Here is a 55,235-nt window from a genome sequence, read left to right on the forward strand (position 1 = left end):
GGATCCCGTCAGAGTTCCAAAATCGCGAGGCAGGTCTAGCCCTTCAGCATCTGCGCCACCATCGGCGCAAAATAGGTCAGCACGCCGTCGCAGCCCGCCCGCTTCAGCGAAAGCAGCGATTCCAGCATCGCCTTCTCGCCGTCGATCCAGCCATTGGCGGCGGCTGCCTTGATCATCGAATATTCGCCCGACACCTGATAGGCGAAGGTCGGCATCTGGAGTTCGTCCTTCAGCCGGCGGATGATGTCGAGATAGGGCAGGCCGGGCTTCACCATCAGCATGTCGGCGCCTTCGGCGAGGTCCTGCTCGGCCTCGCGCACCGCTTCGTCCGAATTGGCGTGGTCGATGTAGTAGGTCTTCTTGTCGCCCTTGAGCAGGCCGGCGGTGCCGACCGCCTCGCGATAGGGCCCGTAGAAGGCCGAGGCGAATTTCGTCGCGTAGGACATGATCGCCACGTCCTGGAAACCGTTGGCGTCGAGCGCGTCGCGGATGGCGCCGATGCGGCCGTCCATCATGTCCGACGGCGCGATGATGTCGGCGCCGGCCGCCGCCTGGATGACAGCCGCGGCGGCGACCTGTTCCACCGTCTCGTCATTGACGATGATGCCGTCGCGCAGGATGCCGTCATGGCCGTGGCTGGTGAACGGGTCGAGCGCGGCATCGGTGATGATGCCGATCTCCGGCACGGCGTCCTTGATGGCGCGCGTGGCACGGTTGATGACATTGTCGGGATCGAGGATATGCGATCCCGTCTGGTCGCGCAGCGCAAGCTCGACATTGGGGAAGGTGGCGATGGCCGGGATGCCGAGCTTGGCGGCGCGCTCGGCCTCCTTCACCGCGAGGTCGATGGACAGGCGGTAGACGTCCGGCATCGCGGCGATCGGCTCGCGCGTGTTCCTGCCGTCGACGACGAAGATCGGCCAGATCAGGTCGTTCACCGAAAGCTGGTTCTCCTGCACCAGCCGGCGCGACCAGTCGGCCTTGCGCATGCGCCGCAGCCGCCGGCTGCCGGTAATCTCGTCGACGCTGCGCGCGCCGGCAGGCTTTGCGGGGGTGAATTTGTTCATGGTCAAACTCTCTTTTGCGCCGGCTTTTTATCACGCGTCTCCGCCGCTGACCAATGCGACACGATTGTGCCAGGGACGTGGCATACGTTCCTCTCCCCCACTTTGTGGGGCGAGGAAACCCCTAGGGCTGCCCGTTCCCAGACAGGATCTGCGCCGCGCCCCTGATCGCAACCCGGAACGCCTCGTCGAAGCTGACGCCGCGGACCTGCCAGCGGTAGGTCTTGCCGCGATCGGCCAGCCGCCAGTCGGCGATCCAGCCGAGGTCCTTGTCGCTCCACACGATGCTGCCGGCGAGCGCCCGGGCCGCTCCCGCTTTCTTCGCAAGTTTGTCGAGCTTTGCCATATTGGCCGCCGCGACCGCCTTTTCGTCGAGGCCGCCGACCTGCCTAGCCTTTGGAAAGGCAATGCGCATCAGCAGTGGACTTGTGGCGTTGGCGAAGGATTCCCTCATCGTCTTGCCGTGGTCCTCATCCGCCGTCAGCACGAAATGCCGCGAACCCTGCTCAGCGGTCATGAAGACGGCGATAGGCGGCCGCTCGCCGAGCCAGGGCCTGCTGCCGAGCTGGGCCAACAGCTTGTCGACGACGGCCGGCTTATAGAGGCAGGTGAGATCATGCGGCCTGTCATGCGTGCCTTGCTCGTCATGGATCGGGATGCCTTCGAGCCGGTCGCGATAGCGGAAGGATTGCACGAAGTCGGCCGCTTTGTCGCGCAGGGCCAGCATCTCCGGCTTCTGCGACAGGCGCTGGTCGCCCGAGACCTTGACCAGCACCTTGTCGAGGCAATCCTTGAAGCCGATCTGCCGATTTACGTCTCCAGTGCCGGTGACGATGGTCTGAGATTGATAAAGCTCGTTCGCAGTCGCGGCCTCGGCAGGGCAAGGCATCCGCAGGATGGCGATCAGGCCGATCGCGGCAGCCGCGAGGCGGGAAAATCCGGGCATGGCTTGCCGTCCGGTTCAAGATGCCCATTTTCTAGCACCGGGTGCGTGCGGTGGCCAAGGCGGATTGCCGGCTAAACGAAGGAGCAAGGCATGACCTTGATCTGGTTCATCTATGCCGCCTGGCTGCTGCTGATTGTTTATCTGACCGTTCAGGCAATCGGCGTGAAACGCGATACCGAGCCGCATTTGCTGCAGAGCTTCGGTTTGATGTTTGCCATGATCGGCGCCTTCCTGCTGCCGCGCCTGCCGTTGTTCGGCTTCGTCAACTTCGCCCCCGTCAACGCGGCCCTGGGCGGCATCGGCGCGGTGATCGCCGTCGCCGGCATGGCGCTGCTGGGCGCGGCAAATTCTCGGCCGCAACTGGAGCCAGACCGTCTCGGCCAAGCAGAACCATAACCTGGTGAGATCCGGCCCATACCGCAGCCTGCGCCATCCCATGTACACGGGCGGCCTGCTGGCATGCCTGGGCTCGGCGATCGTGGTGGGCGGCCCTTTCGTCTTTCTGTTCATCCTGCTCGGGGCGATTTTCATCTGGCGTGTCGGCGCCGAGGACCGGCTGCTGGCGCGGCAATTTCCCGATGAATTCCCCGACTATGAGCGCCGCACGAACGCGCTTATCCCATTCGTATGGTAGCCTGCTTGCGGCGAAAGACGCTGCCTTATCCGTGGCACTCGACAATTGACGTTGGCCCGGTCGCCGCTTAGCACTTCTCCTCCCGCAGGCGCGGGGGAGGATTCTCTCATTATGGATTTTGGCGGAGGCGACGAGATCCGCTTCGAGCGGCTGGGCAAGGCGGGTGTGGTCACCTTGACCCGGCCGAAGGCGCTCAACGCCGTCACGCACGACATGGTCAACGCGCTCGGCAAGGCGCTCGATGCTTGGGAAGAGAACGCCGGCATCAATGTCGTCGTCGTCAAGGCCGAGGGCAGGGCGTTTTCCGCCGGCGGCGATATCCTGCACATCTACGAGGCCGGCCGCGCCGGCAAGCCGCCGGTCGACTTCTTCGCCGACGAGTACCGGCTCAACGCCCGCATCGCGCGCTTCAGGAAACCCTATGTCGCGCTGATCGACGGCATCGTCATGGGCGGTGGCGTCGGCATCTCCTTCCACGGCTCGCATCGCGTGCTGACCGAAAACGCGCAGTTCGCCATGCCGGAGGTCGGCATCGGCTTCTTCCCGGATGTCGGCGCCAGCCACCTGCTGCCGGATCTCGGCGGCTCTTTCGGCATGTATCTCGGATTGACCGGAAATCGCATCCGTTACGGCGATGCGCTTTGGTCGGGGCTCGCCACGCACACGATCAAGGCGGAGGACCAGGCGGGGTTGCTCGACGAACTGGCGACCAGCAACGATCCGAATGCCGAGCTGCGCGATTTCTTCGTGCCGGCAAAACGCGAGACGGAGCGGCAGGACCTGGATTCGATCGCGCGCCATTTCTCAAAAGGCTCGCTGGCCGATATCGTCGCCAGTCTCGAACAAGCCGCCGCCGGCGACGCTTTCGCCGCAAAGACGCTGGCGATCTTGAAAACCCGCTCGCCGACCAGCCTCAACATCGCCTGGCGCCAGATCAGCGCCGGCTCGACGCTGTCGATGGACGAATGCATGAGGATGGAGTTCCGCATCCTGAACCGCATGCTTGCCGGCCACGATTTCTATGAAGGCATCCGCGCCGCTATCATCGATAGGGGCTCTACACCCAAGTGGCGGCCGGCGGGGCTGGATGAGGTCGATGCGGCCGAGATCGACGCCTATTTCGCGCCGCTCGGGGATAAGGAACTCGCCCTGTGAGTGAAGTCACCTCCAGGCGCGTGGTGCTGCAGCCCTCGACCACCGAGGTGATCTTCGCCTGGTTCCAGCGCGTGATCGCCGGCTATTGCCTGTTGTTCGGCATCCTCTATTGGATCCGCCTGATCGGCATCTATCCGGGCGAACTGTGGCGCTTCGACCTGATGCCTGTGCACTGGCAGGTGGCGGCGGCCATGCTCGCCGTCTTCTTCCCCTTCGCCGCCGCCGGCCTCTGGATGCTGGCGTCGTGGGGACCGGTGATCTGGTTCATCTGCGCGGCGACCGAGACGGTGATGTATGCCGGCTTCCCCGATCTCTTCGGCCATCGGCTGCTGATCGTCGTCTCGCATGCCTGCGTGGCCTTGCTCTACATCGTCTTTCGCGTCACCATATGGCTGCAGAAGCGCCAGCTTCGCCAATGAGCATGATGCCGAAAAGTGTGAAGCGGTTTTCGGATGACATCATGCTCCACCCATAAAGCCGGCCGATGGCCTGCCTCCGCGGGGCGCTTTCTCAGCCCCGTTTCACCCCAAGATCCATTGGCTAAATCTTTAGGTTAATTGTTCTTGCTCGGGTGACCGATCGTTAAGCGTCTTCCGAAACCTCTTACCGGTAAGCTCTTGTTAGCCCTGGCGTTTAAGTCGAATTTTATGAGTATTCGATAGTGTCGCGATCAAGGTGAAAAACAAAAAATCACCAAGGCGACAAACGAGAGGCAAAGACAATGATCAATTCGCGTCCGGCGGCGAAGACCGCAAACGTATCCGACGATCGCCGCGAGGCTATCCGCTCGCTGTACATGGAATCGCTGCAGCTGGTGGAGCGTCTGCACCGCCGCCTGCTTGACGTGATCAAGGACGAGTTCGACCGCAACGGCCGCTCCGACATCAACGCCATCCAGGCGCTGCTGCTCTTCAACATCGGCAATTCGGAACTGACCGCCGGCGAGCTGCGCTCGCGTGGCTACTATCTCGGCTCCAACGTCTCCTACAATCTGAAGAAGCTGGTCGACCTCGGCTTCATCAACCACCAGCGCTCGCGCATCGACCGCCGTTCGGTCCGCGTCTCGCTGACGCCGAAGGGCAACGAGGTGGCCGACGTCGTCGCCGGGCTCTACGAGCGCCATGTCGGTTCGATCGAGGCGGTCGGCGGCATCAACACCGACGAGTTCAAGCAGATGAACCGCGCCCTGCAGCGGCTCGATCGCTTCTGGAACGACACGATCGCTTATCGGATGTGAGTGCTTCGGAATTGGGGCGGGAAAGCCGCGCCGAAGAAGCACGGCCCCGGGGGGAAAGAATAGGAGGCCGGCGCCGAAGCGCGCCGGTCTTTTTCTTTATTGCGAAGGCGGGCATCTGCGGGAGCTTGACCGTCGCTTCGCGCGCATGAAGGCTCTGCGGCTGAAGGGCAGGGCACAGATTTCATAAGGACGCGCTGGCATCTTGCGGTGCAAAAAAGCATCGCTGTCATTTCTTTCATCTGGCCGCCGCTTGCAAATCGCGGGCCAAGGCCACGTTGCCGCCATAATCGCGGTCAATGCGAGTGGTGGGTGATGCTGCGGGCCTATGCCTTGCGCTCCTTGGAACCTGCGTTGCGGCAGCGCGTTCTGGCCGCCGATCAACGTCAGGTCATGGTTGGCGAATTGTTAAGTTTGCCGCCCCTAGAGTGTGGACAAAGCCGCCCGGCAAGCGAGTTGAGCGAGAGCGATAAAGCAAGAATGTCTGCCATGAGAACCAGCCGCCGTTTCTTCCTTACCGGAGCCTCCGCGCTCGCCGCCGCCGTGGTCGCCGGCCATGCGAGCGCCCAGGATGTGATCGGGGATATCCTGAAATCCTCGACGCGCGGCAATTGGGACGACCAGTTCGACGCCCGCGGCACCGACACCAACAAGGTCGCCTCGACGCTGCCGATCTTCAGCCAGCAGACGGTGGCCTTCACCGAGCAGGCGGTGGCGCAGTATCAGAACATCGTCTCCCAGGGCGGCTGGGAACAGGTTCCGGCGACCAAGAAATTGCAGCTCGGCGTCGACGATCCGGATGTCGTCCCGCTGCGCAAGCGCCTGATGGTGTCGGGCGACCTGCCGCAGAGCGCCGGCATTTCGACGGCCTTCGATTCCTATGTCGACTCGGCGGTCAAGCGCTTCCAGCTCCGTCACGGCCTGCCGGCCGACGGCGCCATGGGCAAATACACCTACGCCGCGATGAACGTGTCGGCGCAGGTCCGGCTCGGCCAGTTGCAGACCAACCTGCAGCGCCTGAAGGAAAAGGCCGGCACGCTCGGCGACCGTTACGTGCTGGTCGACATTCCCGGCGCCCAGGTCGAAGCGGTCGAGAACGACCGCGTCGTGCTGCGCCACACGGCGATCGTCGGCAAGATCGACCGCCAGACGCCGATCGTGAACTCGAAGATCAACGAGATCATCGTCAATCCGTACTGGAACGCGCCGGTCTCGATCGTGCGCAAGGACATCATTCCGCTGATGCGGAAGGACCCGAACTACCTCAAGGACAGCCACATCCGCCTGTTCGCGCCGGACGGCAGCGAGGTCGATCCGATGACCATCGACTGGTCGACGGACGATGCCGCGAAATACCGTTTCCGCCAGGATCCCGGCAGCAACAATGCGATGGCCTCGGTCAAGATCAACTTCCCGAGCCCGGACGGCGTCTATATGCACGACACGCCGCAGCAGAGCCTGTTCGGCAAGCTGATGCGCTTCGATTCCTCCGGCTGCGTACGCGTCCAGAACGTGCGCGACCTCGTCACCTGGATCCTGCGCGACACGCCCGGCTGGGACCGTCAGCATTTCGAGGCGGCGATCAAGACCGGCGAGAACACGCCGATCAATGTGGTCAATCCGGTGCCGGTCCACTTCCTCTATCTCTCGGCATGGTCGACGGCTCCGGGCGTCGTACAATTCCGCGACGATATCTACGCCCTTGACGGCGCCACCGAGCTGCAGATCAGCTCCGCGCAGTAAGCACCTGATCCTTAAAAGAAAAAAGGCCGCTCTCGCAGCGGCCTTTTTGTTGGGGCGACGCAATGCGCGCCTTACGACAATTCCAGGAAAAGTGTGTGCGGTTTTCCGTCCGGAATTGCGTGAAAGTAAAGAGATAGAGCGGTTCGCCGTTTCCGTGAAACGGAGCTTGGGCGTTGGGGCAGTCGGGGCGCGTCGTCGGCTTTCCGAGCGGTCCGGGAGCCGCCTGCAACAAGACAATCGCGCCAGCGTGGCAAGGCCTTTGCCGCACCCGGGCCGTGCGGCGCAGCCTCAGATGGCGCCCTGCGGATATCCGGTGGGCTGCTGGAACTCGTCCTGCCGATGATCTCCTGACAAGAATGACAAGCCCGCCGCCGCGGCGATGGCCGCGGTCGGCGTTGAATGTCAGCGTAGCTCACAAAAGTTGGTAAACCACTTTACGCAACCGCTTTACTAGCCAAATTTTATGGGATAGCGTTTGGCTCGTTGCTGGCTGGGGCGGACATGAGCACCATCAATGAAGTCGCGATAATGGCGAGGGTGTCGACCACCACCGTGTCGCGCTATCTCAACAATCGCATCGAGCTTCCGGCGGAGACGGCGGCCCGCATCGACGCGGCCATCGTGGCGCTCGACTATCGCCCGAACATCCTCGCCAAGCGCCTGAGCCTTGGCCGCTCCGAGGCGATCGGCATGATGACGCCTGAAATCGCCAACCCGTTCTTTGCCGAACTGGCCGCCGCCGTCGAGGACGAGGCGGAAAAGCACGGCTATTCCGTGCTGATGAGCAGCACCGGCGGCAACCGGGAGCGCGAGCTCGCCAGTCTCAGGCGGCTGAAGGACGGCCATGTCGACGGGCTGATCATGATGACCAACCGGCCGGACGACGGCTCGCTCGCCGCCACGCTTCACCATTACGGCCACATCGTTCTGATCGACGAGGACATTCCGGGCGTCAACGTTCCGAAAATCTTCGTCGAGAACCGCGAAGGCGCTCGCGCCGCGACGCGCCACCTCATCGAGGCCGGGCACCGGCGCATCGCCCATATCGGCGGCCCGGCGAAGCTGTTCAGCGCCATCGAACGACTGGCCGGGTATCGCGACGCCCTGGCCGAGGCGGGGATAGAAGTCGACGACGGCGATATCCGCCAGGGCGAGTATTCGCGCGCGTTCGGCCGCGCAGCCATGTTGGACATACTGGCCGGCGGCCAGCCGCCGACGGCCGTTTTCGCCGGCAGCGATTTCATTGCCATCGGCATCATGGAAGCAGTGCGTTCCAAAGGCCTCAACGTGCCGCAGGACATCTCGCTGGTCGGCTTCGACGACATGCCGTTTGCCGACCTCCTCGCGCCAGGCCTCACCACAATCCGCCAGCCGACCGCCGAACTCGGCCGCATCGGGTTCAGCACACTCAAGGCGCTGATCGACAAGGCGTCGCCGCCCGAACTCACACGGCTCCCGGTCGCGCTGGTCAAGCGCAACTCGGTAGCGCCGCCACGCTCCTGAGACAGACAGTTCGCAACCAAGAAAGGGGAATGAAACAAATGACAAGATCGATCATGAAATCAATAGCGTACGCCGCTGCTCTCGGGCTTGGCCTGGTGGCCGGACCGACACTCGCCGCCGACTTCAGCGCTGTCTATGTGATGTCGGACAATCTCGGCGACATGGGCTTCAACGACAACGCCGCCACCGGCTTCGCCCGCGCCGAGAAGGAAGGCGTCAAGACGCGCCTGCTGCAGGCGTCGCCGACCGATCCGCAGCTCTGGCGCCAGAATCTCGAAGCGGTATCGAATTCGGGCGAATGGAGCGTCGTTTTCACCGGGCCGAACATGCACGACAACCTGGCCGACGTCGCGCCGCAGCACCCCGACCAGAAATATGTCTTCTTCGACGATGAGTTGAAGCAGCCGAATGTTCTTTCGGTGAAATACGCGCAGAACGAAGGCTCTTATCTCGCCGGCGCGCTAGCCGCGATCGCGGCGACCGACAAGAAGGATTTTCCGCTCACTTCCGGCGATCCGAAGATCGCTGTCGTCGCTGGCATGGACCTGCCGGTCATCCAGGACTTCATCCTCGGCTTCAAGCAGGGCGCCAAGACCGTCGTGCCGGACATCGACGTGCAGGTGATCTTCATCGGCAACTTCAACGATGCGCAGAAGGCCTACGACCTGACCAAGACCGCGATCCAGAACGGCGCCAACGTCGTCTTCAACGTCGCCGGCCCAGCCGGCCTCGGTATCCTCAAGGGCGCGGCGGACTCCAAGAAATACGCCATCGGCGTCGATTCCGACCAGAGCGGCCTGCACCCGGACAATGTGATCGCCTCGATGATCAAGCAGATCGGCAACTCGATCTACGACTCGATCAAGCAGATCCAGGACGGCAAGGCCGAGTTCGGCAAGCTCAAGGTCTATGGCCTCGCCAATGAGGGCGTCGGCCTTGTCTACAACGACAAGCTGGTGCCCGCCGACATCAAGGCCAAGGTCGACGCCGCCAAGGCCAAGGTGGTCAGCGGCGAGATCAAGGTCGACACTGCTTTCAAGTAAGCCCTCCCAGGACCTTGAAACGGGACGCTGCCAAGGCGGCGTCCCGTCATTCCGACCAGGAAGCGTGCCCCAGGAAGCGTGCCGATGAGCGACCCGGACATCATCTTGAGCCTTGCAGGCATCGCCAAGTCGTTTGGCGACAAGGCCGCGCTCAGCCATGTCGACCTCGAAGTCCGGCGCGGCGAGGTTCATGTCATCTGCGGCGAGAACGGCGCCGGCAAGTCGACGCTGATGAACATCCTTGCCGGCATTCACCAGCCGAACGCCGGCTCCATCGTGCTGAACGGTAAGACCGTGACGATCGCGGACCCGATTGCCGCGAGCCGCCTCGGCATCGGCATGGTGCACCAGCACTTCACGCTGGTGCCGTCCATGAGCGTGGCTGAGAACCTGTTTCTCGGCCGCCAGCCGCGCCGGCTGGGTATCTTCTCCGACCGCCGGCAGATGGTCGAGCGCGCCCGCGAACTGATCGCGCGCTACAACTTCCGCCTCGATCCGGAAGCGCCGGTGCGCACGCTTTCGGTCGGCCAGCGCCAGCGCGTCGAGATCCTGAAGGCGCTGGCGTTCGACGCGGATCTCTTGATCCTCGACGAGCCGACCGCCGTGCTGACTCCACCGGAAGTCGATGAGCTGATCGGTGTGGTCGACGGCTTGCGCGCCAGGGGCCGCACCATCCTTTTCATCACCCACAAGCTGCGCGAGGTGAAAGCCGTCTCCGACCGCGTGACCGTCATTCGCCATGGCCGCAGCATTTCGACGCGCAATACGGCCGACGTCACCGAAGCCGACATCGCCCGCGACATGGTCGGCCGCGACGTGTTCCTGGTCGGCCGCAAGGGCAGTGGGCAGCGCAGCTTCGGCGCCCCGGTCCTGACGCTCGACAGTGTCAGCATGACCAATCATTCAGGCCGGCGTCTGCTCGACCGCATCTCTCTCCAGGTGCGCGCCGGCGAGGTTCTGGGCATCGCCGGCGTCGACGGCAACGGCCAGACCGAACTCGCCGAGGCAATCGCCGGGCTGATGCCGGTGCAGGCGGGCAGGGTCCGCTTCGGCGACCGGGATTTGACCGACGCTGATCTCTGGGAGCGCCAGCAGGCCGGTCTCGGCTTCGTGCCGGAAGACCGCCTCGACCGTGGCTTGAGCGTCACGATGAGCGTCGCCGAGAACGTCGCGGCGACCAACTACAGCCGCGCCGGATTGCTGTCCGGCGGCCTGATCAGCCGGCAGAAGCTGGACAGCTTCGCGGGCGAGAAGATCAAGGAGTTCGACGTGCGCGGCGCGCAGCCTGCCACGCAGGCCGGCTGGCTCTCCGGCGGCAACATGCAGAAACTGGTGATTGCCCGCGAGCTGGAGCGCGACCCATCGCTGCTCCTGATCTGCCAGCCGACGCGCGGACTGGACATCGGCGCGTCCGAATTCGTTCACGCGCGCATCCTGCAGGCCGCCGACCGGGGCCGCGCCGTGCTCCTGATCTCGTCCGAGCTCTCCGAGATCTTCGCGCTCTCCGACAGGATCGGCGTCATGTATTCGGGGCGCATGATGCGCGTCCTCGACCGCGCCGAGGCCGACGAGGAGACCGTCGGATATCTGATGAACGGCGGATCGAAGGAGGCTGCGTAATGGCGCCGGCGCTGTCCAATTTCCTGCGCGTCATTCGCGCGCCGCTCGCCGCGATCCTGCTCACGCTGGCGCTCGGCTTCCTGCTGGTCGCGTCGATCACGGATGAGCCGGTCCGCGCCTATCGCGACCTGCTGCTCGCCAATTTCGATTCGCTCGGCAACTTCGCCCTGTTCCTGAACCGCGCCACGCCGCTCACCCTGATCGCGCTCGGCGTCGTCTTCTCCTTTCGCGCCGGCATCTTCAATGTCGGCGGCGAGGGCCAGCTCTACGCGGGCGCGGTCACCACCACCGTCGTCGCCATCGCCGGCGCTTCGCTGCCGGCCTTTATGCTGATGCCGCTCGCCATCGTCGCCGGTTTTCTTGCCGGCGCGGTGGTCGGCTGGATTCCGGGCGTGCTCAAGGTGCGTCTCGCCGTCGACGAGGTGGTCACGACACTGATGCTCAACATCATCATTCTCCTGATCACCTCCTGGCTGGCCAACCAGGTGATCCGCGACACCACCGCCTATGGCGCGGTGAGCTGGATGGTACCGAGCTCGATCTGGCTGCCGCCCTTGCCTTTCGTTCCGCGCGCCACCAGCGGCTTCCTTGTCGCCGCCGTGCTTGCCGTCGTCTCATGGATCGTGCTGTTCCGCACCCGATGGGGCGCGGAGGTTCGCGCGGCCGGCACCAATCTGCGCTTTGCCGAGGCCACGGGCGTGCCGGCGGCGCGGCGGGTGATCTCGGCGATGGTCATTGCCGGTGGATTGGCCGGGCTGGCCGGAGCGCTTTATGTGCTCGGCGTCGGACACCGCTTCGAGCAGAATTTCTCGCCGAGCTACGGACTGGTCGGCCTGACCTGCGCCCTGCTTGCCCGCGTCCATCCGATCGGTTCGCTGGCGACCGCGCTCTTCTACGCCGCGATGCTGAATGGCGCTGCCTACATGCAGATTTCCACGGATGTGCCGCGCTCGCTGGTCAACCTTTTGACGGGCCTGCTCGTGCTGCTGATGACGGCGCGGCTGCGTCGCGCCGCCCAGGCAGCGTGAGGAGGTAAGGAATGAACCTCGCATCGCTGCTCGCCGCGGTCCTTGAACAGTCGACCCCGATCCTGCTTGCCGCGCTGGCGGCAATGATCACCTTGCGCGCCAACATCCTCAATGTCGCGGTCGAGGGCATGATGCTGGCGGCCGCCTTCGCGGCCATCGCCGTCGGCGACTGGAGCGGCAGCGCCTGGCCGGCCTTCCTGTCGGCGCTGGTGGTCGCGGTGGTGCTTTCGCAGCTTCTGGCGCTGCTGACCTTGCGCTTCTTCGCCGACTTCATCGTGGCGGGCCTTGGCATCAACCTGCTCGCCGCCGGCGGCACGCTCTTCATCCTCGAGCGCTACTACAACAGTCCGGGCGGCCTGAGGCCGATCGCCTTTCCCGACATCTGGCATGTTCCGGCCGGATCGCTGTCCTGGCTGCCGGTGCTCGGCCCGGCCTTCGAAGGCCAAAGCATCATCGTGCTGATCGCACTTGTCGCGGTGCCGCTCACCTATATCTTTCTCTACAAGACGCCGCTCGGCGCCAGCCTGCGGGCCGCGGGAGAGGACGAGCACGCCGCGCGCTCCGCCGGCATCCGCATCGCTGCCATGAAGGCCCTGTCATTGGCGATCAGCGGCTTGCTGGCCGGGCTTGCCGGCGCGCAGCTTGCCATGGACAAGCTGCATTTCTTCCTGCCGGACATGACCAGCGGCCGCGGCTTCATCGGGCTGGCCGCGACGCTGTTCGGCGGCGGCCAGCCCTGGATGACGGCTGCGGCGTCCTTCCTGTTCGGCTTCTTCGGCGCGCTGGGCGACCGCCTGCAAGTGTTCGCCATCCCCTCGCAGTTCGTGCTGATGCTGCCCTATCTCGCCGCCATCATCGGCCTGACCTTCGCCCGCTGGCGCATCCTAGTGCGCAACCGCCCGGCCAGAATTCAAGACAATCCTCAATGACGAAGCCGATCATCCTCGACTGCGATCCGGGCAATGACGATGCCCTGGGCATCCTGGTCGCCGCCGGCCATAAGGCGCTCGACCTGAAGGCGGTGACGACGGGTGCCGGTCATCTCGCCGGGGACCGCACGGCGCGCAACGGCGCCATCGTCCTTGCCGTTGCGGGGCGCAGCGACGTTCCGGTTGCCGCCGGCGCCGTGGGGCCGTTGGTGCGCGAAAGGCTGATCGCCGGCGTCCTCGACCAGACCTGTGCGCTCGACCCGGAGCGGCCGGATCTCGAAGCGGTCAACCTCGATCCACGCCACTCCAGCGACCTCATCGCCGAGCTGGTCCTTTCGGGCGCCGCCGCTACCGTCGTCACCACCGGTCCGCTGACCAATCTGGCGCTCGCGCTACGGCGCAATCCCGGCCTGGCGGAGAGGATCGGGCGCATCGTCTCGCTCGGCGGGGCCTGGGGGCTCGGCAACAAGACAGCGGCGGCGGAGTGGAACGTTCTGTGCGATCCGGAGGCGGCAGCCATCGTGTTCGGGGCCGGCATTCCTTTGACGCTTCTTCCGATCGACGTGGGACCGCAGGCGGTTATCGCCGAAGGATTGATCGCGGACGCCGAGGCGATTGGCGGCAAGGTCGGGCATTTCGCTGCCGAGCTCCTGCGCTCGCTGAACACGACATTCCGCCCGGGCGTGTTCGGGCCCGGCGCCATGCCGCTCAACGATCCCGTGGCATCGTTCGTCGCGGCCGAACCCTCCCTGGCCAGGACCGTTCCGGCTCGGGTCGAGGTCGAGCTCGCCGGCAAATTCACCTATGGCCGCACGGTCATCGACTTTGCCGGACGCTCGGGGCCGCCGAACGCCGAAATCGCCGTCGAGCTTGATGGCGAGGGCATCCACGCCGCCTTCATCGCCGCATTGAAGCGGCTGGCCAGCCGGTCTTACAAAACAGGAGAGGAAGTATGACAAAGAGCCGTCGCGTCCTGATCGCGGGCGAATCCTGGACCGTTCATTCGATCCACCAGAAGGGCTTCGATTCCTTCACCACGACAGAGTACGCCGAAGGCGTGCGCTGGCTGCGCGACGCCCTCGAAGGCGGTGGCTGGGACGTTGTCTACCAGCCGGCCCATATCGCCGCGCGCGACTTCCCCTTCAGCGCCGGCGAGCTGGCGAAGTTCGACTGCATTATGCTGAGCGACATCGGCGCCAACACCCTGTTGCTCCATCCCGACACGTTCGTGCGGTCGAAGATGCTGCCCAATCGCCTCGAAGCGATACGCGACTATGTCCTCGGCGGCGGCGGACTGGTGATGGTCGGCGGCTATATGACCTTCCAGGGCATCGAGGCCAAGGCGCGCTATCGCGACACCGAAGTCGCGGAGGTGCTGGGCGTGGAAATGGAGGCGGGCGATGACCGCGCCGAGCGGCCGCAAGGCGTGAAGCCGCGTGTTGCCGCAGCAAGTCACCCGATCGTCGGCGGGCTGGAAGCGGAATGGCCGGCGCTGCTCGGCTATAACCGCTTTGCCGCCAGGCAGAAGGCGACGGTGGTCGCGACCGTCGGCAACGATCCCTTGATCGTCGCGGCGGAATTCGGCAAGGGGCGGTCGGTCGCATTCGCGTCGGATTGCGGGCCGCATTGGGCGCCGCCCGCTTTTGTCGATTGGCCGGGCTACACGACGCTCTGGCGGCAGACCGTCGGCTGGGCGGCGGGAGCCTGACATGGTGACGCTCAACATCATGCGCTGGGGCGACCGCGGCGCGCCGAAGACGATGGTGGCGCTGCACGGCATCACCGCCAATGCAGGCGCCATGACCGAGCCGGCGCGTGTGCTTGCCGCGCGTGGCTGGCAGGTGATCGCTCCCGACATGCGCGGCCACGGCGAAAGCGCGCGGGGCGACGGCGATTTTTCCTTCGACAGCCTGCTCTCCGATTTCGCTGGGAACCTGCCTGCCGCGCCGGATGTGCTGCTTGGCCATTCCTTCGGCGGCACGCTGGCGCAGCTTGGCGTGTTGCGCGGCCTGTTCCGGCCGAAGGCAATGCTTCTGGAAGACCCGGTCTCGCATTTCGCCGACAAGGCGACGCCGAAGGGTATGTTGGACTGGGACGAAGCAAATCTGCCCCACGACATCGAGGGGCTGCTGAAACTCAATCCCGGCTGGTCGCGGCGGGACGCCGCCTGGAAAGTCGTGTCGCTCGAGCAGATCTCGTTCGATGACGCGCGTTCAGCCTTCGCCGGCAACGCGCCCTGGGACCTGCGGGATGAGGCGGCGCGCCTGGCCCGGATGCTGCCGACGGTTTGGGTCCTGCCGGAAATGAGCCGGTTTGTCCCGCCCGACGACACCGCGCGCCTGCGAGCAGAGGTCGGCGAGCGGTCTGTCGTCGTGATGCCCAATGTCGGCCATAGTATCCATCGCGACGCCACGCAGGCATTCGTCGCGATAGTCGAGAAACTGGGAGCCGGCACTTGGTTCGACCGCTGAACGACGGGCACGATTTCGTGTTCCAACTGGGAGGGCATGCGCCGCGGCTTTCCGTCAGGGCTGGCGAGCAATTCACGGTGTTCACCGAGGACTGCTTTTCCGGCAAGCTGACGAGCGTCGACGGCAGGCCGCGCGAGGTCGCGCCCTATCCGAAAGTCAACCCGCTGGTCGGTCCGATCGCCGTCGAAGGGATCAGGGCCGGCGATATCATGGCGATCCGCCTGCATCGCCTGGAGCCCGCTCGTGACTGGGGCGTGGCGACGATTTCGCCGAATTTCGGCTTCCTGTCGGGAACCCGCGCCTCGCCCAACTTGCAGCAGGAGCAGGACGAGCGGGTGTGGATCTGGCGCCTCTCGCCGGATCGAACGCAGTTGACCACACGGACCTCCTCCGGCCGCACGCTTTCCGCCAGCTACCGGCCTTTCCACGGCACGTTGGGCGTCGCGCCCGCTCATGGCGAGGTTCGCCTCGGCGTCGTTCCCGGCGACTTCGGCGGCAATTTCGACATCCCGGACCTGAAGGAAGGCGCGACGCTCTACCTGCGGGCCAATGTCGATGGCGGGCACATCTATATCGGTGACGGACATTACGCGCAGGGCGATGGCGAGATCGCGGGCACCGCGGTCGAGGGCGCCTTCTTCACTTCCCTGTCCGCCGAGAAGGCGATGCCGGATGAGAGCTTCGACTGGCCGCGCTTGGAGACTGAAAGCCATATCGGCGTCATTGGCTGCGCGCGGCCGCTGGACGACGCCGCCCGCATCGCGGTCGCCGGGCTGGTGCGCTGGGTGGCGCAACGGACAGGCCTGGACACGATGGACGCGCATCAACTGGTCAGTCAGACCTGCAGCCTGCGCATCGGCAATGTCGTGAATCCCGCCTTCACGGCGCTTTGTTCCGTGCCCAAGGCGGTTCTGTCGCCATAGAGCGTTCCATCAAACGCTGAATCGCCCGGGCGGAATGGGACTCCGCCCGCATGATACGCCAGGTGACGTCCGGCCGGCTGGACGCGACGCTGGCAATTGCCCATGGTCGGTCGACCAGCCGGAATCGCGCCATGGACGTCGCCGTCTTTATCCTCGTCGTGCTCGCCTTCGTAACCGTTTCCGGTGCGCTGGTGCGGCTGGTGCGCGTGCCGCTGCCGGTGCTGCAGATCGCGATCGGCGCCTGCCTGGCCTGGCCGGCACGCGGCCTGCATGTCGAGATCGATCCGGAGCTTTTTCTCCTGGTGTTCATTCCGCCGCTTCTGTTCGGCGATGCGTTCTCGGCGCCGAAGCGCGAACTGATAGCGCTGCGCAGCCCGATCCTCGATCTCGCCATCGGGCTCGTCTTCTTCACCATCGTCGGCTTCGGTTACGCCTTGCACTGGCTGGTGCCGAGCATCCCGCTGCTCGTCGCCTTCGCTCTGGCCGCCGTGCTGTCGCCGACCGATGCGGTCGCCGTGTCCTCGATCGTCGACCGCAATGTCGTCCCGGCGCGGCTGATGCACATATTGGAAGGCGAATCCCTGCTCAACGACGCCTCGGGTCTGGTGATGTTCCGCTTCACCGTCGCGGCGGCGCTGACCGGCAGCTTTTCGTTCGCCGAGGCATCCCTGAGCTTCCTCTTGGCTGTGGCGATCGGCATTCTCGCCGGCATCGCGGCGCTGTTCATCGCCGCGAAGTCGTTGCAGATCCTCGGCCGTATCACCAGCACACCGGCCGAGGCGCAGGTGCTGGTCATGGTGCTGTTGCCCTTCGGCGCCTATCTGATCGCCGAGCATTTGAACGCGTCGGGCGTTCTGGCGGCTGTCACCGCCGGCCTGTTGACCGGATATTCCGGCATCGTCCGCCACATGGCGGTCTCGGCGCGCATCCAGACGATCTCGCTCTGGTCGATGCTGATCTTCATGTTCAACGGCTCGCTGTTCATCCTGCTTGGCCTGCAACTGCCCGACATCATCCGCAAGGTGCCGCCGGAACTGACGGCCCGGCATTGGCTGTTCGAGCCGGCATTGACCGTGCTCTTGCTCACGCTCTGCCTGATCGGCCTGCGCTATGTCTGGATATGGATCGGCGACATGGGCGCCGTGCTTGCCGCGCGGCTCGGCAAGCGCAAAGCCGAACCCTTTGGTTTTCGCGTCAGGCTCGCCGGTTCGATCGCCGGCGTGCGCGGCGCCGTCACTCTGGCCGGCATCCTGTCCCTGCCGCTTACCTTGCAAGACGGCTCGCCGTTCCCGGCCCGCGACCTCGTGATCTTCCTCGCCGCCGGCGTCATCATATGCTCGCTGGCGATTGCGAGCCTTACCCTGCCTACGGTCGCGCGCGGCCTCGTCGAGCCTGGCGAGCATCCAGGTGCGGCCGAAGAGCGCCGCGCCCGCGTCGGCGCCGCCAACGCGGCCATCGCCAGGATCGAAGGCCTCGCCAGCGACGGCAATGAAGGGGAGGCGGCGGACATGAAGCTTGCCATCGCCGAGAGCGTCGCATCCATCTACCGGCGGCGCATCTCGCTCTCCGACGGCGCCGACGAAGCGCGCGCCGAGGCCCGCGAATCCGGGCGGATCGAGCTCGGATTCAGGCTTGCCGGCATCGAGGCCGAGCGGGCCGAACTGCAGGCGATGCTTCGCCGTGGCGACATCAATGACCATACGGCGCGCAAGCTGTTCACCGAGATCACCTTCTCGGAAGCGATCCTCAAGGGCCGCGAACCGCGGGATTAGAACTGGACTGGTTTGTCTTGGCGCAAACCGGCCAGCAAATTTCGCGCCGCAAACGTGGCGGCCCGGAAACAACTGTGTTAATGCGCGGCGACCTCGCAGACCTCCGGCCCCAAGGGAAAGCAAGCCATGTCAAACGCAGCGGCAGCCTCCAGCAAATTCGAATCCTTCTTCGAGACCACGCTTGCCGACGCCGATCCGGAAATCTTCGGCGCCATCCGCAACGAGCTTGGCCGCCAGCGCCACGAGATCGAGCTGATCGCGTCGGAAAACATCGTTTCGCGCGCCGTGCTCGAAGCTCAGGGCTCGATCATGACCAACAAATATGCCGAGGGTTATCCGGGCAAGCGTTACTATGGCGGCTGCCAGTTCGTCGACGTGGCCGAGGAACTGGCCATCGAGCGCGCGAAAAAGCTTTTTGGCTGTAACTTCGCCAACGTTCAGCCGAACTCGGGCAGTCAGATGAACCAGGCCGTGTTCCTGGCGCTGCTGCAGCCCGGCGACACCTTCATGGGCCTCGACCTGAATTCGGGCGGCCATCTCACCCACGGCTCTCCGGTCAACATGAGCGGCAAGTGGTTCAAAGTCGTCTCCTATGGCGTGCGCAAGGAAGACCATTTGCTCGACATGGACGCGATCGAGAAGACCGCGCATGAGACGAAGCCGAAGCTGATCCTGGCCGGCGGCACCGCCTATTCGCGCATCTGGGACTGGAAGCGTTTCCGCGAGATCGCCGATTCGATCGGCGCCTATCTGATGGTCGACATGGCGCATATCGCCGGCCTCGTCGCCGGCGGCATGCATCCGTCGCCGTTGCCTCATGCCCATGTCGTGACCACGACGACCCACAAATCGCTGCGCGGTCCGCGCGGCGGCATGATCCTGTGCAACGACGAGGACATCGCCAAGAAGATGAATTCGGCGGTGTTTCCGGGCTTGCAGGGCGGCCCGCTGATGCATGTCATCGCCGCCAAGGCGGTGGCGCTCGGCGAGGCGCTGAAGCCGAGCTTCAAGGCCTATGCCGAAAGCATCGTCGCCAATGCCAAGGCGCTGGCGTCCAGCCTGCAGGAGACGGGCCTCGATATCGTCTCCGGCGGTACCGACAACCATTTGATGCTGGTCGACCTTCGGCCGAAGAACGCCACCGGCAAGCGCGCGGAAGCCGCCCTCGGCCGCGCCAACATCACCTGCAACAAGAACGGCATCCCGTTCGATCCGGAAAAGCCGTTCGTGACGTCGGGCGTACGCCTCGGCACGCCGGCCGGCACCACGCGCGGCTTCGGCCAGGCCGAATTCCGCGAGATCGGCAAGCTGATCGCCGAGGTGCTGGACGGGCTGAAGGTGGCGAATTCCGACGACGGCAATGCGGCCGTCGAGGCCGCCGTCAAAGCCAAGGTCACGGCGTTGACCGACCGCTTCCCGCTTTACCCCTATCTCGGCTGATTCACGCTCGGTTGCCCTCCGTCGGTTGACCGCGCGACATACGTCATCTTTTATCCTTGCGCTTCGCGCCGCTCCTTGATCGGGCGGCGCGGCTTACCGGAGACCTGATGATGCGCACTTTCCGTCTTGCCACCCTGGCCGTGTCCGGCTCGCTGGCCGTTTTCGCCCTGTCCGGCGCGGTTGCGCAGGAGCAGGCGCAGCCCGGCTCCGACATGCCGGCCACCAATACCTTCGGCAAGTGGACCACCATCATCGATACGCTCGATACCGGGCAGGATGCGCACAAGACCTGCGCCGCCTCGACTGCATTCGTCGACGGCGACGGCAATGCCGGATCCCTGACGCTGTCGATCTCGACCGGCGATGCGCTGCCGCCGGACGCGTATCCGGCCATCATGTTCATCATCGACAACGGCAACCTGCCGACCGGCGACAAGATCGCCGCGACCTTCGGCGATCCTGGCGTGAAGGTCGCTGCGACCGTGACCTCCAACGGCGCCGCCGGTGGTCGTCCCAGCTGGATGGTCGACAACCAGGCCAAGACCAGCCTCGCCCTGCTGCGCGCCATGCGCAAGGTCACCTCGCTCGATGTCACCTTCGGCAAACAGAAGGTCACCAGCATCCCGATGGACGGCTTCACCAAGGCCTATCGCAACCTAGGCGCATCGTGCGGGTTTCCGACCAAGGATGTTGCGCCCTGACGCCCGTCGGCCAGCGGGGTGGAGCGCTGGCAATCTTGCTTATGCCTCGCTATCTCTGAGGCATGAAAGGCTCTAAGCCTTTCGCCCACAGAATCGCGAACCCAAGGCTCTCCATGCGCTGTCCCTATTGCCAGTCCGAAGATACGCAGGTGAAGGATTCGCGTCCCGCCGAGGACGGCGCGGCGATCCGCAGGCGGCGGGTGTGCCCCGATTGCGGCGGCCGTTTCACGACTTTCGAGCGCGTCCAACTGCGCGACCTCGTCGTCGTCAAGAAGTCCGGCCGCAAGGTGCCTTTCGACCGTGACAAGCTGCTGCGCTCCGTCGAGATCGCCGTGCGCAAGCGCAATGTCGACCCCGAGCGCATCGACCGCGCGGTCACCGGCATCGTGCGCCAGCTCGAAAGCTCCGGCGAAACCGAGGTTGCTTCGGGCGAAGTCGGCCGGCTGGTCATGGATGCGCTGAAATCGCTGGATGACGTCGCCTATGTCCGCTTCGCCTCGGTCTATCGCAATTTCCGCGAGGCCAAGGATTTTCATGAGCTGCTGGGCGAACTGAAGGGCGACGAGGAAAAGACCGAAGAGGACGCTGGCTGATCATGGCGGGACAGCGACTGGACGAGGCCGCGCAGGCGGCCCTTGATCGCCGTTTCATGGCCGCGGCCATCAGGTTGTCGCGCCGCAACGCCGGCCGCACGTCGACCAACCCTTCCGTCGGCACCATCATCGTGCGCGACGACGGCGCCGGCCCGATGATCGTCGGTACCGGCGTGACGGCCGTCGGCGGCCGCCCGCATGCCGAGACCGAAGCGCTGGCCGAGGCCGGCGAACTCGCGCGTGGTGCTACGGCTTACGTTACTTTGGAGCCTTGCGCCCACCACGGCCGCACGCCGCCTTGCGCCAACGCGCTGGTCAATGCCGGCATCGCGCGCGTCGTCGGCGCGGCAAGCGATCCCGATCCGCGCGTCTCCGGCAAGGGCTACGCCATACTGCGCGCCGCCGGTGTCGAGGTGGTGGAGAAAGTGCTGGCCGCCGAGGCCGCCGAGCAGATGGCCGGCTATCTGACTCGTTCTCAAAAAAAACGTCCGGAAGTAACTCTGAAGCTTGCGCTTTCGAGTGACGGCAAGATCGGCCGCAAAGGCGCGGGCCAGGTCGCCATCACCGGCGAGATCGCGCGGCGCGATGTCTATCTGATGCGCGCCGAGTCCGACGCCATCCTGGTCGGCATCGGCACCGCTCTCGAGGACGACCCGGCGCTGACCGTGCGCCTTCCGGGACTGGAGAACCGCTCGCCGGCGCGCATCATCCTCGATCGGCAGATCCGGCTCCCGGAGACATCCAAGCTGATATCCGGCGTCGACCGCGTGCCGCTCTATATCGCCGCCTGTCTGGAAGCCGACCCGCACCGGCGGGCGGCGCTCGAACGCGCGGGCGTGCGCTTCATCGGCACCGAAACCCACAATGGCGTGGTCGCCTTGCCGGAATTGCTGGAAGACCTTGCCGCGCTTGGCATGGCAAGCGTTTTGGTCGAAGGCGGCGCCAAGGTAGCCAAGGCCTTCCTCGAGGAAGACCTTGTCGACCGCATCGTCCTGTTCCAGGGACCTGAGGCGATCGGCAAAGACGGTATTGCATCGCCTATCGACGCCGACCATATCCCGGCAGGTTTTCGCAAGCTGCGTGATATGCGCTTCGGCGAAGACAGTTACGCCGAGTGGGTAAGACCATGATCCCAAAAAGTGGGAACCGATTTTTGGGTTAGATCATGGTCAAAATGAAAGACGCTCTCTGATGTTTACTGGGATTGTGACTGACGTTGGCACTGTCGCTACCGTGAAGCCGCTGGCCGAAGGCGTTGGGCTGCGCATAGACACCACCTATGATCCCGAAACCATCGCCATCGGCGCCTCCATCTCCTGCGGCGGCGTTTGCCTGACGGTCACGGCGCTCCCCGAAACTGGTTCCAACGCGCGCTGGTTCGAGGTCGAGGCCTGGGAGGAGGCGCTGAGGCTCACCACGGCATCCAGCTGGAAATCAGGCACCAGGATCAATCTCGAACGGGCGCTGAAGATCGGCGACGAGCTCGGCGGCCACATCGTTTCCGGCCATGTCGACGGCACGGCCGAGATCGTCGAGCGCAAGGAGGAGGGCGATGCCGTGCGCTTCACGCTGGAAGCGCCGCGGCATCTGGCGAAGTTCATCGCGCCGAAAGGGTCGGTCGCGCTCGACGGCACCTCGCTCACCGTCAACAAGGTCGAAGGCACCCGCTTCGACGTGCTGCTCATCCATCATTCGCTGAGCGTCACCACCTGGGGCCAACGCCAGGCCGGCGACCGCGTCAATCTCGAGATCGACACCATGGCCCGCTATGCCGCGCGCCTGGCGGAGGCGGCGAAAGAGGGGCTTTGACTAAAGTCGTGAGGCCGCGCCGTTCAACACTGCGTCCCGCTTCACTTCTGCTCGCGCCCCTCGTAAGCTTTTCACCTGTCCGGAGGGGAAAGCCATGACCAACCCGTCGCAACAAGTCATGAGGCTGGGTTTCGGATTTGCCGTGTCACAGGCGCTGCGCGTCGTCATCGAACTCGGCATTCCCGATCTTCTGGCTTCCGGCGAGCAGTCAGTTGAAGATTTGGCGGCCGCCACGAAGACGGATGCGGAATCGCTCTATCGCGTCATGCGGCTTCTGGCGCCGGAGGGGGTCTTCACTGAAGTTCGCCCTCGTCATTTTACCTTGATGGAGGTGGGCGCGGCGCTTCGTTCCGATCGGCCCGGACCACGCGACTTCATCCGGATGGTCAACAGCGAGGCCTATCTTGCGTTCGAGCAGCTTCTGCATTCCGTCCGCACCGGAAAGCCGGCCTTCGACAAGGTGTTCGGAAGTCCGAGGTTCGATTGGCTTTCGGCCCACCCGGAACAGGCTGCCCTGTTTCAGCGAGCTATGATTGCCCAGGGCCAAGGCAGCAACGAGGCGGTCGCCGACGCCTATGATTTCAGCCGATATACGCGGGTCGTCGATGTCGGCGGCGGGCATGGACAGCTTCTCTCGGCCATCCTTGCCCGCAATCCCCATTTGAGCGGGGTTCTTCTCGATCTCGCCTCCGGAGTGGCGGCGGCGCGCCAGGAGGCCGGGAGCGATCCGTCGCGCACCGACTTCGTCGTCGGCGACTTCTTCGACAGCGTCCCCGTCGGCGACGTCTATGTAATCAAGAAGGTGATCCACGATTGGGACGATGAACGCGCCGAGTTGATCTTGCGCCGTTGCCGCGAGACAATGCAAACGCATGGCAGGGTGCTTGTGGCCGAGACGCTCGTCCCTGCGGGCGACGAACCAGCCCAGATCAAGGCCATCGATGTGGTCATGCTCGCGGTCACCGGCGGCCTTGAGCGGACCGAGGCGCAATACGCCAGGCTGTTCGAGGCCGCAGGGCTGAAGCTCGAGCGAGTGATCGACACCACCGCGCCGATCTCGATCCTTGAGGCTTCGCCTGCCTAGCCAAACAAAGTACCGAAACATCGCGCTGCCCCGGGATCTGAATCCTTCGAGAGATACAGCGTTGGTGTCGGTCCGCCAATCTTCCGCTTGCGATAAACCTGGCTTCGGCCTAAGTCACCGGCAACCCCCCGGAGACTTTTATGGCAGGCACATCCCAACACGGCAAAGCGTTCATTCGCCCGAAGGCGAAGGCGCATCTGCTCATTGTCGAAGCGCGCTTTCACGACGATCTCGCCGACGCGCTGCTCGAAGGCGCGACCGGCGCGCTCGACGAGGCCGGCGCCACCTATGACGTCGTCACGGTTCCTGGCTCGCTCGAAATACCTGCTGTCATCACCTTCGCGCTCGATGGCGCGGCCGAAGGCGGCACGCATTACGACGGTTTTGTCGCGCTAGGAACCGTCGTCCGCGGCGACACCTACCATTTCGACATCGTCGCCAATGAATCGAGCCGCGCGCTCATGGACCTTTCGGTGCAGGAGGCGATCGCGATCGGCAATGGCATTCTGACCACAGAAAACGACGCGCAGGCATGGGCGCGCGCGCGAAAGACGGAAGGCGACAAGGGCGGCTTCGCCGCGCGCGCGGCGCTGACCATGATCGCGCTCAAAGAGAAATTCGGAGCCCAATCGTGACCGAGCCCGCCTCGACCGGAGCGGTACGCCACGCCAACAAGCGCGGCGCCGCCCGTCTTGCCGCCGTCCAGGCGCTCTATCAGATGGATGTGGCCGGCAGCGGCGTCTTCGAGATCACGGCCGAATACGAGGCCTTCCGCCTCGGCAAGGAAGTCGACGGCGCGCTCTATCGCGAGGCCGACGCGCAATGGTTCCGCGCCATCCTGACCGGCGTCGTCGAGAACCAGAAGACCATCGACCCCGTCATCCGCCAGGCGCTGACCGAGGACTGGCCGCTGTCGCGGCTGGATTCGACGCTGCGCGCCATTCTGCGCGCCGGGGTCTATGAACTGATGAAGCGCGAGGATGTGCCGGTGGCCGTCATCGTCTCCGAATATGTCGACATCGCCAAGGCGTTCTACGAGGAGGACGAGCCGAAGTTGGTCAACGCCGTTCTTGATCGCGTCTCGCGCCGGGTTCGCGGCGAGGGGCGTGGCAAGGACGCTTCGTGACAGCCGCAACGGCCGGGGTCGCCGAGGCCGGCAGCGAAGGGCGTCGCACGGCGGTGCTGCTCGCCGCCGCGCAGGCGATCGTCGGTTCGGCCGCGCCGATCGCCATTTCGCTCGGCGCGCTGGCCGGACAATATCTGCTCGGTCCCGACAAATCCCTGGCCACCGCGCCGGTCACCGGCTTCAACATCGGCGTGGCGCTCGGCGCCTTGCCGGCTGCCGCCATCATCCGCAGCCTCGGCCATCGCGGCGGCTTCATGATCGGCACCATCGTCACCGCGCTCGGCGGCCTGATCGCGACGCTCGCGCTCTATCAGGCGAGCTTCTGGCTGTTCGCCTTCGGCCTCTGCGTCATCGGTGTTGGCGGCGCCTTCGTCCAGCAGTTCCGCTTCGCCGCCGCCGACAACGCGCCACCCGAATTCAAGGCGCGCGCCATCTCCTTCGTGCTGGCGGGCGGCATCATCACCGCCATCCTCGGGCCGCAGATCGTCATCTACACGCGCGAATTGCTCGCCCCGGTGATGTTTGCGGGATCCTTCGCCTCGATCCTGGCCCTGGCGGCGGTCGGCGCGCTCATCCTGTCGTTCCTGCGGGTTTCCTCGCGGACCGACGCCGTCTCTGAAACTACCGCAAGCGACGCCCGCCCGCTGATCGAAATCGTCACCCAGCCGCGTTTCGTCGCCGCGTTGTTCTGCACCGTCGGCAGCTACGCGCTGATGAGCTTCGTCATGACCGGCGCGCCGCTCGCCATGGTCGGCTGCGGCCTGTCGGAAGACAATGCGACGCTTGGCATTTCCTGGCATGTCATGGCCATGTTCGGGCCGAGCTTCTTCACCGGTTCGCTGATCCACCGCTTCGGCGCCGAACGCATCGTCGCGACCGGTCTTGTCCTGCTGATCGGCTGCGGCGCCGTGGCGCTTTCCGGCCTGGCGCTGTGGCAGTTCTGGACGGCACTGATCCTGCTTGGCCTCGGCTGGAATTTTGGTTTCATCGGCGCGACCGCCATGGTCGCGGCCAGCTACCGGCCCTCCGAGAAGAGCAAGGTCCAGGGTTTCCATGATTTTGTCCTGTTCGGCTCCGTCGCCTTTGCCTCGCTGATGTCGGGCGCGATCTACAATGCCTGGGGCTGGACCATGCTGAACTGGATCGTTTTCCCGGTCGTAGTGCTTTGCTTCCTGGCGCTTGGCACGCTCAAGCTGCAGGGCTTGCGTGCCGCCAACTGACATTACGCTGTCGGGACCGGGCCTGGCACCGGCCTCGCGCGGGGAACAAAAATATTGCGCTGATCCCCCTACTTATGAAACCGTGTACCCCGACTGGCCGTTATAGCCGTGCTCATATGCGGCCACCGGATCCTCAGTTCATAGCAAGGAATTTCACAATGTTTTCAATCGGAAAGCTCGCCGTAGCTGCCATCGCGCTCGGCCTTGCCACCGCTTCGGCCAACGCCCAGGTGGTCGTCTCCTCGAAGATCGACACGGAAGGCGGGGTGCTGGGCAACATCATCCAGCTCGTGCTCAACGCCAACAACATCAAGACGACGGACCGCATCCAGCTCGGCGCGACGCCGGTGGTGCGCAAGGCGATCACCGCCGGCGAGATCGACATCTATCCCGAATATACCGGCAATGCCGCCTTTTTCTTCCAGAAGGCCGATGATCCGGTCTGGAAGGATGCCGCCAAGGCTTACGAAACCGCCAAGAAGCTAGACTACGACGCCAACAAGATCGTCTGGCTGTCGCCGTCGCCTGCCAACAACACCTGGGCGATCGCGCTGCGCAAGGAAGTGGCCGACGAAAACAAGCTCGTCACGCTTTCGGACTTCGGCAAATACGTCGCGGGCGGCGGCAAGGTGGTGCTCGCGGCTTCGGCCGAGTTCGTCAATTCGGCCGCCGCGCTTCCGGCCTTCCAGACGGCCTACGGCTTCACGCTGAAGCCGGACCAGTTGATCACGCTCTCCGGCGGCGACACCGCGGCGACCATCGCAGCCGCCGCCAACCAGACCAACGGCGCCAACGCCGCCATGGTCTATGGCACCGATGGCGGCATCCAGCCCTCCGGCCTCGTCGTGCTCGAGGACGACAAGGGCGTGCAGCCGGTCTACCAGCCGGCGCCGATCATCCGCGAAGAGGTCTTGAAGCAGCACCCGGAAATCGAGGCGCTGCTGAAGCCGGTCTTCGCCAAGCTCGACCTCGTCACGCTGCAGGAGCTCAACGGCCGCGTGCAACTGGGCGGCGAGCCAGCCAAGGGCGTGGCGGAGGACTTTTTGAAGAAGAACGGGTTCTTGAAGTAGATCGCGGCATAATAAGTGCGAGCTGGAGAGGTGCGGTTGGCGGAACTGCTGATCTCCCCCCTTGCGGGGGAGATGTCCGGCAGGACGGAGGAGGGTGCTGTCCCGCCGACCTTTCAACCTATCGAAGGAAAGTCCTTCGGCGGGTTTACCTTTGAACGAGCTCGTATTCCAAGGTTGGCGTTCCTTCACCTCTGGCCTGCCGGCCATCTCCCCCGCAAGGGGGGAGATCGGTTCTCCCGCCGGCTTTCGCCAACCGCCAAGGCCGCAAGGGGGAGGCCATGACCCTGCGTTTCGACAAGCTCGGCGTGGTCATCGCCGCGATCGTCGCCTACGCCGCTTTCCTGGCCCCCTTTGCCACGTTCCGCGCCAACCGCATCGTACCCGGGCAGGCGCGTTCGATCCTCGAGTCGTTGCCGCCCACGCTTGGCATGCTGTTGCTGGCGATAGTGATCGCGGCCGCCATCGTCGCCTTGCTGCGGACGCCGCTCACCCTAAGGCTGGCCGCCAGCATCGTGGCGCTCGCCGCACTCGCCGTCCTCATCGGTGTAGCCGGCAGTTTCCTGACACCGGCCGGCAACACGTTCGCCCGCGTCGCTCCGGCGTCCGGTTTCTGGCTGCTGATCTTTGCCTTCACTCTGCTCCTCGCCGATGTGCTGACCAGGCTGAACCTTTCGCCCTGGTCACGCGTCGGCGTGCTCGTGCTTGCAGCGCTTGCCATCGCCGTGCTGCTCGTCTCGGGAAGCTGGGACAGCCTTTCCATCCTCAAGGAATATGCCGGCCGCGCCGACAGTTTCTGGGCCGAAGCCTCCAAGCACGTCACGCTGGCGCTTGGCTCGCTGGCCGGCGCGGTGATCGTCGGCATACCGCTCGGCATCTTTTGCCATCGCGTCGAGAAACTGCGGGCAGGCGTGCTGAATGTACTCAACATCATCCAGACCATTCCGTCGATCGCGCTCTTCGGCCTGCTGATCGCTCCGCTCGGCTGGGTTGCCGTGCACTTGCCAGGCGCCGCCGCCATCGGCATCAGGGGCATCGGCACCGCGCCGGCCTTTGTCGCGCTCTTCCTCTATTCCTTGCTGCCGGTGGTGGCCAACACCGTGGTTGGGCTGGCTGGTGTACCCCGCGCGGCCAACGACGCCGCGCGCGGCATGGGTATGACCGACCGCCAGCGCCTGTTCGATGTCGAGTTCCCGCTCGCCTTTCCGGTGATCCTGACCGGCATTCGTATCGTGCTGGTGCAGAATATCGGCCTCGCCACCATCGCCGCGCTGATCGGCGGCGGCGGCTTCGGCGTGTTTGTTTTCCAGGGTGTCGGCCAGACGGCGATGGATCTCGTGCTGCTCGGTGCGCTGCCGACCGTGGCGCTGGCCTTTGCCGCGGCCATTATCCTCGACGCGGTCATCGAAATGGCCGCCACCAGGCGCAGGGCAGTTGAAACGGCATGATCGAGATCGAAGGCATCACCAAGCGCTATGACCAAACGACGGTGGTCGACAATGTTTCGATGATCATCGAACCCCGAACCATCGCCACCATTGTCGGTACGTCGGGATCCGGCAAGACGACGCTGCTCAGGATGATCAACCGGCTGGTCGAGCCGACCTCCGGGATCATCAAGCTCGACGGCGCCGACAACCGCTCCGTGCCCGGCTATCAGCTGCGCCGCAGCATCGGCTACGCCATCCAGGGGCACGGCCTGTTTCCGCATCGCACGGTGGCGCAGAACATCGCCACCGTGCCGTTGCTGCTCGGCTGGGACAGGGACCGCATCAAGGCGCGTGTCGACGAGCTGATGACACTCTACCAGCTCGACCCCCAGGCCTATGGACCGCGCTACCCGCACGAGCTTTCCGGCGGCCAGCAGCAGCGCGTTGGCGTCGCCCGCGCTTTGGCCGCCGAACCCAACGTGCTTTTGATGGACGAGCCCTTCGGCGCGCTCGACCCGATCATCCGCACCAAGGCGCAAGAGGATCTGCTGGCGATCCAGAAGCGTTTCGGCACCACCATCATCCTCGTCACCCACGACATGGAAGAGGCTGTGCATTTGGGCGACAAGATCGCCGTCATGGATGCCGGCAAGCTGGTGCAATACGCCAAGCCGGCAGAAATCCTGGCGAGGCCCGCAAGCGATTTCGTCGAGACACTGGTCGGCGCCAGCGAAAGGCCGTTCCGGCTGCTGTCGCTGGGGCCTGTGCGCGATGCCGTGGAGCCGGGCGGCGCCGAAGGCGAGGCGATCCCAGGCGAAGCTACGCAGCGCGACGCGCTGGCCAAGCTGTTGTGGTCGGGCCGCCCCGCGCTGCCGGTGAAGGGTGCCGACGGCAAGCTCATTGGCCGCGTCACCATCGAAGGCCTGGTGAAGCGCGCGGCGAGGCCGCAATGAAAGCCTGGCTGCCCGCGCTGCTGAGGCTGGCCGTGCTGGCGCTGCTGGTGGTCTTCATCACCAACCCGAACTGGTTCGAGCCGCTGCTGAAACCACTGACCGAGAATGGCGCGCCGGCGATCTACAACCAGGGCAGCCTGCTGACGCTGACCCTGCAGCATCTACGGATCGTGCTGATGGCCACGGTTGCGGCGACGATCATCGCGGTGGCGCTCGCCATCCTGGTCACCAGGCCGGCCGGCGCCGAGTTCCTGCCCTTGTCGCGCAGCCTGGTCAATATCGGCCAGACCTTTCCGCCGGTTGCCGTGCTGGCGCTCGCCGTGCCGGCCGTCGGTTTCGGCGAAAAGCCGACGCTGATCGCGCTCTTCCTCTACGGATTGCTGCCGATCTTCGAAAACGCGCTGACGGCGCTCACCACGTTGCCCGGCAACGTCATGGAGGCGGCGCGTGGCGCCGGCATGACCGGCTGGCAAAGGCTGATGAAGGTCGAGCTGCCGCTGAGCGCCCCGGTGATCCTCGGCGGCATCCGGCTCTCGGTCGTCATCAGCCTCGCCACCGCGACCATCGGATCGACCGTTGCCGCCAAGACGCTTGGCGAGGTGATCATCGCCGGCCTGATCTCGAACAACCTTGCCTTCGTGCTGCAGGGCGGCCTGATTGTCGCGGCGCTTGCCGTGCTGATCTATGACGGCCTGTCGGCGGTCGAACGCTACGCCGCGCGACGCATGGGGCAGGGGGCGGAATAACGCTACGTCTGAGGATTGGCGAATGTGCCCCAGCGTCATTTCAATCGATCTAATTCCAGGCTTGCGCTGGCACAACAATTCCTGCCCTCTTCTTTTGGGCGAAAGCCGGGCAAAAATCGAACAATATCTTGACGTTCCAAGCCCTGTTTCGCATACACCCCAGCCAAGGGGTGGAATCCGTGCGCGGCATCCATCTCCGTTCCAACGGCCCAGGGAGGGGTTCTTTTGGGCCAACAATCGAGGAAAATCCGGCAATGACCATCATTACCGCCGTCATCGCCTGCGGCTTGCTGTCAGTTCTGTACGCCATCTGGGCGACACGTTCGGTCCTTGCGTCCGATCAGGGCAATCAGCGCATGCAGGAAATCTCCGCCGCAATCCGCGAGGGCGCCCAGGCCTATCTGGCGCGCCAGTACACGACCATCGCGGTCGTCGGTATCGTCGTTCTCCTGCTTGCCTGGTGGCTGCTTTCGATCACCGCCGCTATCGGCTTCCTGATCGGCGCGGTGCTCTCGGGCGCCGCCGGCTTCATCGGCATGCATGTCTCGGTGCGCGCCAATGTGCGGACTGCGCAAGCCGCTTCGAACAGCCTTGCTGCCGGCCTCGACATCGCCTTCAAGTCGGGCGCCATCACCGGCATGCTGGTGGCGGGTCTGGCGCTGCTCGGCGTCTCGATCTACTACGCCATATTGACCGGCCCGATGGGCCTGCAGCCGAATGACCGCGTCGTCATCGACTCGCTGGTTTCGCTCGGCTTCGGCGCTTCGCTGATATCGATCTTCGCCCGTCTCGGCGGCGGCATCTTCACCAAGGGTGCGGACGTCGGCGGCGACCTCGTCGGCAAGGTCGAGGCCGGCATTCCGGAAGACGATCCGCGCAACCCGGCCACCATCGCCGACAACGTCGGCGACAATGTCGGCGACTGCGCCGGCATGGCCGCCGACCTGTTCGAAACCTATGCGGTGACCGTCGTCGCCACCATGGTGCTCGCCGCCATCTTCTTCGGCGGCACGGCCGCGCTGGGTGCGTCGATGCTCTATCCGCTCGCCATCTGCGGCGCCTGCATCTTGACCTCGATCGTCGGCACCTTCTTCGTCAAGCTTGGGTCGAACGGCTCGATCATGGGCGCCCTCTACAAGGGCCTGATCGTCACCGGGCTCTTGTCGATCGTCGGTCTCGCCATCGCCACTTCGGCCACCGTCGGCTGGGGCGAGGTCGGCAATGTCGCCGGCATCGCCATCACCGGCAAGAACCTGTTCATCTGTGGCCTCATCGGCCTCCTGGTGACCGGCCTCATCGTGGTGATCACCGAATACTACACTGGTACCAACAAGCGCCCGGTGAACTCGATCGCCCAGGCTTCCGTGACCGGCCACGGCACCAACGTCATCCAGGGCCTCGCGGTCTCGCTGGAATCGACCGCGCTGCCTGCCATCGTCATCGTCGGCGGCATCATCGCCACCTACCAGCTCGGCGGCCTCTTCGGCACCGCGATCGCCGTCACCACCATGCTCGGCCTCGCCGGCATGATCGTGGCGCTCGACGCCTTCGGCCCTGTTACCGACAATGCCGGCGGCATTGCCGAAATGGCCGGCCTGCCCAAGGAGGTGCGCCACTCCACCGACGCGCTCGACGCTGTCGGCAACACCACCAAGGCCGTCACCAAGGGCTATGCCATCGGCTCCGCCGGCCTCGGCGCGCTGGTGCTGTTCGCGGCCTATTCGAACGATCTGAAATTCTTTGCCGCCAATGGCGACAAGTATCCTTACTTCCAGGGCATGGGCGAGGTCTCCTTCGACCTCTCCAATCCGTATGTCGTCGCCGGCCTGATCTTCGGCGGCCTGATCCCCTACCTCTTCGGCGGCATCGCGATGACCGCCGTCGGTCGCGCCGCGGGCTCCATCGTCGAGGAAGTGCGCAAGCAGTTCCGCGAGGACAAGGGCATCATGGCCGGCACCTCGAAGCCGAACTATGCGCGCGCCGTCGACATCCTGACCAGGGCGGCGATCCGGGAAATGATCATCCCGTCGCTGCTGCCGGTGCTGGCGCCGCTCGTCGTCTATTTCGGCGTGCTGCTGATCTCGGGCTCCAAAGCCTCGGCCTTCGCGGCGCTCGGCGCCTCGCTGCTCGGCGTCATCGTCAACGGCCTCTTCGTCGCCATCTCGATGACCTCCGGCGGCGGCGCCTGGGACAACGCCAAGAAGTCGTTCGAGGACGGCTTCACCGACAAGGACGGCGTCAAGCACCTGAAGGGCTCCGAGGCGCATAAGGCATCAGTCACCGGCGACACCGTCGGCGATCCCTACAAGGACACCGCCGGCCCGGCCGTCAACCCGGCGATCAAGATAACCAACATCGTCGCGCTGCTCCTGCTCGCCGTGCTCGCGCACGGCTGATCGCGGCGGCTATTCCATGACAAAGCCCGCGGGAGCGATCCCGCGGGCTTTGTTTTTCGGCATGACATCCTTCATGCTTTCCGCCCCCGGGGGGCACTCAACCGGCCTCTGGCCTTTCGCTGTCATGGCGATAGCGGGCCAGCAACGCTTCGGCATCCGGTTCGCGTTCGGGCATTGGCGGTAAGCCGCGAGTCTGACGCAGCATGGCAATGAACGCGCCGTGGCGAAATTGGCGGCGGAAGGAACGCGCTCGCGGATGTATGCCGAGGGCAGCCAGCAGCCTGCGTTTGAGGTAGCGGAAGCGCTTGAGGGGAGCCGGTTCCTCGGCGTTGCCAAGAATCCTGACGCGCAACGCGTCTGGCGAACTCATCGCGTTCATCAGTTCTTCCTGCTCCTGCGCCGTATCACGCGCATAGCTGCCTTCGCGCTTGCCCGAATGCAGCATGAGCACGGTCAGATGCGGCATTGTCGCAATCACCGCACCGTTGCGCCATGCACGGAACAGCCAGTCCTGGGAACTCTCGCAGACGCACTGGCTGGCCGGGCGCCATGGCCCAAGCCTCGGCAGCGACGTTCTCCTGACCATTTGCGCGGAGCCGAAGCCGACTGTGGTGACCGGGTCATAGAAGCCGTGCCGCCCCGTCCCGAGGATCATATGCCTGGAACCTTTGCTCGCGACCGACTCGATGACCGCACCCCGGGCGATCACCACATCGGCGCCGGTGGCGTCGATCCAGCCGCTCATGGACGTCAGATGGTCGGGAAACCATAGGTCGTCATGGTTCAATATGGCAACGAAACGGCCGCGTGCTCTGGCAAAGCCGATATTGTTAGGCCCCGACTGCTCGCCGAAGTTCACGGGAAGATCGATATAGGAGATGCGGGCGTCGCCGAAAGCGGCAACCGTTGTCGCGGTGTCCGGCCGGCACGCATCACCAATCACCATGGCTTCCCAGTCCTGCAGGGTCTGGCCAACGAGGCTCTTCAGCGTTTGATGCAGCACCGCCGGACGATTGTGCGTCGCTATCACGACCGAGACCAGCGGTTCGATCGGTCCGATCGCCACGCCTTGACCGGCCTGTTCCACGCTACACCAGCTTGTAGGGGATCTGTTCGGTGTCCGGCGGCAGGCGCCAATGGTCGGGCGCGTCATAGGCGTAGGCCTTGTCGACGAGGTTGAGCACCAAAGCAGTCTCCGCTCCGAGCGCGACGACACCGTGCCAGACGCCGGGCGGAATGATGACGATAGCGGGCCTGACCGCTCCGACAATCTTGTGCCAAACCGTGCCGAATGTCGGCGAGGCCTTGCGACCGTCGAACAGCGAGATTCGAACGCTGCCCACCGAGCAAAAAAGCCGGTCGATTGTGACGCCATGGGCATGCCATCCCGTCACCGCGCCGGGATAAAGCGTGCGCTGAAACACCTGTCCGACCGGAAGTCCGTCGAGATCCCATTCCTCGCGAAAAACCTCGGTGAGGTAGCCGGTCGAAGTCGCGACAGGTCGGATTTCCTTGAGCGCGACGCCGTCGATTGTCGGCGCTTCGACGACAAGCCAGTCAGGTGTCACGGTTTGCCGGTCAGGCGTGCCTGTCGCCATCCAACCTTGCGGCACAGTACGATCGCTGTTGCTCATGACCGGTCCCAATCCCCAGCAAATTGATAGGGGGACGCCGGAATATAAGCAAGTATGCGTCTTGGCCGCACCTAAACAAAACCCGCCGGCGAGGCGGCGGGTTTGATTGTTCTGCAGGCCGTCGATAGACTTAAGGCGTACCGCCGCTGCCGCCGCCGGGGATGCCGGGCGCCAGCTTGCTGGCGCCGCTGATGATCTGGCTGAGGAAGTTCTGGTCCTTGCCGCCGGTCGGCGTCGTCCTCGAGATGAAGTCGAAGATCTTGCCGTCCTTGAGGCCGTAGTTGGCGATCTGGGTGACGCGGCCGTCGGCGCCGAAATAGACCGCCAGCACATGCTGGTCGATGATGCGAGGGTTGTCGAAGGCGACATAGCGCTTGCGCGTTTGCGAGATGTAGTAGAAGGCCTCGTTGTCGAAGGTCGCCGTCGTCGACGGCGTGCCCAGCGCCAAAAGCACCTGCTCGCGGCTCGACCCGACCGGCACCGAATCGATCGCCTGCTGGTCGATGACGTAGCCTTTCGTCAGCGTTTCGCTCGGATGGAGATCGCCGAACATCTTGGACGAATTGCAGGCGGAAAGCGCTGACACCACTACCAGCAGCGAAGCCACGCCCAACGGGGCGGGCGCAAAGAACGACTTGAATTTCAGCGCACCCAACAACAATTCTCCATCACATCCCCGCAACTTGCGCTGGGCCGCAAAACCGGTAAACCAGCTTGCATGCCGATGCAACAAGGCCAAATCAAACAACAGGTCCCCGGGAGACCGCCCTCAATGTTCCAGCGCCTTTTTGGCCGCGAACGCAATGCCAACCGCGCTATCACCGACGCGCTCTACGCACGAATCGTGGCGGCGGCGCGGCAAGCGGTGTTTTATTCCGACTGGAATGTGCCCGATACGCCGCTCGGCCGCTTCGAGATGCTGTCGCTGCACATGTATCTCGTCCAACACCGGCTGCGTGGCGAGCAAGGTGTGGCCGCCGAAGTCGCGCAAGTGCTGATCGACGAGTTCTTCCTCGATGTCGAGCATTCGCTGCGCGAACTTGGCATCAGCGATGTCGGCGTGCCCAAACGTATGAAGAAGCTGGCAAAGATGTTTTACGGCCGTACGGCCGCTTATGACGACGCGCTCAAGGAAGACGACCGGGTGGCGCTTGCGGCGGCGCTCGCCCGCAACGTCAGGCCGGACTCCGGCCCCTGGCCGCAGGCGCCGCTGCTGGCGGACTATGTCTGCGAGGCTAGCCAGAAGCTTGCCGCGCAGCCGACCGAATCGATCGTCGCCGGCATCGCCGCGTTCCCGTCCGCCGGGGCCGCGTAAAGGAGGCCGGGATGAAAGACGACGAATTGCGCAGCCCTGTATCCTTTGTCGCCAATGTCGCGCGGCTGCCGCAAAAGGGCCTGCCTGTCCTGGTCGAGGCCGATGAGCGCCAGCGCGAGGCGCTTGCCGCCGAATACGAACTGCTTTCGGTCGAGAACTATCGCGCCGAACTGCTTGTGGCCTCCTGGAAGCGCAATGGCGTCAAGGTCACCGGTCGCGTCGAGGCCGACATCACGCAGGCCTGCATCGTCACGCTCGATCCGGTCACCGCGCATATCGACGAGCCCGTCGAGGCGCTGTTTCTGCCCGAGCAGTCGAAGCTTGGGCGCGAGGGTTTCGAGGGCGGCGGCGAGATGATCCTCGACGCCGACGGACCGGACAGTCCGGAAATATTTTCCGGCGAAACCATCGATGTCGGCGCGCTGGCCGAACAGTTTTTCGGCCTGGCGATCGACCCCTATCCGCGCAAGCCGGGAGCCTCGCTCGACGTCGCCGGCGACGATCAATCCGAAGAAAGCGAATTCCAGAAAAAGCTGCGTTCGCTGCTCGGAAAATCCTGAGAGTGGTCCGGATTTTGGAAAAGTTGGTTGTGCCTAGGCGCAAAACCGCTATTTTCGCCGAACCTTCGCGAGCCCCCTTACCCTGGCAGGCGTCAGCCGCAAGCCAGGCAACCCGTGAGAAAAGCACTACGTGATCAGGATTTCCATCGATGCCATGGGCGGCGATCACGGACCGAGCGTGGTCATCCCGGCGCTGATGACGGTCGCCATCCGCCGCCCTGACATCCGCTTCGTCATCTATGGCCGCGAGGACGTGGTGCGTCCCGAACTCGCCAAGTTCCCGAAACTCGCCGAGATAAGCGAGTTCGTCCATTGCGAGATCGCGGTGCGCATGGACGACAAGCCGAGCCAGGCGCTGCGCCATGGCCGCTGGAAGTCGTCGATGTGGAAGGCCGTCGAAGCGGTCAAGAACGGCGGCGCGCAGGCCTGCATCTCGGCCGGTAACACCGGCGCGCTGATGGCGATGTCGAAATTCTGCCTGCGCACCATGGCCACCATCGACCGCCCGGCGATCGCAGCGCTCTGGCCGACGACGCGCGGCGAAAGCGTGGTGCTCGATGTCGGCGCCACCATCGGCGCGGATGCGCACCAGCTTATCGATTTCGCCATTCTGGGCACCGGTATGGCGCGCTCGGTGTTCGGCATCGAGCGGCCGAGCGTCGGCCTGCTCAATGTCGGCGTCGAGGAGATCAAGGGCCAGGAAGAAGTCAAGGAAGCCGGCCGCATGCTGCGCGAGGCCAACATGGCTTCGATGAATTATCGCGGCTTCGTCGAGGGCGACGATATCGGCAAGGGCACGGTCGACGTGGTGGTTACCGAGGGTTTTGCCGGCAACATCGCGCTCAAGACCGCCGAGGGCACCGCAAGGCAGATCGCGGGCTATCTGCGCGCCGCCATGAGCCGCACGTTCATGGCCAAGATCGGCTATGTCTTCGCCAAGGGCGCCTTCGACAGGCTGCGCGAGAAGATGGATGTCGGGCGCTCCAACGGCGGCGTCTTCCTGGGATTGAACGGCATCGTGGTGAAGAGCCATGGCGGCGCCGATTCGGACGGCTTCGCGGCCGCCGTCGAACTCGGCTACGACATGGTGCGCAACAATCTGCTTGACCGGATCGAGGCCGACCTCGATCTGTTCCATGCGCGCAATCCGACCGCGCAGGCAAACAGGAAATCCGGCGTCGCCGACGCCGAGGAATAGGACAGAGCCTTGATCAGATCAGTCGTGCGCGGCAACGGTGCCGCGCTGCCCCGCCGCATCATGAAGAATGCCGATTTCGAAGGCATGGTCGAAACCTCGGACGAGTGGATCGTCCAGCGCACCGGCATTCGCCAACGCCACGTCGCCGCCGACGACGAGACGACAGCCTCGCTTGGCGAGGCGGCGGCGCGCGCGGCGCTGGACAGCGCCGGCATGACGCCCGCCGATATCGACCTCATCATCCTGGCGACCTCGACGCCCAACAACACGTTCCCGGCGACCGCTGTCGAAATCCAGAACCGGCTCGGCATGCATCATGGCTTTGCCTTCGATATGCAGGCCGTCTGCTCGGGCTTCGTTTATGCGGTCGCCACCGCCGACCTTTATATCCGGGGCGGCCTGGCCAAACGCGTCCTGGTGATCGGTTCGGAAACATTCTCGCGCATCCTCGACTGGAGCGACCGCTCGACCTGCGTGCTGTTTGGCGACGGCGCCGGCGCGCTGGTTCTGGAAGCGGCAGACGGAGCGGGCGCGATTACCGATCGCGGCGTGCTGGCGGCGAGCCTGCGTTCCGATGGCGTGCACAAGGACAAGCTCTTCGTCGACGGCGGTCCTTCTACCACGGGAACCGTCGGTCATCTGAGGATGGAAGGCCGTGAAGTGTTCAAGCATGCCGTCGGCATGATCACCGATGTCATCGAGGCGACCTTCAGCGAGGCCGGCATAACAGCCGAGGACCTCGACTGGTTCGTGCCGCATCAGGCCAATAAACGGATTATTGACGCTTCCGCCAAGAAGCTCGGGATTGCCGAGCAGAAAGTGGTGGTCACCGTCGATTTACACGGTAACACCTCGGCTGCCTCGGTGCCGCTCGCTTTGTCGGTGGCCGTCGCCGACGGCCGCATCAAGAAGGGCGACCTTGTGCTTCTCGAGGCGATGGGTGGAGGTTTCACCTGGGGCGCGGTATTGCTCCGCTGGTAAGTGCCGAACTCGCCGGTTCGGTTCTTGACCTTGCCGGATCAATTACTTAGGCTCTGCCTTTACCTGTATCGATTTACGTTTTTGCGAGCAGATGGGACGGTCGCATGGGGGGAAAGACACTTACGCGTGCCGACCTTGCTGAAGCCGTTTACCGGAAGGTTGGGTTGTCGCGAACTGAATCGGCGGAGCTCGTCGAGGCCGTCCTCGATGAAATCTGCGAGGCAATCGTCCGCGGCGAGACGGTGAAGCTGTCATCCTTCGCCACCTTCCATGTCCGTTCCAAGAACGAGCGCATCGGCCGCAACCCCAAGACGGGCGAGGAAGTGCCGATCCTGCCGCGCCGGGTGATGACGTTCAAATCGTCGAACGTGCTCAAGAGCCGGATCCTGCGCTCGCATCAGAACAGCAAGGGCAAGGGCGGCAAATAGTTTGCTGGCGAATGCGGTTGAAAACCGTCGGCCATTTTGACGTCGGGCTTGAATATCGTTTCATAAATCGCTGAAATAAGGCACGATTCGGCATCATGAGCCGGATCGCGGTCCAGTGTGGAGGATTGGCCCATGGACAAGAGCCCCGACGCTTTCCGCACCATCAGCGAAGTCGCGGAAGATCTCGATCTGCCGCAGCATGTGCTGCGGTTCTGGGAGACGCGCTTCACCCAGATCAAGCCGATGAAGCGTGGCGGCGGCCGGCGCTACTACCGGCCGCAGGATGTCGAGCTGATCAAGGGCATCAGGCATATGCTCTACGATCAGGGCTATACGATCAAAGGCGTGCAGAAACTGTTGCGCGAAAACGGCAACCATTTCCTGGTCGCCATCGGCAATGGCGACATGGCCGCCGTGGAGGCGATCGCTCAGCGCCGCCAGGCCGAGCAGGTGCCGCTGACGGCGGCCGCGCAGCCGCGCGGCGACGAAGACGCGCTGGTCGGCCAACCGAAGGTGAAGCCCAGCCGCCGTTTCTTCGGCCTCGGCAAGAGCGACGACGAAGGTCCGGTACAGCCAGACGCCTCGAAATTGTCGCGTGACAATCGCGCCTTGCTGCAGGAGGCGCTGTTCGACTTGCTGGAATGCAAGCGCCTGCTCGACCAGGTTCGTTGAACGGTCGTCATTCGACTTGATGCCGCGCGCTCGGCCTGCCGGAACTGGCTCTGCGTCCATGCGTTAGGCCTTCTCGAAGAGAAGGACAAAAAGCATGGCACCGTTTTCGACCCTCTCCGACGTTGATATCGACAAGCAGGTCGCGGCGCTTTCGCGACAATTGCACGATCTCAAGAAGGTTTTGGCCAGGCGCGGCGACGCCTATTACGAGGATGGCCGCGAGACGGCGTCCGACTATTATTCGCAACTTGCCGATCGCCTCCACGAGGCGCTGCCCGCAATAAGGCGCAGGGGCAGGGCGATTGAGCGTACGGCGCGAGATCATCCGGCGACGGCCGCCGCCGTCGGGCTGGTCGTGGTCGGATTGCTTGCCGGCCTTCTTATCAGCCGGCGCTGATCGATCGACGCGATATGAACAGAAATGGCGGCCGTCCTCGACAGCCGCCATTTCCGTGCCATTTGGCTATAGCGATCAGTTCGCGAGCTTGAGCCGCGTCTTCGGATCGACTTTCATAACCTGGCTGCACTTGCCGTAGACGGTGCCGTTCTTGTCGGTGGCATCGGTATAGGTGCCTTTGCAATCCAGCTGCAGCACCAGGCACGAGCCATGGCCCTTACAGACCGCGCCGCCGTCGCCGGTCGGATGGGTGCCGGCAAAGGCCGGAGCCGAGACCGAGCCGAAAGCCGAAAAGATGAGAGCCGCGGCGAGGCTGATACGGTTGAAGTTGGTCATTTGAGCATTTCCTTCCATTGGTTGTTGGGATCGCCGTCCTGGCGTCCCCGTTGGGTTGAGGAGCACCTTCGCGGTGCCCATGACCGTTTAGTGCTGGCCCCAATGGAAAGGTTCATATGCCGCGCGATTTTTTTCGTTTGGCCGGCGACGTCTGTGTTCAGCCGTCAAACTTATCGGTGCCCCGCATCGCGCCACGGGCAATTCGGGGCAGGCGGCGCGGATAGGATATACGCCTTCGCTGCCAGCTTGTCGGTCGGGGTCACAAACCGAGGGTTGCGGTCGACGATCTTTCGCCACAGCATCAGTTCGTTATAGCGCCGGGGCGGCGGGATTTGGCCAATAGCCGAGCTTCATGGCGAAGGGGGCAACGAGGGCCGGATGGCGAAGCGTGACGACGGCACGGGCGACCGCCAGTAGCAGGCGGTGTCTGGCCGAAAGATCGGCGCAGGCCCCCATTAGGCGCAATCCGGAGTGCGGTTCGGCATCACCGGATGTTTAAGCCGAAAAGTCCGATGGGAAGACTGGTCCGCTCTGGCGGCGAAGGCCTGCCTTCCCATCGGCAGAAGGGAAGGATCAGGCCTTCTTCGGAGCCATCGTCTTGTGGTGGTGATGATGGTGGTGGTGATGGCGGTGATGATGCCTGTGGTGATGACGATGATGGTGATGCTTCTTCATCGGAGCCGCGTCGGCGCTGGTGGCGCCGAGGATCGGCATGGTGAACGCCAGGGCCAGAGCCAGCCCGAGCGCGGAGAGGAGGGACTTCTTCATGACTTCGTTTCCTTTTTACGCGGGCCTTCCGAGATTCACCGGAGCAAATCGGTGACCCAAGCCTCGCGATAGGGACTATCCTCCTGGTTTTTTTCGACAATTTTTCCCAAATGTAGATTTTTGTTTCTGGATTGTTTCTGGGGACCCTCTTGCGCCGCGCGCCCGCCCTGGCCTACGAGGATTGCGCGCTCCTTGGAAATCCAAGGATGCGGCTGCCTGGCCTCACATAGGCGGCGCGATGCCGTGATTCCCGACCACGACCCGGTTGGCCACGAGCTTGCCGTCGCCGCCGCGCTCGGCGTTGACGAACACCGCGATGCCCGGCGTGAGATCCGCCGGCGTGGCGGCGGCGAATGTCACGATCGGTGTCGTCTGCGGAATCGCGATCTGCTTCTTCTGGCCGTTGTCATAGGTGAGCGTGACCGTGCGGCCTTCGATTTCGGTGACGTCGGCGACGGTGCCGTTGGTCATGCGGCTGTTGGGCTGCAGATCCCAGTCGCGGTCGCCTTCGCCCGTGCCCTTCAGGGCCGCCGGGAAGACCACGACTTCCAGCGCGCCGCTGCCGCCATCGGCCTTGGAAATCGAGGCGATGCCAAGAAAATCGCCTTGCTTGATATCGGCTGCCGATGCCTTGGCGACGCCCGAGATCTTCCAGCCGTCGGCAAGCGCGATCGCATCGGTCTTGCCGTCGCGGTCCTTCACCGTGAGCGTCGATCCGGCAACGCCGACGACGGTGCCTCGAACGCGTGTGGCGTACGCCGCCTGCGCTTCCGTCGCGCCGACGACGCTTGAGATGGCGCCAAGCAAAATTGCGAACGATTTCAAATTCATGGCATTCGATCCTTCCGTGAAACACCCGGCGCGCGGGTTTGGCTGCCGGTGACGGTGAGCTAACGAATCGAGGCGTCGAAAATGCCGGCGAATCCGGTCGAGGATCTTCAAAAGAACTTGATTGAGCGCCGAGCGGCCTTACATCTACGGGGCCCGAGGCATTCGGCCAAAACGCAGCTTCACGATGGCGTGACGCCGTATGGGTGCTCTTGGCAAATCATTTGTTAACGAGCATTCTCCCGCCGTCTCAGGCAACACCCACATTTCATCCGACCTGTTTCATCTTTAAGGAGTTGCCATGCCCAACACCGTACGAAACGCTGTTTCCAACGATATCATTGCCGCGTCCGGCCTCAATCCGTTGAAAGCCGCTCGCGAAACGAGGGGATACACGATCGAGGAACTCTCTTTGACCTGCGGCCTGGCCGTGGGCGAGATCGTCGACATCGAGGACGGCAAGGACGCCGACCCCGCCAAGCTCCGGCGCATCGCTTCCGCGCTGCAAGTGCCGGAAGAGGAATTGATCAGGGTGCCGTCCGCAGAGAATCGGCCCACACAGCAATAGAGACGCCAGAAGCGTCCATCCAGAAGCCCGCCGAGGGTTGGCCCGGCGGGCTTTTTAGTGCCTGCGAGGCGCAGGCGCTGGCTCTTGCCAATAACCGCCATGCCATGCGATTCGCCGAGCGCTGCTGTTCGACAGACCTGATGAGGGATTCACCATGAGCTTGGAATCGGTCCGCGCCTTTCTTGCGGAGCACGCGCCCGATGTCGAAGTCATCGTCACCGAAGCAAGTTCCGCAACAGTGGCGCTGGCGGCGGAGGCGCACGGCGTCACGCCGGCGCAGATCGCCAAGACGATCTGCCTGCGCGTCGCTGACGAGACCATGCTGGTCGTGACCAGCGGCATCGCCAGGCTCGACAACCGCAAATTCAAGGACAGGATGGGCGGCAAGCCGCGCATGCTCGGCGGCGAAGAGGTGCTGGCAGTCACCAGCCATCCGCCGGGCGGCGTCTGTCCGTTCGGCCTGCCGGCGCCGCTGCCCGTTTATTGCGATCTGTCGCTCAAAGCCTTCGGCGAGGTCGTTCCGGCAGCCGGCGCCACCAATGCCGCGGTGCGCATCACGCCGCAGCGCATGGCCGATCTGGTCGGCGCCGTGTGGGTCGACGTTTGCCAGTAACAATTGCCGCCTAGATATCTTTTTATGGTTCGTCGAGGGCCGTCGCGCGGTTTTGACCGACGTTCGGCCGCGGCCGCTCGCTTTCCATTTGGTTCGGTACGGGCGCCTGCTGCCCGTGCCTTTAGCCGTTGCGCTTCGAGCAATTGGAAAAGCGTCGACCGATGGCCAAATTCTGGACATTAGTCTTGACAGAAATACATATGTTCAATACCGGTCAAGCAACCGAACAGCATGCGATATGGGAGGAATACACGGTATGGCATCCAACATTTCGTTGACGGGCCTTGCCCGCGATCTTGAGGAACGAGCCAAGTCGGGCAAGCCCATCCGCATCGGCCTGATCGGTTCCGGCGAAATGGGCACCGACATCGTCACCCGCGTCGCCCACATGTCCGGCATCGAGATCGGCGCCATTTCGGAACTCAACCTGCCGGCGGCCAGCAAGGCCGTCGATATTGCCTTCCAGGAAGCCGGCCATGCGCGCGAGGTTTCCAACACTTCGGCGATGACCTCGGCCATGGAGGCCGGCAAGATCGCCGTCACCAGCGATTCCAGCCTCGTCATCGGCAATGACCTCATCGACGTCGTCATCGACGCGACCGGCGTTCCGGCCGTCGGCGCCGAGATCGGCCTGCGCGCCATGGAGCATGGCAAGCATCTGGTGATGATGAATGTCGAGGCCGACGTCACCATTGGCGCCTACCTCAAGAGCGAGGCCGACCGTCTCGGCGTCACCTATTCGCTGGGCGCCGGCGACGAGCCGTCTTCCTGCATGGAACTGATCGAATTCGTCTCCGCCATGGGGCATCCGATCGTTGCCGCGGGCAAAGGCAAGAACAACCCGCTCAACATCGACGCCACGCCTCCGGACTATGAGGAGGAGGCGAAGCGCCGGCATATGAATGTGCGCATGCTGGTCGAATTCGTCGACGGTTCGAAGACCATGGTCGAGATGGCGGCGATCGCCAACGCGACCGGGCTGGTCCCCGACAAGCCCGGCATGCACGGTCCGGCGGCGACGCTTGGCGAATTGTCCAAGGTGCTGGTGCCCGAGAAGGACGGCGGCGTGCTGTCGAAGGTCGGCGTCGTCGACTACTCGATCGGCAAGGGTGTCGCGCCCGGCGTCTTCGTCGTCGCCGACATGTCGCATCCGCGCATCTCGGAGCGCATGGAAGACCTGAAGATGGGCAAGGGCCCGTATTTCACCTTCCATCGCCCCTATCACCTGACCTCGCTGGAAGTGCCGCTGACCTGCGCCCGGGTCGTGCTTTACGGCAAGGCCGACATGGTGCCGCTGGCCAAGCCCGTGGCCGAGGTCTGCGCGGTCGCCAAGAAGGATCTGAAGCCCGGCGACAAGCTCGATGCCATCGGTGAGTATTGCTATCGCGCCTGGATCATGACGGCCCCGGAGGCCCATGCGGCGCGCGCCGTTCCCTGCGGCCTGCTGCAGGGCGGCTCCGTCACCCAGTCCATCAAGAAGGGCGAGCTCATCACCTATGCCAACGCGGCGCCCGCGCCGGGCTCGAAGATCGCCGAACTGCGCGCCCGCCAGGACAAGCTCGTTTACGGCGCTGTGGAGGCGTGATCATGGCTGGAGCCAGCAAAGCCGTCGTGGATAGCCGGGCCAACCTGCCTTTCGTCTATCGCCAGTACAGTCCGGAGCAGCTCAGGGAGGTGCTTCATAAGATGTACCTCATCCGCCGCTTCGAAGAGGGCGCCGAAGAGTGCTACATGCGCGGCCTCATCCACGGCACCATGCACCTGTCGATCGGCCAGGAAGCCAGCGCCATGGGCATCTGCATGCCGCTCGCCGAGGATGACCAGATCACCTCGACGCATCGCGGCCATGGCCATTGCATCGCCAAGGGCGCCGAGGTCAGCCGTATGTTCGCCGAGTTCTTCGGCAAGACCACCGGTTACTGCAAGGGCCGCGGCGGCTCCATGCACATCGCCGATGTCGCCAAGGGCAATCTCGGCGCCAACGGCATCGTCGCCGGCGGCATTCCGATCGCGGTGGGTGCCGCACTTTCCGCCAAGAGGATGAAGACCGGCAAGGTCGTGGTCTCCTTCTTCGGCGACGGCGCCAACAATGAGGGCGCCTTCCATGAGGCGCTGAACATGGCGGCGATCTGGAAGCTGCCGGTGATCTTCGTGTGCGAGAACAACGGCTACGGCATGTCGACCTCGACGGCGCGCTCGACCGCGGTGAAGAACATCGCCGAGCGGGCGGCCGCCTATTCGATGCCCGGTGTTATCGTCAACGGCAATATCTTCTCCGAGGTCGCCGAGGTGTCCTTCAAGGCGGTGGAGCGGGCGCGCGCGGGCGAGGGGCCGACGCTGATCGAATCCAAGACCTATCGCCATCGCGGCCATTCCAAGAGCGATCGCAACCGCTACCGCACCAAGGAAGAGATCGAGGACTGGATGGCGAACCGCGATCCGATCACGCTGTTCGAGACCGAACTGCGTGACTTCGGCTTCATCGACGACCAGGGCATCCAGGCGATCCGCGACGCGGTCGCCAAGGAGATCGCCGACGGTATCGAGTTCGCCAAGGCGAGCCCGGCGCCCGAGATCGCCGCCCTTGCGGACTACGTTTACACGGAGCATGCGTGATGGACGCCGTCGTGCGTGAACTGAGCTACGCCCAGGCGATCCAGGAAGCCATGGCTATCGCCATGGACATGGACGAGCGCGTCTTCCTGATGGGCGAGGACATCGGCGTCTATGGCGGCGCCTTCCAGGTGACGGGCGATCTTGTCGAGCGCTACGGCAGCGACCGCGTCATCGACACGCCGATCTCGGAACTGGGCGGCGCCGGCGTCGCGGTGGGCGCCGCCGTCACCGGCATGCGGCCGATCTTCGAATTCCAGTTCTCGGATTTCGCCACGCTCGGCATGGAGCAGATCGTCAACCAGGCGGCCAAGATGCGCTTCATGCTCGGCGGCGAGGTTTCGGTGCCCCTGGTGATGCGCTTCCCGGCCGGCTCCGGCACGGGCGCCGCCGCCCAGCACAGCCAGAGCCTCGAGGCCTGGCTCGGCCATGTGCCCGGCCTGAAGGTGATACAGCCGGCGACGCCGCACGATGCCAAGGGCATGCTGCTTGCCGCGGTCGCCGATCCGGACCCGGTCATGATCTTCGAGCACAAGCTGCTCTACAAGATGAAGGGCCATGTGCCGGAAGGCCACTACACCGTTCCGATCGGCAAGGCCGAGATCCGCCGCGAAGGCCGCGATCTCACCATCGTCGCCACCTCGATCATGGTGCAGAAGGCGCTCGATGCCGCGGCCGTGCTGGAGGGCGAGGGCATCGACATCGAAGTGGTCGATCTGCGCACGATCCGGCCGCTCGACAGGCAGACCGTCATCGACAGCGTGAAGAAGACCTCGCGCCTGCTCTGCGTCTACGAGGCGGTGAAGACGCTCGGCATCGGCGCGGAAGTGAGCGCGCTCGTCGCCGAAAGCGAGGCGTTCGACTATCTCGATGCGCCGATCGTGCGGCTCGGCGGCGCCGAGACGCCGATCCCCTACAATCCGGACCTGGAAAAGGCGACGGTGCCGCAGGTTCCCGACATCATCGCCGCCGCCCGCGACCTCGTGAAAGGGGTCCGCTGAGCGATGCCGACCGAAGTCATTCTTCCCAAGGTCGACATGGACATGGCGACCGGACAGATCTCGCGCTGGTTCGCAGAGGAAGGCGCCAAGGTCAAGAAGGGCGACGTGCTCTTCGAGATCGAGACAGACAAGGCGGCGATGGAGATCGATGCGCCGGCCAGCGGCACGCTGCGCAACGTCACCGGCAAGGAGCGCGTCGACATTCCCGTCGGCGAGCCGGTGGCGTGGATTTATGCCGATGACGAAGTCTACGCGCCAATCTCCCCCCTAAGGGGGGAGATGCCGGCGAAGCCGACAGAGGGGGGCGCTGTTCCGTCAACCTCTTATTCTGTCGCGCCCCCCTCTGGCCTGCCGGCCATCTCCTCCACGAGGGGGGAGATCAGCCAATCGCAAGGGCCCGCCCGAGCCACGCCTTTGGCTCGACGCTTGGCCCGTGAGGCAAATCTGGACCTCTCGGCTATAGCAGGCAGCGGTCCGCGCGGCCGTGTTGTGCGCGCCGACGTTGAGGCCGCAGCCGCCGCGAAAGACGCGGCCGCCTCTGCTCAGCCCGCCGCCGAGATTCCGGCCGGCGCTCCATCCGCTCCGGCCCCAGCACCCAAGCCGATGTCGGACGACCAGGTGCTGAAGCTGTTCGCCGAAGGCTCCTATGAGCTTGTGCCGCATGACAACATGCGCAAGACCATTGCGCGCCGCCTGGTCGAGGCCAAGTCCACCATCCCGCATTTCTACCTGACGCTCGACTGCGAGCTCGACGCGCTCTTGGCGCTGCGCACGCAGTTGAATGCCGCGGCGCCGATGAGGAAGACCGACAAGGGCGAGGCCCCGGCCTACAAGCTCTCCGTCAACGACATGGTCATCAAGGCGATGGCGATGGCGCTGATGGCGGTGCCGGACGCCAATGCTTCCTGGACCGAGAGCGCCATGGTCAAGCACAAGCACGCCGATGTCGGCGTCGCGGTGTCGATCCCCGGCGGCCTGATCACGCCGATCATCCGGCATGCGGACGAAAAGACGCTGTCGGTCATCTCCAACGAGATGAAGGACCTGGCCAGCCGCGCCAGGAGCCGCAAGTTGAAGCCGGAAGAGTATCAGGGCGGCACCACCGCTGTGTCCAATCTCGGCATGTTCGGCGTCAAGGACTTTGCCGCCGTCATCAACCCGCCGCATGCGACGATCCTAGCGGTCGGCGCCGGCGAGGAGCGTGCGGTGGTGAAGAAGGGCGAGATCAGAATAGCCACCGTGATGTCGGTGACGCTGTCGACCGACCACCGCGCGGTCGACGGCGCGCTTGGCGCGGAACTGCTCGGCGCCTTCAAGCGCATGATCGAAAACCCGATGGGCATGCTGGTGTAAGCCAATCCTGCAGGCCCTTGATCCGGCTTGCTCTTAACGCCACGGACCCTCCGATCACCGACTTGTCAGGCCGGCAGCTCGTAGGAAACCCTGCCTAGCGCTTGAAGCCGCCGCTATTTCGTTCCACATCGGGCGCTATGAACGGCAAGATGCGGGAATGGTTTCGGAATTGGCGGTGGGCCTTGGCCGCATCGCTATTCCTGCATGCCCTGATTGCAGCGTTCTTGTTCCTTGGCTTGCCGAGACCCGACCAACAGCCGGATCAGCAGGAACAGCCGGTCAATGTCGCGATCGTGCCGCCGCCCGATCAGCCCAAGCCGAAGCCCGCTCCAAAGCCGCCGCAGCCGACGCCTGAAAAGAAGGCTGAAAAGCCGCCTGAGCAGGCCGTGCAAAAGCCGCCGCCTCCGCAGCCGCCGAAGCCGCAGGACATTCCGGTTCTGAAGCGCGTTTTCCAGTATGGCGAGAAGGATACCGGCCCAGAGAAATCTCTGAACGGAGGCAGCGCTCCAGCCAACGCGCCGTCGCCAGCCCAAAATGAACCAGCGAAGCCGCCGGTCGCACCGAAGCCAGCGCCCGACCAGCCAGCCGCTGCAACGCCCGAGCAGCAGGTCAGCAAGCTCCAAGAGAAGCCGGCAACCGCCCCGCCGGACGAAAAACCCGCGCAAAGCGAGGAGAAGCAGGCGACCGAGGACACTGACAAGCAGCAGCCGGACAAGGCGTCGCAACCCGCCGAGAACCAGGCGGCCGAAGCGCCAAAGCCGTTGACGGCCGAAGCCGGCGACAAGCCCGCACCTCCATCGTCAACCGAAAAGGCAAAGCCTAAACCTTCCAAGGCGATGAAGTTCAAATCGGCAAGAGCCTTGAGAGCGCCAAGCGGGAACCCAGGCAGGTCAAACCCCGCCGACACCGAGGTTGCGGGATCGCCGATCTATTCCGGCCTGCCGGGCGTCAGAAAGCTCTACTCGCCGGGTGCGACCGGCAACGCGCTGGCCACAAGCTCGATGGAGAGCGTGCCGCGCGATCAGCGCGTTGCCAATCTTTGCGCCAATGTTCTGAACCAGGAATTGCAAAGTGCCGATTACTCGCCCAAATGGCTGCCGACTATTCCCCTGAAGCAGGGCAATGTTCTTAACCCTACGCAGGCTGCCTTCAGCACGACAACGCAATGGTACGATCTGAGCTTCCGCTGCGAGGTCGACGCCGATGCAACGAGGGTCCTGTCCTTCAACTTCCGTGTGGGGGGACTGGTCCCGCCCGGTGAGTGGACCCGGCGTCGTTTCCCCAGTCTCCGCTAGAGCATGATCTCGAAAAGTGGGAACCGGTTTCCGGAGACGATCATGCCCCAACAAAGAGTTAGATCAGGCCGGAACACCAAGCCCCGCCAATTGCCGGCCGACTTCGCGCCAGTCGGCGCAGACGAAATCGGCGCCGGCAGCCTTCAGCCGCGCACCGTGCTCGGGATAAGTGTGCCCGCCGCCGGTATAGCCGATCGCGATCATGCCGGCCGCGACCGCGCCCTGGACGCCGAGCGGCGAATCTTCGACGACGATGCAGTCGGCCGGCTTCGCCCCCATTTTCTCGGCGGCATAGAGGAAGATGTCGGGCGCCGGCTTGCCGTTCTTCACCATCGAGGAGGAAAAGATCGCTTCGCCGAAGAAGCGTGACAGCCCGGTCACCGACAGGCTGTGGTTGATGCGTTCGACCGAGGACGACGAGGCGACGCAGCGGTCTCCGGCAAGTGCGCTCAGGAATGGCGCGATGCCCGGCGTCGGCTTCAGCTCCTCGGAAAAGAGCAGCTTGGTCTCGGTCCAGATATCGCCGTCGGCGGCGGGCGGAAACTGATGGCCGGTCAGTTCCTTGATTTTGACGATGATGTCGGACTGCTTCATGCCGATGCATTGGGCGATGATGCCGCCATGGACGCCGGGCATGCCGTGTTTCTCGTAGACGCGCTCACAGGCTTTGGCGGCCAGCGGCTCGCTGTCGACGAGAACGCCGTCGCAATCGAAAATCATCAGTCTAGGTTGCGCCACGCGCTTCTCCCGGCTCCTGTGCCAATGCGCACATCGCTATCGATAAAAAGTCAGATGTTCAATAGTCGGGCGGCTAACGTCCCCAACGCTTCAAAGCTGGCGCAGCGCCTCGCTGACCGGCGTGGATCCAAGCGCGCGCTGCATGGCCTGGCGCGACTGCGCGCGGTCGGGTGTGATCCAGTTGGGCTCGGCGCCGAGGAAGCGGTCGAGAAAGGCCACGGCATAGGCGGGCATTTCCGTTGCGTTCTCGCGATAAGACCACCAGGTTCGCAGGTCGTCGGCGCATTTGTCGATGCTGGGCGCCGTGCCGAACTCCTGCTCGTGCACGGCCAGGATCGCCGATACGCAGTAGTTGGTATAGAGGAAGCCTTCCGGCCAGAAGCGCACGATTTCCGCCGTGCCGGCATTGGCCTCGCTCTCGATCATGTCGGTGAGGCCGGAAATCTCCCGCGCCGGCGCCTGCCGGATCAGCTCGCGCAGCACAAGCCCGGCGGCGAAGACGATGAAGTCCGCGCGGTCGACGGCAGCGAATCGCTTCTGCGCTTCCATGACTTCGATCCAGTCGAGGAAAGCGCGCGTCAACTTGGCCTCGTCGATCTCGAAGCGCACGCCGAACGTTTCGGACACCACTTTCGCGCTGCTGCGGAAGGTAGCGCGGAACCAGCGCAGCTGCCGGAGCCGGTGGCGAAGGTCCGGCATAAGCGCGAGTTCGTGCCTGAAAGGCAGGTCCATGTCTCACTTCCCGTTTGACGGCAGGCTAGCACAGGCCTTGCCGATGCCGAAATCGGTCAGCCGCCTGTGGAGCGTTATGACGGCTAATATAATACATGTTGACATCCGAGGAAACAAATGTTCTCACTTTCGGGTCATCTCACCTCCGTCCAATATGCGTCGGAGGAACGAGAGTCGGGAGGAGTACCGAATGGCGATCTGGCAGTGGGCACTGCTTCTGCTGTTTGTTGTCTGGGCGCTGCAATCGCTGGGCGTCTGGCTGCAGATGCGGCATTATTCGGACGTCTTCAAAGGCGTGACCGGAGAGTTCAAGGACGGCTTCGTCGGCGCTGGCAATTTCCGCGGCCGGCTTGCCAAGGGCACCATCGCGCTGGTCGTCGTGACGCCGGATCTGATCGTGCGCCGCATGATGGTCATGAGCGGCCGCTCGGTGCTGACCAAGTTCAAGCGACATGAAGAATTCGAGGGCGTCCCCCTCGATCGACTCCGGTCCAACCCTGCGATCATGGGGGAGGGGGAACCCGGTGTGGCCGAGGCCGTGAAACGGGCGATCGAGCAGATCGACCGCGCGCGGTCGGAGCCGGGGAAGAAGCCGGGCCTGTCCGGCTTGAACGTAGCAAGGGCATAAACGGACGCCGGCAGCCGGCTGGGAATGACCGGCAGGGGTCATAAGGAGGAGAAATGTCTGTAATTTCGTTATTGGCGCAGCATGCCGACCTGGCGGTGCATAACCTGCATGTCGCAGGCACCATGGTCTCGGATGCTGCCTGGCACGGCAAGCTCGGCGTCGAGCATGCCACCGATCATCTTGTTGTCCTGGCGCAGGCGACGACCGACAACGCGCCGGTCACCGCCGATCAGCTGAAGGAACAGCTGAAGAACGTGCAGCAGGAAGAGCAGCTCGGCTGGCTGACCGCGATCGGCAAGTATTTCATCGGCATCTTCCAGAAGGGCGGCGAAGTGTTCGCCGGCTTCGTCACCGGCATCATCCCGACGCTGGTGGTGCTGATGACCGCCTTCTACGCCGTCACCGAACTGGTCGGCGAAGAGCGCGTTCACGGCCTGGCGCGCGGCGCCGGCCGCATTGCGCTGACCCGTTATACGGTGCTGCCGGTCCTGTCGGTGTTCTTCCTCACCAACCCGATGGCTTACACCTTCGGTTCTTTCCTGGAAGAAAAGCACAAGCCCGCCTTCTACGACGCGGCCGTGTCCTACGTGCATCCGCCGCTCGGCCTGTTCCCGCATATCAACCCCGGCGAATATTTCGTCTGGGGCGGCATGCTGGTCGCGCTGCTCGACCTCGAGAAGCGGGGCGTCATCGCCAACGGCTACCATGTCAAGGTGGCCATCTGGTACGCCATCGTCGGCCTCGTCGTCATCCTGCTCAAGGGCATGCTGACCGAGCGCATCACGGCCATCATGGCACGCCGCCAGGGCGTCGAGCTCTAAGGGCGGGAGGACACCATGGCCAAGACATACAAGGCGGTAAAGATCTCGAAGGGGTCCACCGGCTGGGGCGGTCCGCTGGTCATCGAGCCGACCGAACAGCGCAGCAAGGTCGTGTCGGTAACCGGTGGCGGCATTCATCCGGTGGCGCAGCTTATCGCTGATATGACCGGCGCCGAGGCGGTCGACGGCTTCAAGGCGCCGCCGATCGAAAGCGAGATGGCGGTCGTCGTCGTCGACTGCGGCGGCACCGCGCGCTGCGGCGTCTATCCGCGCAAGCGTATCCCGACCGTCAATCTGACGCCGGTCGGCCAGGCGGGTCCGCTCGCCCAGTTCATCACGGAAGACATCTACGTTTCGGGCGTGAAGCCGGCCAATGTCACAATGGCGGACGGATCCGAAGCGGTCACCACTGCGGGGGGAGCAGCATCGATGAGTTCAAGCAACAACACTGCATCCAGGGCGGCCGAGCCGCTGCCGAGCGAGGGCGGGCTTATCGGCCTGATCAGCTCGATCGGCCGCGTCATGGGCCGCGTCGTCGGCATCTTCTTCAATTCCGGCCGCCGCACCATCGATCAGGTCATCCGCAACGTGCTGCCCTTCATGGCCTTCGTGACCATGCTGATCGGCCTGATCCTCTATACCGGCATCGGTGACGTGCTGGCGCAGCCGATGGGTCCGCTGGCCAACAACATCGTCGGCCTGCTGGTCATCTCGGCCATCTGCGGCCTGCCGTTCCTGTCGCCCATCCTGGGCCCGGGCGCGGTCATCGCGCAGGTGATCGGCGTCGCCATCATCGGGCCGCAGATCGCCAACGGCACCATCTCGCCCGCAATGGCGCTGCCGGCCCTGTTTGCCTACAACACCCAGGTGGGCTGCGATTTCGTTCCCGTCGGTCTGGCGCTCGGTGAGGCCAAGCCGAAGACGATCGAAATCGGCGTGCCGGCGGTGCTCATCAGCCGCCAGATCATGGGCCCGGTCTCCGTGCTGATCGCATGGGTCGTGTCCCTGATCGTGTTCTAAGTCGTCAACAGTATCGAGGTTCGCCATATGTCGGTTCTTCTCAAGACACGGGTCACTGCTATCGGACCCGAAGTGGCGGACCTCGCCGAAGGCGGCGTGGTCATCCTGTTCGCGGATGGCTCGCCTCCGGAACTGGCCGAGGTTTCCGTGCTTCATCTGGCAGAGCAGGGACCCAGTGACGACGCACCGCAAAAAGGCGCGTCGATCACGCTCGGACCGGTTTCGGCTGTGATAACGGCGGTTGGCTCCACCGCGTGGAGCAAGGTCCGCGAGATGGGTCACGTCGTCATCTCCTTCAACGGAGCGACCGAGGCTGAAAGGCCGGGCGAAGTCTGCGCATCCGAGGTCGATACCGGAGCGCTCGTGGCGGCGCTTACGCCGGGCGCTGTCATCACCATCGCCGCCTGATAATATCCGCGCTGTCTGTCGACGGCGCCACAAACCTAGAGTTATTGCCATGGAACGCTCGACCATCGTCAGAGTGCACGAAGGTTTGCACGCCCGTCCCGCCACGCGGTTCGTGAAACTCGCCAAGGGTTTCGAATCCGATGTCGAACTGGTCAAGGACGGCAAGGCGGTCAGCGCCAAGAGCTCGGTCAAGCTGATGCTGCTGGCGGTCAAGGAAAACCAGGAAGTCACCGTGCGCGCCAACGGCGCCGACGCGATCGAGGCTATCGAGGCGCTGATAGGCTATCTGGAGAACCCGCGCGCTGGCCTCGACGACGAGGGCGAGGCTGCCGAAGCTGGCTCCGAAGCCACAGCCGCCTTGTCCGTTCCGCAAGCCACGCCGCCGACTGCCGCGTCGCCGGATGGAGCACCAAAACTCCAGGGTATCGCCGCCAGCGAAGGCGTGGCCATCGGGCCGGCCTTTGCCCATTTCCCGCCGGAAATCGAGGGGCCGGGCAGGCGACTGCAGGCCGATGAGATCGACAGTGAGCTCGAGCGCTTCCACGGCGCTGTCGCCAGCGTCCAGGCGCGCATGGACCGCACGCTTGCGGAGAACAATCTCTCCGCCGGCGACCGTGGCATCGTCGCGGCGCTGCGCGACATAGCCGCCGACGACAGCCTGACCGGCGAGGTCGAAAGGCTGATCCGGGGCGGTGACGACGCGGTCTCGGCGGTCATTGCGGCCGCGGCCACCATCGCCGCCGATTTCAGCGCGGTCGACGACCACTATCTCAACGCCCGGGCCGACGACGTCCATGCCGTCGGCCGGCAGATCTGCCTGGTGCTGCTCGGCCAGGACGAAGTCAGCCTGGAGACGATACCGCAGGGCGCGATCCTCATTGCCGACGACATCGGCGCCTGGGATCTGGCGCGCGCGCCGCTGAAGCGCATCGGCGGCGTGATCTGCGGCCATGGCGGCGCCACCTCGCACATCGCCATCATCGCCCGCTCGCACGGCATTCCGGCCGTGCTGGGTCTGGGGGATAAGATCAATGAGTTGCGTGCGGCCAAGGAGGTCGCCATCGACGGCAATGCGGGGCACGTTCTCGTCGACCCCGACGAGGCCACGCGTACTGATTTCAACAGGCGCGTCGAGGCGGCGGCGCAGGAGCGCGCGGGCCTCAAGGTGTTCAAGGGCGTGACCCCGAAGCGCGCCGACGGCACCGTGATCGAGGTCGCGGCCAATATCGGCTCGCTGGAGGAGATCGAGGCGGCGCAGGAAGCCGGCGCCATGGGCGTCGGGCTGTTCCGCACCGAGCTGCTGTTCATGCGCCACATGCATCTGCCGTCGGAGGACATGCAGGCCGAGACCTACAGCGCCTTGGCCAAGGCGTTTGCGCCGCATTCGGTCATCGTGCGCACGCTCGACATCGGCGGCGACAAGCCGATCGCCGGCATCGAGTTTCCGGACGAGGAAAATCCCTTCCTCGGCTGGCGCGGCATCCGCATGTGCCTGGACCGTCCCGACATCTTCAAGAAGCAGCTCCGGGCGCTGCTGCGTGCCGCCGTCCACGGCAACATCAAGGTGATGCTGCCGATGGTTTCGGAAATCGCCGAAGTGACGCGCACCCGCGCGCTGGTCGATGAATGCGCGGCGGAATTGAAGGCCGAAGGCGTGCCGCATGCAAGCTTCGATCTCGGCGTGATGATCGAGACGCC

At 64.3% G+C, this 55,235-nt stretch carries 59 protein-coding genes (1 of these 59 running past the window's edge); 49 read left to right on the forward strand and 10 right to left on the reverse strand.

Annotated elements, in window-relative coordinates; genetic code table 11:
• Positions 1 to 35: 35 nt before the first annotated feature.
• Both hemB and FJW07_RS08100 read right to left on the reverse strand, forming a co-directional pair.
• Positions 36 to 1,067, reverse strand: a complete 1,032-nt coding sequence (gene hemB, locus FJW07_RS08095; protein ID WP_140855643.1) for a porphobilinogen synthase — start codon at positions 1,065 to 1,067, stop codon at positions 36 to 38.
• 121 nt (positions 1,068 to 1,188) lie between these two features.
• Complete coding sequence (locus tag FJW07_RS08100) at positions 1,189 to 2,010, reverse strand: DUF2066 domain-containing protein (RefSeq protein WP_140855645.1); 822 nt, start codon at positions 2,008 to 2,010, stop codon at positions 1,189 to 1,191.
• A 90-nt stretch (positions 2,011 to 2,100) separates the two neighbouring features.
• Between FJW07_RS08100 and FJW07_RS08105 the strand changes: the two genes are divergently transcribed.
• The 30 genes from FJW07_RS08105 to FJW07_RS08255 all read left to right on the forward strand — a co-directional run bounded on the left by FJW07_RS08105 (position 2,101) and on the right by FJW07_RS08255 (position 32,630).
• Entirely contained in the window at positions 2,101 to 2,406 is a 306-nt protein-coding gene (locus FJW07_RS08105) for a hypothetical protein (protein WP_140855647.1), read from the forward strand.
• Positions 2,357 to 2,644 (forward strand): isoprenylcysteine carboxylmethyltransferase family protein, encoded by a 288-nt coding sequence (locus FJW07_RS08110; RefSeq protein WP_140855648.1) that lies wholly within the window; start codon positions 2,357 to 2,359, stop codon positions 2,642 to 2,644. The genes FJW07_RS08105 and FJW07_RS08110 overlap by 50 nt, the downstream gene beginning before the upstream one ends.
• Before the next feature lie 111 nt (positions 2,645 to 2,755).
• Positions 2,756 to 3,799: an enoyl-CoA hydratase/isomerase family protein gene (locus FJW07_RS08115; protein ID WP_140855650.1), complete on the forward strand. Its 1,044-nt coding sequence runs from the start codon at positions 2,756 to 2,758 to the stop codon at positions 3,797 to 3,799.
• Positions 3,796 to 4,218 carry a DUF6163 family protein gene (locus FJW07_RS08120; protein ID WP_140641396.1) on the forward strand — a complete coding sequence of 141 codons (423 nt, stop codon included), beginning with the start codon at positions 3,796 to 3,798 and terminating at the stop codon, positions 4,216 to 4,218. Before FJW07_RS08115 ends, FJW07_RS08120 begins: the two co-directional genes overlap by 4 nt.
• A 302-nt stretch (positions 4,219 to 4,520) precedes the next feature.
• A complete protein-coding gene (locus FJW07_RS08125) occupies positions 4,521 to 5,036 on the forward strand; it encodes a MarR family winged helix-turn-helix transcriptional regulator (protein ID WP_040983294.1) in 516 nt (171 codons plus the stop codon).
• Positions 5,037 to 5,522: 486 nt separating this feature from the next.
• Positions 5,523 to 6,776, forward strand: coding sequence for a L,D-transpeptidase family protein (locus FJW07_RS08130; protein ID WP_140641397.1), 1,254 nt, complete (start codon positions 5,523 to 5,525; stop codon positions 6,774 to 6,776).
• A gap of 501 nt (positions 6,777 to 7,277) precedes the next feature.
• On the forward strand, positions 7,278 to 8,279 hold the full coding sequence (locus tag FJW07_RS08135; RefSeq protein ID WP_140855652.1) for a LacI family DNA-binding transcriptional regulator: 1,002 nt from the start codon (positions 7,278 to 7,280) through the stop codon (positions 8,277 to 8,279).
• Positions 8,280 to 8,332: 53 nt separating this feature from the next.
• A complete protein-coding gene (locus FJW07_RS08140; protein ID WP_181167104.1) occupies positions 8,333 to 9,322 on the forward strand; it encodes a BMP family ABC transporter substrate-binding protein in 990 nt (329 codons plus the stop codon).
• Positions 9,323 to 9,406: 84 nt separating this feature from the next.
• Positions 9,407 to 10,942 (forward strand): ABC transporter ATP-binding protein, encoded by a 1,536-nt coding sequence (locus FJW07_RS08145; protein ID WP_140855654.1) that lies wholly within the window; start codon positions 9,407 to 9,409, stop codon positions 10,940 to 10,942.
• On the forward strand, positions 10,942 to 11,970 hold the full coding sequence (locus FJW07_RS08150) for an ABC transporter permease (RefSeq protein WP_140641405.1): 1,029 nt from the start codon (positions 10,942 to 10,944) through the stop codon (positions 11,968 to 11,970). The genes FJW07_RS08145 and FJW07_RS08150 overlap by 1 nt, the downstream gene beginning before the upstream one ends.
• A gap of 11 nt (positions 11,971 to 11,981) precedes the next feature.
• Complete coding sequence (locus tag FJW07_RS08155; protein WP_140855655.1) at positions 11,982 to 12,899, forward strand: ABC transporter permease; 918 nt, start codon at positions 11,982 to 11,984, stop codon at positions 12,897 to 12,899.
• The gene (locus tag FJW07_RS08160) at positions 12,896 to 13,855 is read left to right on the forward strand and encodes a nucleoside hydrolase (RefSeq protein ID WP_140855657.1); all 960 of its coding nucleotides are present in this window, start codon (positions 12,896 to 12,898) and stop codon (positions 13,853 to 13,855) included. The genes FJW07_RS08155 and FJW07_RS08160 overlap by 4 nt, the downstream gene beginning before the upstream one ends.
• Positions 13,852 to 14,607 carry a glutamine amidotransferase gene (locus tag FJW07_RS08165; RefSeq protein ID WP_140855659.1) on the forward strand — a complete coding sequence of 252 codons (756 nt, stop codon included), beginning with the start codon at positions 13,852 to 13,854 and terminating at the stop codon, positions 14,605 to 14,607. The genes FJW07_RS08160 and FJW07_RS08165 overlap by 4 nt, the downstream gene beginning before the upstream one ends.
• Position 14,608: 1 nt before the next feature.
• Entirely contained in the window at positions 14,609 to 15,370 is a 762-nt protein-coding gene (locus tag FJW07_RS08170) for an alpha/beta fold hydrolase (RefSeq protein ID WP_140855661.1), read from the forward strand.
• Positions 15,355 to 16,293 (forward strand): acetamidase/formamidase family protein, encoded by a 939-nt coding sequence (locus FJW07_RS08175; RefSeq protein ID WP_140855663.1) that lies wholly within the window; start codon positions 15,355 to 15,357, stop codon positions 16,291 to 16,293. The genes FJW07_RS08170 and FJW07_RS08175 overlap by 16 nt, the downstream gene beginning before the upstream one ends.
• Before the next feature lie 131 nt (positions 16,294 to 16,424).
• Positions 16,425 to 18,065, forward strand: a complete 1,641-nt coding sequence (locus FJW07_RS08180; RefSeq protein ID WP_140855767.1) for a Na+/H+ antiporter — start codon at positions 16,425 to 16,427, stop codon at positions 18,063 to 18,065.
• A 126-nt stretch (positions 18,066 to 18,191) separates the two neighbouring features.
• On the forward strand, positions 18,192 to 19,505 hold the full coding sequence (gene glyA / locus FJW07_RS08185) for a serine hydroxymethyltransferase (RefSeq protein ID WP_140707501.1): 1,314 nt from the start codon (positions 18,192 to 18,194) through the stop codon (positions 19,503 to 19,505).
• A 107-nt stretch (positions 19,506 to 19,612) separates the two neighbouring features.
• Complete coding sequence (locus FJW07_RS08190) at positions 19,613 to 20,206, forward strand: hypothetical protein (RefSeq protein WP_246680707.1); 594 nt, start codon at positions 19,613 to 19,615, stop codon at positions 20,204 to 20,206.
• A 113-nt stretch (positions 20,207 to 20,319) separates the two neighbouring features.
• On the forward strand, positions 20,320 to 20,799 hold the full coding sequence (gene nrdR / locus FJW07_RS08195) for a transcriptional regulator NrdR (protein WP_027167964.1): 480 nt from the start codon (positions 20,320 to 20,322) through the stop codon (positions 20,797 to 20,799).
• A gap of 2 nt (positions 20,800 to 20,801) precedes the next feature.
• Positions 20,802 to 21,929, forward strand: coding sequence for a bifunctional diaminohydroxyphosphoribosylaminopyrimidine deaminase/5-amino-6-(5-phosphoribosylamino)uracil reductase RibD (gene ribD / locus FJW07_RS08200; protein ID WP_181182595.1), 1,128 nt, complete (start codon positions 20,802 to 20,804; stop codon positions 21,927 to 21,929).
• A 61-nt stretch (positions 21,930 to 21,990) separates the two neighbouring features.
• Entirely contained in the window at positions 21,991 to 22,608 is a 618-nt protein-coding gene (locus FJW07_RS08205; protein WP_140659090.1) for a riboflavin synthase, read from the forward strand.
• Between the two features lie 94 nt (positions 22,609 to 22,702).
• Complete coding sequence (locus FJW07_RS08210; protein WP_140855665.1) at positions 22,703 to 23,692, forward strand: methyltransferase; 990 nt, start codon at positions 22,703 to 22,705, stop codon at positions 23,690 to 23,692.
• Between the two features lie 140 nt (positions 23,693 to 23,832).
• On the forward strand, positions 23,833 to 24,327 hold the full coding sequence (ribH, locus tag FJW07_RS08215) for a 6,7-dimethyl-8-ribityllumazine synthase (protein ID WP_140641425.1): 495 nt from the start codon (positions 23,833 to 23,835) through the stop codon (positions 24,325 to 24,327).
• A complete protein-coding gene (nusB, locus tag FJW07_RS08220; RefSeq protein WP_040999924.1) occupies positions 24,324 to 24,818 on the forward strand; it encodes a transcription antitermination factor NusB in 495 nt (164 codons plus the stop codon). Before ribH ends, nusB begins: the two co-directional genes overlap by 4 nt.
• On the forward strand, positions 24,815 to 26,038 hold the full coding sequence (locus FJW07_RS08225) for an MFS transporter (RefSeq protein WP_140855667.1): 1,224 nt from the start codon (positions 24,815 to 24,817) through the stop codon (positions 26,036 to 26,038). Before nusB ends, FJW07_RS08225 begins: the two co-directional genes overlap by 4 nt.
• 158 nt (positions 26,039 to 26,196) lie before the next feature.
• On the forward strand, positions 26,197 to 27,108 hold the full coding sequence (locus tag FJW07_RS08230; protein WP_140855669.1) for an ABC transporter substrate-binding protein: 912 nt from the start codon (positions 26,197 to 26,199) through the stop codon (positions 27,106 to 27,108).
• 278 nt (positions 27,109 to 27,386) lie between these two features.
• Positions 27,387 to 28,553 (forward strand): ABC transporter permease, encoded by a 1,167-nt coding sequence (locus FJW07_RS08240; RefSeq protein ID WP_140658595.1) that lies wholly within the window; start codon positions 27,387 to 27,389, stop codon positions 28,551 to 28,553.
• Positions 28,550 to 29,488, forward strand: a complete 939-nt coding sequence (locus FJW07_RS08245; protein ID WP_140855670.1) for an ABC transporter ATP-binding protein — start codon at positions 28,550 to 28,552, stop codon at positions 29,486 to 29,488. The genes FJW07_RS08240 and FJW07_RS08245 overlap by 4 nt, the downstream gene beginning before the upstream one ends.
• On the forward strand, positions 29,485 to 30,234 hold the full coding sequence (locus FJW07_RS08250; RefSeq protein WP_140855672.1) for an ABC transporter permease: 750 nt from the start codon (positions 29,485 to 29,487) through the stop codon (positions 30,232 to 30,234). The genes FJW07_RS08245 and FJW07_RS08250 overlap by 4 nt, the downstream gene beginning before the upstream one ends.
• 254 nt (positions 30,235 to 30,488) lie before the next feature.
• On the forward strand, positions 30,489 to 32,630 hold the full coding sequence (locus FJW07_RS08255) for a sodium-translocating pyrophosphatase (RefSeq protein ID WP_140641439.1): 2,142 nt from the start codon (positions 30,489 to 30,491) through the stop codon (positions 32,628 to 32,630).
• A gap of 97 nt (positions 32,631 to 32,727) precedes the next feature.
• Here FJW07_RS08255 and FJW07_RS08260 read toward each other — a convergent pair whose 3' ends face one another.
• The 3 genes from FJW07_RS08260 to FJW07_RS08270 form a co-directional block, all read right to left on the reverse strand.
• A complete protein-coding gene (locus FJW07_RS08260) occupies positions 32,728 to 33,717 on the reverse strand; it encodes a glycosyltransferase family 2 protein (RefSeq protein ID WP_140855674.1) in 990 nt (329 codons plus the stop codon).
• A gap of 1 nt (position 33,718) precedes the next feature.
• A complete protein-coding gene (locus tag FJW07_RS08265) occupies positions 33,719 to 34,264 on the reverse strand; it encodes a dTDP-4-dehydrorhamnose 3,5-epimerase family protein (RefSeq protein WP_246680708.1) in 546 nt (181 codons plus the stop codon).
• A 130-nt stretch (positions 34,265 to 34,394) separates the two neighbouring features.
• A complete protein-coding gene (locus FJW07_RS08270; protein ID WP_140641443.1) occupies positions 34,395 to 34,919 on the reverse strand; it encodes an outer membrane protein assembly factor BamE in 525 nt (174 codons plus the stop codon).
• A gap of 117 nt (positions 34,920 to 35,036) precedes the next feature.
• Between FJW07_RS08270 and FJW07_RS08275 the strand changes: the two genes are divergently transcribed.
• The 7 genes from FJW07_RS08275 to FJW07_RS08305 all read left to right on the forward strand — a co-directional run bounded on the left by FJW07_RS08275 (position 35,037) and on the right by FJW07_RS08305 (position 39,815).
• Positions 35,037 to 35,579, forward strand: a complete 543-nt coding sequence (locus tag FJW07_RS08275) for a ubiquinol-cytochrome C chaperone family protein (RefSeq protein WP_140658592.1) — start codon at positions 35,037 to 35,039, stop codon at positions 35,577 to 35,579.
• Between the two features lie 11 nt (positions 35,580 to 35,590).
• Positions 35,591 to 36,139, forward strand: coding sequence for a DUF177 domain-containing protein (locus FJW07_RS08280; protein ID WP_140855675.1), 549 nt, complete (start codon positions 35,591 to 35,593; stop codon positions 36,137 to 36,139).
• A gap of 130 nt (positions 36,140 to 36,269) precedes the next feature.
• The gene (plsX, locus tag FJW07_RS08285) at positions 36,270 to 37,337 is read left to right on the forward strand and encodes a phosphate acyltransferase PlsX (protein WP_140707519.1); all 1,068 of its coding nucleotides are present in this window, start codon (positions 36,270 to 36,272) and stop codon (positions 37,335 to 37,337) included.
• 9 nt (positions 37,338 to 37,346) lie between these two features.
• Complete coding sequence (locus FJW07_RS08290) at positions 37,347 to 38,318, forward strand: beta-ketoacyl-ACP synthase III (protein WP_140707521.1); 972 nt, start codon at positions 37,347 to 37,349, stop codon at positions 38,316 to 38,318.
• 104 nt (positions 38,319 to 38,422) lie between these two features.
• Entirely contained in the window at positions 38,423 to 38,746 is a 324-nt protein-coding gene (locus FJW07_RS08295) for an integration host factor subunit alpha (RefSeq protein WP_023815657.1), read from the forward strand.
• 132 nt (positions 38,747 to 38,878) lie between these two features.
• Positions 38,879 to 39,418, forward strand: coding sequence for a MerR family transcriptional regulator (locus FJW07_RS08300; RefSeq protein WP_042640150.1), 540 nt, complete (start codon positions 38,879 to 38,881; stop codon positions 39,416 to 39,418).
• A 94-nt stretch (positions 39,419 to 39,512) separates the two neighbouring features.
• A complete protein-coding gene (locus FJW07_RS08305) occupies positions 39,513 to 39,815 on the forward strand; it encodes a DUF883 family protein (RefSeq protein WP_140855677.1) in 303 nt (100 codons plus the stop codon).
• 75 nt (positions 39,816 to 39,890) lie between these two features.
• On the opposite strand, the gene FJW07_RS08310 is transcribed toward FJW07_RS08305, so the two are convergent.
• From FJW07_RS08310 to FJW07_RS08320, 3 genes are all read right to left on the reverse strand, one after another.
• Positions 39,891 to 40,151 carry a hypothetical protein gene (locus FJW07_RS08310; protein WP_140855678.1) on the reverse strand — a complete coding sequence of 87 codons (261 nt, stop codon included), beginning with the start codon at positions 40,149 to 40,151 and terminating at the stop codon, positions 39,891 to 39,893.
• A gap of 573 nt (positions 40,152 to 40,724) precedes the next feature.
• Entirely contained in the window at positions 40,725 to 40,919 is a 195-nt protein-coding gene (locus FJW07_RS08315; RefSeq protein ID WP_140641457.1) for a hypothetical protein, read from the reverse strand.
• Between the two features lie 222 nt (positions 40,920 to 41,141).
• Entirely contained in the window at positions 41,142 to 41,750 is a 609-nt protein-coding gene (locus FJW07_RS08320) for a hypothetical protein (protein ID WP_140641459.1), read from the reverse strand.
• A gap of 298 nt (positions 41,751 to 42,048) precedes the next feature.
• Between FJW07_RS08320 and FJW07_RS08325 the strand changes: the two genes are divergently transcribed.
• The 7 genes from FJW07_RS08325 (at position 42,049) to FJW07_RS08355 (ending at position 49,190) form a co-directional block, all read left to right on the forward strand.
• On the forward strand, positions 42,049 to 42,315 hold the full coding sequence (locus tag FJW07_RS08325; protein WP_140855680.1) for a helix-turn-helix transcriptional regulator: 267 nt from the start codon (positions 42,049 to 42,051) through the stop codon (positions 42,313 to 42,315).
• A gap of 154 nt (positions 42,316 to 42,469) precedes the next feature.
• On the forward strand, positions 42,470 to 42,928 hold the full coding sequence (locus tag FJW07_RS08330) for a YbaK/EbsC family protein (protein ID WP_140658582.1): 459 nt from the start codon (positions 42,470 to 42,472) through the stop codon (positions 42,926 to 42,928).
• 256 nt (positions 42,929 to 43,184) lie between these two features.
• Entirely contained in the window at positions 43,185 to 44,513 is a 1,329-nt protein-coding gene (locus FJW07_RS08335) for an NAD(P)H-dependent oxidoreductase (RefSeq protein ID WP_140855682.1), read from the forward strand.
• Between the two features lie 2 nt (positions 44,514 to 44,515).
• Positions 44,516 to 45,544, forward strand: a complete 1,029-nt coding sequence (locus tag FJW07_RS08340; protein ID WP_140855684.1) for a thiamine pyrophosphate-dependent dehydrogenase E1 component subunit alpha — start codon at positions 44,516 to 44,518, stop codon at positions 45,542 to 45,544.
• Complete coding sequence (locus tag FJW07_RS08345; protein ID WP_140641599.1) at positions 45,544 to 46,542, forward strand: alpha-ketoacid dehydrogenase subunit beta; 999 nt, start codon at positions 45,544 to 45,546, stop codon at positions 46,540 to 46,542. Before FJW07_RS08340 ends, FJW07_RS08345 begins: the two co-directional genes overlap by 1 nt.
• A 3-nt stretch (positions 46,543 to 46,545) precedes the next feature.
• A complete protein-coding gene (locus FJW07_RS08350; RefSeq protein ID WP_140855685.1) occupies positions 46,546 to 47,895 on the forward strand; it encodes a pyruvate dehydrogenase complex dihydrolipoamide acetyltransferase in 1,350 nt (449 codons plus the stop codon).
• 137 nt (positions 47,896 to 48,032) lie between these two features.
• Positions 48,033 to 49,190, forward strand: coding sequence for a DUF930 domain-containing protein (locus FJW07_RS08355; RefSeq protein WP_140855687.1), 1,158 nt, complete (start codon positions 48,033 to 48,035; stop codon positions 49,188 to 49,190).
• A gap of 63 nt (positions 49,191 to 49,253) precedes the next feature.
• On the opposite strand, the gene FJW07_RS08360 is transcribed toward FJW07_RS08355, so the two are convergent.
• Positions 49,254 to 49,928 (reverse strand): HAD family phosphatase, encoded by a 675-nt coding sequence (locus FJW07_RS08360; RefSeq protein ID WP_140855689.1) that lies wholly within the window; start codon positions 49,926 to 49,928, stop codon positions 49,254 to 49,256.
• Positions 49,929 to 50,018: 90 nt separating this feature from the next.
• Entirely contained in the window at positions 50,019 to 50,660 is a 642-nt protein-coding gene (locus FJW07_RS08365) for a hypothetical protein (protein WP_140641473.1), read from the reverse strand.
• Positions 50,661 to 50,850: 190 nt separating this feature from the next.
• Here FJW07_RS08365 and FJW07_RS08370 point away from each other — a divergent pair, with 190 nt between their 5' ends.
• The 5 genes in view from FJW07_RS08370 to ptsP are tightly spaced (at most 53 nt apart) and all read left to right on the forward strand, a layout consistent with a single transcriptional unit that may run on beyond the window.
• A complete protein-coding gene (locus FJW07_RS08370) occupies positions 50,851 to 51,288 on the forward strand; it encodes a transcriptional regulator GutM (protein WP_140682591.1) in 438 nt (145 codons plus the stop codon).
• Positions 51,289 to 51,341: 53 nt separating this feature from the next.
• Positions 51,342 to 52,109, forward strand: coding sequence for a PTS glucitol/sorbitol transporter subunit IIC (locus FJW07_RS08375; RefSeq protein WP_127867858.1), 768 nt, complete (start codon positions 51,342 to 51,344; stop codon positions 52,107 to 52,109).
• A gap of 15 nt (positions 52,110 to 52,124) precedes the next feature.
• On the forward strand, positions 52,125 to 53,129 hold the full coding sequence (locus FJW07_RS08380) for a PTS glucitol/sorbitol transporter subunit IIB (RefSeq protein ID WP_140641477.1): 1,005 nt from the start codon (positions 52,125 to 52,127) through the stop codon (positions 53,127 to 53,129).
• 27 nt (positions 53,130 to 53,156) lie between these two features.
• Positions 53,157 to 53,537 (forward strand): PTS glucitol/sorbitol transporter subunit IIA, encoded by a 381-nt coding sequence (locus FJW07_RS08385; protein WP_140658568.1) that lies wholly within the window; start codon positions 53,157 to 53,159, stop codon positions 53,535 to 53,537.
• Between the two features lie 49 nt (positions 53,538 to 53,586).
• On the forward strand, positions 53,587 to 55,235 hold the 5' portion of the coding sequence (gene ptsP, locus FJW07_RS08390) for a phosphoenolpyruvate--protein phosphotransferase (protein WP_140855691.1). Its footprint extends 337 nt past the window's final position; only the first 1,649 of its 1,986 coding nucleotides appear in the window; it begins with the start codon at positions 53,587 to 53,589; its stop codon lies beyond the right edge, outside the window.

This window comes from Mesorhizobium sp. B3-1-9, from assembly GCF_006439595.1.
In the GTDB taxonomy this organism is placed as follows: Bacteria; Pseudomonadota; Alphaproteobacteria; order Rhizobiales; family Rhizobiaceae; genus Mesorhizobium.

What these genes read in the sequence shown, in the direction of transcription:
- hemB (WP_140855643.1), bottom strand. Translation starts at nt 1,067, where the DNA reads ATGAACAAATTCACCCCCGCAAAGCCTGCCGGCGCGCGCAGCGTCGAC.
- FJW07_RS08100 (WP_140855645.1), bottom strand. Translation starts at nt 2,010, where the DNA reads ATGCCCGGATTTTCCCGCCTCGCGGCTGCCGCGATCGGCCTGATCGCC.
- FJW07_RS08105 (WP_140855647.1), top strand. Translation starts at nt 2,101, where the DNA reads ATGACCTTGATCTGGTTCATCTATGCCGCCTGGCTGCTGCTGATTGTT.
- FJW07_RS08115 (WP_140855650.1), top strand. Translation starts at nt 2,756, where the DNA reads ATGGATTTTGGCGGAGGCGACGAGATCCGCTTCGAGCGGCTGGGCAAG.
- FJW07_RS08125 (WP_040983294.1), top strand. Translation starts at nt 4,521, where the DNA reads ATGATCAATTCGCGTCCGGCGGCGAAGACCGCAAACGTATCCGACGAT.
- FJW07_RS08130 (WP_140641397.1), top strand. Translation starts at nt 5,523, where the DNA reads ATGAGAACCAGCCGCCGTTTCTTCCTTACCGGAGCCTCCGCGCTCGCC.
- FJW07_RS08135 (WP_140855652.1), top strand. Translation starts at nt 7,278, where the DNA reads ATGAGCACCATCAATGAAGTCGCGATAATGGCGAGGGTGTCGACCACC.
- FJW07_RS08140 (WP_181167104.1), top strand. Translation starts at nt 8,333, where the DNA reads ATGAAATCAATAGCGTACGCCGCTGCTCTCGGGCTTGGCCTGGTGGCC.
- FJW07_RS08145 (WP_140855654.1), top strand. Translation starts at nt 9,407, where the DNA reads ATGAGCGACCCGGACATCATCTTGAGCCTTGCAGGCATCGCCAAGTCG.
- FJW07_RS08150 (WP_140641405.1), top strand. Translation starts at nt 10,942, where the DNA reads ATGGCGCCGGCGCTGTCCAATTTCCTGCGCGTCATTCGCGCGCCGCTC.
- FJW07_RS08155 (WP_140855655.1), top strand. Translation starts at nt 11,982, where the DNA reads ATGAACCTCGCATCGCTGCTCGCCGCGGTCCTTGAACAGTCGACCCCG.
- FJW07_RS08160 (WP_140855657.1), top strand. Translation starts at nt 12,896, where the DNA reads ATGACGAAGCCGATCATCCTCGACTGCGATCCGGGCAATGACGATGCC.
- FJW07_RS08165 (WP_140855659.1), top strand. Translation starts at nt 13,852, where the DNA reads ATGACAAAGAGCCGTCGCGTCCTGATCGCGGGCGAATCCTGGACCGTT.
- FJW07_RS08170 (WP_140855661.1), top strand. Translation starts at nt 14,609, where the DNA reads ATGGTGACGCTCAACATCATGCGCTGGGGCGACCGCGGCGCGCCGAAG.
- FJW07_RS08180 (WP_140855767.1), top strand. Translation starts at nt 16,425, where the DNA reads ATGGACGTCGCCGTCTTTATCCTCGTCGTGCTCGCCTTCGTAACCGTT.
- glyA (WP_140707501.1), top strand. Translation starts at nt 18,192, where the DNA reads ATGTCAAACGCAGCGGCAGCCTCCAGCAAATTCGAATCCTTCTTCGAG.
- FJW07_RS08190 (WP_246680707.1), top strand. Translation starts at nt 19,613, where the DNA reads ATGATGCGCACTTTCCGTCTTGCCACCCTGGCCGTGTCCGGCTCGCTG.
- nrdR (WP_027167964.1), top strand. Translation starts at nt 20,320, where the DNA reads ATGCGCTGTCCCTATTGCCAGTCCGAAGATACGCAGGTGAAGGATTCG.
- ribD (WP_181182595.1), top strand. Translation starts at nt 20,802, where the DNA reads ATGGCGGGACAGCGACTGGACGAGGCCGCGCAGGCGGCCCTTGATCGC.
- FJW07_RS08205 (WP_140659090.1), top strand. Translation starts at nt 21,991, where the DNA reads ATGTTTACTGGGATTGTGACTGACGTTGGCACTGTCGCTACCGTGAAG.
- FJW07_RS08210 (WP_140855665.1), top strand. Translation starts at nt 22,703, where the DNA reads ATGACCAACCCGTCGCAACAAGTCATGAGGCTGGGTTTCGGATTTGCC.
- ribH (WP_140641425.1), top strand. Translation starts at nt 23,833, where the DNA reads ATGGCAGGCACATCCCAACACGGCAAAGCGTTCATTCGCCCGAAGGCG.
- FJW07_RS08230 (WP_140855669.1), top strand. Translation starts at nt 26,197, where the DNA reads ATGTTTTCAATCGGAAAGCTCGCCGTAGCTGCCATCGCGCTCGGCCTT.
- FJW07_RS08240 (WP_140658595.1), top strand. Translation starts at nt 27,387, where the DNA reads ATGACCCTGCGTTTCGACAAGCTCGGCGTGGTCATCGCCGCGATCGTC.
- FJW07_RS08245 (WP_140855670.1), top strand. Translation starts at nt 28,550, where the DNA reads ATGATCGAGATCGAAGGCATCACCAAGCGCTATGACCAAACGACGGTG.
- FJW07_RS08250 (WP_140855672.1), top strand. Translation starts at nt 29,485, where the DNA reads ATGAAAGCCTGGCTGCCCGCGCTGCTGAGGCTGGCCGTGCTGGCGCTG.
- FJW07_RS08255 (WP_140641439.1), top strand. Translation starts at nt 30,489, where the DNA reads ATGACCATCATTACCGCCGTCATCGCCTGCGGCTTGCTGTCAGTTCTG.
- FJW07_RS08265 (WP_246680708.1), bottom strand. Translation starts at nt 34,264, where the DNA reads ATGAGCAACAGCGATCGTACTGTGCCGCAAGGTTGGATGGCGACAGGC.
- FJW07_RS08275 (WP_140658592.1), top strand. Translation starts at nt 35,037, where the DNA reads ATGTTCCAGCGCCTTTTTGGCCGCGAACGCAATGCCAACCGCGCTATC.
- FJW07_RS08280 (WP_140855675.1), top strand. Translation starts at nt 35,591, where the DNA reads ATGAAAGACGACGAATTGCGCAGCCCTGTATCCTTTGTCGCCAATGTC.
- FJW07_RS08295 (WP_023815657.1), top strand. Translation starts at nt 38,423, where the DNA reads ATGGGGGGAAAGACACTTACGCGTGCCGACCTTGCTGAAGCCGTTTAC.
- FJW07_RS08300 (WP_042640150.1), top strand. Translation starts at nt 38,879, where the DNA reads ATGGACAAGAGCCCCGACGCTTTCCGCACCATCAGCGAAGTCGCGGAA.
- FJW07_RS08305 (WP_140855677.1), top strand. Translation starts at nt 39,513, where the DNA reads ATGGCACCGTTTTCGACCCTCTCCGACGTTGATATCGACAAGCAGGTC.
- FJW07_RS08310 (WP_140855678.1), bottom strand. Translation starts at nt 40,151, where the DNA reads ATGACCAACTTCAACCGTATCAGCCTCGCCGCGGCTCTCATCTTTTCG.
- FJW07_RS08315 (WP_140641457.1), bottom strand. Translation starts at nt 40,919, where the DNA reads ATGAAGAAGTCCCTCCTCTCCGCGCTCGGGCTGGCTCTGGCCCTGGCG.
- FJW07_RS08320 (WP_140641459.1), bottom strand. Translation starts at nt 41,750, where the DNA reads ATGAATTTGAAATCGTTCGCAATTTTGCTTGGCGCCATCTCAAGCGTC.
- FJW07_RS08325 (WP_140855680.1), top strand. Translation starts at nt 42,049, where the DNA reads ATGCCCAACACCGTACGAAACGCTGTTTCCAACGATATCATTGCCGCG.
- FJW07_RS08330 (WP_140658582.1), top strand. Translation starts at nt 42,470, where the DNA reads ATGAGCTTGGAATCGGTCCGCGCCTTTCTTGCGGAGCACGCGCCCGAT.
- FJW07_RS08335 (WP_140855682.1), top strand. Translation starts at nt 43,185, where the DNA reads ATGGCATCCAACATTTCGTTGACGGGCCTTGCCCGCGATCTTGAGGAA.
- FJW07_RS08340 (WP_140855684.1), top strand. Translation starts at nt 44,516, where the DNA reads ATGGCTGGAGCCAGCAAAGCCGTCGTGGATAGCCGGGCCAACCTGCCT.
- FJW07_RS08345 (WP_140641599.1), top strand. Translation starts at nt 45,544, where the DNA reads ATGGACGCCGTCGTGCGTGAACTGAGCTACGCCCAGGCGATCCAGGAA.
- FJW07_RS08350 (WP_140855685.1), top strand. Translation starts at nt 46,546, where the DNA reads ATGCCGACCGAAGTCATTCTTCCCAAGGTCGACATGGACATGGCGACC.
- FJW07_RS08355 (WP_140855687.1), top strand. Translation starts at nt 48,033, where the DNA reads ATGAACGGCAAGATGCGGGAATGGTTTCGGAATTGGCGGTGGGCCTTG.
- FJW07_RS08365 (WP_140641473.1), bottom strand. Translation starts at nt 50,660, where the DNA reads ATGGACCTGCCTTTCAGGCACGAACTCGCGCTTATGCCGGACCTTCGC.
- FJW07_RS08370 (WP_140682591.1), top strand. Translation starts at nt 50,851, where the DNA reads ATGGCGATCTGGCAGTGGGCACTGCTTCTGCTGTTTGTTGTCTGGGCG.
- FJW07_RS08375 (WP_127867858.1), top strand. Translation starts at nt 51,342, where the DNA reads ATGTCTGTAATTTCGTTATTGGCGCAGCATGCCGACCTGGCGGTGCAT.
- FJW07_RS08380 (WP_140641477.1), top strand. Translation starts at nt 52,125, where the DNA reads ATGGCCAAGACATACAAGGCGGTAAAGATCTCGAAGGGGTCCACCGGC.
- FJW07_RS08385 (WP_140658568.1), top strand. Translation starts at nt 53,157, where the DNA reads ATGTCGGTTCTTCTCAAGACACGGGTCACTGCTATCGGACCCGAAGTG.